Source organism: Pantoea graminicola, assembly GCF_048452665.1.
Classification (GTDB): Bacteria; Pseudomonadota; Gammaproteobacteria; order Enterobacterales; family Enterobacteriaceae; genus Pantoea.
Genome location: NZ_JBLWSJ010000003.1, coordinates 284,647 through 341,403, shown reverse-complemented (window position 1 = coordinate 341,403; position 56,757 = coordinate 284,647). Strand labels below are relative to the sequence as shown.

The following is a 56,757-nucleotide window of genomic DNA, read 5'->3' as shown; positions in this document are numbered from 1 at the left end:
ATCTGGATAACGCCGTTGTTCTGAGCAAAAGTGGTGTTGGGAAAAGCGGAGAACACCGCAGCCAGCACGCAACTCAGGCCGTCGGCGACGATGCCGCCCTGCAGCCGCTGCTGAAACGGCTTGCCAGTAATCGGCTGTTGCGAGATCAGGCAGTTGGCGGTGAGATCGCCCACGGCCTCGATCACCGCAATGACGGCGACCAGGGCGATGGGCAGGAAAATCGTCCAGTCGAAGGCAAACCCAAACCGGAACAGGGCCGGCAGCACGATCCCGTGCTCCGGCGTTATCATCTTCAGTGGCAGGTGCCCGGTTAAGGCCGCCGCCACGCACCCTGCCGCGATACCGGCCACCACCGCCACCAGCCGCGCCCAGCGGTTACGCGCACGGTTCAGCGCCACGATCACCAGCAGCGTCAGCGCCCCCAGCGCCAGGTTGCCGGGCGATCCAAAATCGGCGGCGTTATGGCCGCCCGCCCAGTCGGTGATGCTGACTTTGATCAGGCTGATGCCAATCAGGGTGATTACCGTGCCGGTCACGACCGGCGTCAGCACGTTGCGCAGCGAACCGACGCAGCGGCTGATCAGAATCGGGATCAGCGCCGCCACCAGGTTACAGCCAAACAGCATCGCCATAATCTCTTCCGGTGAACCGCCACGGCCTTTCACCATCAGTCCGCCGGACAGAATCACCCCCAGAAAGGCGAAGCTGGTGCCCTGCAGACAGATCATCCCGGCGCCGATGCCCCCGATACGCCGGGACTGTAAAAAAGTGCCCAGACCAGAGACAAACAGCGACATGCTGATCAAATAGGGTGTATAGGCCTGTAGCCCCAGCACTGAGCCGATGATCAGGGGCGGCGTAATAATCCCGACCACGCTGGCCAGCAGATGTTGCAGCGCGGCGATGAATGCCGGGACGGGGCCAATGCGGGCATCCAGCCCGTATAACAAACCTTGCTCGTGCGAGTGCGACATAATGATGCTCCACCTCTGGATGATAAGTGGAGGTAATGCATTTTCTGCGCCATGACGCTAGTAACTCGCACTATTCTGATTAGCGCATTGATTTAAAAGAGGAATTAAGCAAAGGAAGACAGCGATAAGCCTGAAACTTTAGGCTCATCGCTGACTGAGATGAAGAGATTTGTTTCATAATCAGGCGATCTTTGCACTCACAGCGTGCAGATCGCTCTGCTCCAGCAGGGAAATATCAATATAGGGGGTCAGATCACGCTGTTCGGCACGCGGCAGGTAAGGCAGCTCGCCCAGCCGCGGCGCGGCAATCTTTTCACGCAGAACCTCAATGATGTCGCTGTAGTGGGCCAGCCCCGGGTTGATGCGATTCGCGACCCAGCCCACCAAAGGCAGCCCATCCCGGGCTATCGCCTCTGCCGTTAACAGGGCATGACTGATACAGCCTGACTGAATGCCGACCACCATCACCACCGGCAGTTGCTGCTCCACGACCCAGCAGGAGAGCGGACGGCCATCATTCATCAGACTGCGCCAGCCGCCTGTGCCCTCCACCACCACCCGTTCGGCCTGCTGCGACAGGCTGAGGAGTCCCCGGGTCAGCAGTCCATAATCGATGTGCTGACCGGGATGGGTGCAGATCTCCTCCTCCTGAAAAACCAGCGGGTTAATGGCCTGATAGGGCAAATCCAGGGATGAGGCGCTCTGCAGCACCTGGGCATCTTTATTGCGCAGGCCATCAGCGGTGCTGGCCGCACTTCGCGCGACAGGCTTGTAGCCGACGGCGCTCAGCCTGTGGCGGATAAAACTCTGTAACAGGGCGCGTGACACTACCGTTTTACCCACTGCGGTGTCGGTGCCGGTAACAAACAGTCTGTTCACTCCACTTCTCCTTTTGGACCGTTGCGGTTAATCGGTGATTAACCTTGTTGCGAACCGGCATTCTAAAGAATGGAGGATGAGAACAGATTGCGTTAGCGCAAGATTAAGCCCGCTTAACCTTGCAACAGTTTCACTAACAGATGACCGCTGTAGAGCGCATCTTTGATCAGCGCCGCTGCGCCCAGCGTTCCCGGCTCGCTGAATTCCGTGGGTGCCAGCTGGATCGTCGCGCTGTAGGCAGGCAGTGACTGCTGCAGGATGGTGTTACGCACCGCCGGAAACAGCACATCGGCAGCCGCGTTAAGGGGAGAACCGATAAGAATATGTTGTGGATTAAAGATGTTGACCATCATTGCCAGGATCCGGCCAACGTGATGTCCTACGCTGGCGATGGTGTCGCGCGCCAGGCGATCGCCTGACTGGGCGGCTGCACACAGTGACTGCAGCGTCAGCGGCTGCGCATTGAGCAGGCTGTCAGGCTGCGCAGGCAGACGCTGGGCCGCCAGCGCCAGCAGGCTGCCGGTGCTGGCTACGGTTTCAAGGCAACCATGATTCCCGCAGTAGCACTGCTGACCGTAGGGATCAATCTGCGTATGTCCAATCTCGACCAGCGCCCTGCCGCTTTTATGCAGCAGCTGACCGCCGCTGATCACGCCAGCCCCCACCGTTTCATCAATCACGATCTGGATAACATCCTGCGCGCCGCGTGACGCGCCAGACAGCGACTCTGCCAGCGTCCAGGCTGAAATATCATGCTGCACAAAGACCGGCAGCCCGGTACGCGACGCCAGCGCATCGCCCAGCGGCATATCACGCACCTGATAACCCGGCAGCCGGTGCACCACGCCGGACGCGGCATTTATCAGTCCGGGCAGCGTGATGGCAATAGCCGTCAGACGCTCCAGCTTCCTCTGGTGGCGGATAAAGAAGGCATCGACCTGTTCAATCAGCGCGTTCAGCAGCGGCTGCGCAGACTCATCCGGCAGCGGCAGGCTCTCTTCTGCCAGCGCACGGCTGCTGAGATCGCGCAACGTAAAGGTCATGGCGCCGCGATGCAGGCGGATCGCCAGATAGTGCCAGGCGTCAGTGTCCAGAATCAGGCCAATCGCCGGGCGACCGCGACTGCCCGGCTCCTGAAATTCGGTCTCCTGAACCAGATGGGCATCCAGCATTTCCCGCACAATTTTGGTAATGCTGGCCGGGGCGAGCTGGGCGCGGCGGGAGAGTTCGATGCGCGAAATGGGACCGTGAAGGTCAATTAATCGATAAACGACGCCTGCATTGGTCTGCTTGATCTGGTCAATGTGGCCAGGTTGACTGTCCGGATTCACAACCCTGCTCCCGGTTATTTTCGCGCTTCTAAATAAAGATGCGCCATGGTGATGCAGATCAGGCAACAGCGTCAAATATTTGATTAAATATGTGATTTATCGCACAGAATGATGAGATGTGGCGGGGGTTTCATCACCGCTTTGTCTGCAGCAGCGCCATCATGTTCTCCATCTGTGCACTCTTCTCGCGGGCGGCTGACCAGACCAGCCAGAGTTCAGAAATCGCATCCTCTTCCGTTAAGGGCAGCCAGACCAGGTCACTCAGCCGCGCCCGGCGAAAGGAGGCGGGCAGTATGGAGACGCCCAGACCGGTCGCCACCAGCCCCAGAATCGTCATCGCCTCGCCCACCTCCTGGGTGATATAGGGCTTAATGTGATAACGGTGCAGCAGCGCCAGAATGTCGCTATAGAGCGCGGTGCCCCCCTGCGGATCAAAAAAGACAAAGGGCTCAGTGGCCAGGGCCGACACCGAGATGCGCTCTGCGCTGGCCAGCGGATGCGCCTTGTGTACCACAGCACACAGCGGCTCACTCAGCAGTAACTGATGATGCAGTCCAGCGGGCAGCGACGTGTTGCGCATCACGCCGAGATCGAGCCGTCCATCCAGCAAGGGCGCCAGCTGCTGGCGGGTGTTGATCTCCTGCATCTGGATGTGCACCTGCGGCCACTGCTGCCGGAAACGGTAGAGGGCGTCAGAGACCGCTGCGGTAAAGGGTGCGGAGGAGGTAAATCCAATGCGCAGCTCTCCCTCTTCGCCACGGTGCAGTCGGGCGGCGCGGTCGGCGGCCTGCTCAACCTGCAACAGAATCGTCCGGGCATCGCTCAGCAGCTGCGCACCCGCCGCCGTAAGCTGCACGCTGCGGTTAGTGCGATGAAAAAGCCTGGCGCCGGTTTCCGCCTCCAGCTGGATGATCTGCTGACTGAGCGGGGGCTGAGAGATATTGAGCCGCTGCGCCGCCCGCCCGAAATGGAGCTCTTCTGCCACCGCCACAAAGTAGCGCAGATGCCGCAGTTCGATATTCATATCTTAAACGTCTTATTTGAGATTATTAATATATTAGACATCATGATGCCGCTTTCCTAAGCTGACGACAGTTTTCTGACTTTAAGGAAGATGTGTGAGTCGCTCAATTCAGGCCACGGCAGATGACGACGCGGCGCCAGGTGCGCCTGCGACCACTGCGGCTTCAGGTTATATCCGCCGGGGTACGCCCCAGTTTATGCGCGTGACGCTGGCGCTGTTCTCTGCCGGACTGGCCACGTTTGCCCTGCTCTACTGTGTTCAGCCAATCCTGCCGGTTCTGTCGCAGCAGTTTGGCGTTTCGCCCGCGGCCAGCAGTGTGTCGCTCTCGATCTCCACCGGGCTGATGGCGCTGGGGCTGCTGGTCACCGGACCGCTCTCGGATGCGATTGGCCGCAAATCGGTGATGGTCACCGCCCTGATGCTGGCGGCGCTCTGCACCCTGCTCTCGGCCACGATGACCAGCTGGCACGGCATTCTGCTGATGCGGGCGCTGATGGGGCTGTCGCTCAGCGGCGTCGCGGCGGTGGGTATGACCTACCTGAGCGAAGAGATGGATGTGCGGGTCGTCGCCTTTTCGATGGGCCTCTATATCAGCGGGAACTCGATCGGCGGGATGAGCGGCCGTCTGCTGAGCGGGGTGCTGACCGACCTGTTCACCTGGCGGATTGCCGTGGCGGTTATCGGCTGCTTCTCACTGGCGTCGGCGCTGATGTTCTGGAAGATCCTCCCTGCCTCGCGCCATTTTCGCCCCATCCCGCTGCGTCCGCGTAACCTGATGATTAACTTCCGGCTGCACTGGCGCGATCCCGGCCTGCCCTGGCTGTTTGCCGAAGGATTCCTGCTGATGGGGGCCTTCGTCACGCTGTTTAACTATATCGGCTACCGTCTGCTGGAGGCCCCCTGGCATCTCAGTCAGGCGGTTGTAGGACTGTTGTCAGTGGTCTACCTGACCGGATCCTGGAGTTCACCCAAAGCGGGGGCGCTGACCAGCCGCCTGGGACGCGGGCCGGTGATGCTGGGTGCCACCGCGATGATGCTGCTGGGCCTGCTGATCACCGCCTTTAACGCTCTCTGGCTGATTCTGCCTGGCATGATGCTGTTCACCGCCGGTTTCTTTGCCGCGCATGCCGTGGCCAGCGGCTGGATTGGCCCGCGCGCGCGCCGGGCCAGGGGCCAGGCCTCCTCGCTCTATCTGTTCAGTTACTACGCCGGTTCCAGTGTGGCGGGTACGCTGGGCGGCTTCTTCTGGCATGAGTATGGCTGGCGTGGCATAACGCTGTTTATCAGTTTCCTGTTGATCCTGGCGCTGCTGGTCGCCTGGCGGCTGCACAGCAAAAAACTCTGACGAATCCCGCCGGAACCCGGCTTTGTACCGGGTCTGGCGGTATCCTGTCCCGACCCTATCCTGCCAATCCGCTCACCACAACGCGTGCATTTCCCGCTATAATCGTTCGTATTGAAATAATTCGTCTGCTTTGCCTTTTCACGGCAACAAGGAACGCCTGTGGCCCTCTACTATTACGTCAATAAACAATCGGGATATAACAATAACCATGTGGTGCATGCGGCGGGTTGCCCCTGGCTGCCGGACATGGATAACAGACTGTTTCTGGGCAGTTTTTACCATGTGAACGCCGCCATCCTGCAGGCAAAAAAATATTATGCGGGTGCCATTGGCTGTGAGAACTGTTGCCCGCTTAACCATCATGACGCACCGGACGGTCAGCAAAGCGTGGCCCTGAAGCACACGCCCTTTTCCCGCTAGTCAGAGAGGCGGAAGGTGGCGACGCGCGACGGCCGTAAGGCACCGGGCAGCTATCCCGCCTCACCGCTGAGGATGCGAAAATTTCCGTATTAAAAATGCGTTTCAGGGTTCCTCTTCCCGCTTTATTCACTACAATGTTCAGTAATTTGTGACACAAGTCACTTTCGCGGGATGGTCTGCCCCATCCTTACCCGCCGTACTGACTGATTTGACACCTTAATGCAACCAACAACTGTTTCACGTAAAACGGCCTGGCTTCGCGTCGTCCTGCTGGCCATCGCCGCGTTTGTTTTTAATACCACCGAATTTGTGCCGGTTGGCCTGCTGTCCGATATCGCGGCAGACTTCTCCATGCAGACGGCGGATGTCGGGATTATGCTGACGATCTACGCCTGGGTCGTTGCCCTGCTCTCCCTGCCGCTGATGCTGCTGACCCGCAACGTCGAGCGACGGCTGCTGCTGGGCGTGCTCTTCGCCGTCTTTGTCATCAGCCATGCGCTCTCTACCGTCGCCTGGGATTTCTGGTCGCTGATGGTCTCCAGGGTGGGTATCGCCCTGTCGCACGCCGTGTTCTGGTCGATTACCGCCTCACTGGCGATTCGTGTAGCGCCAGCCGGTAAGAAGACGCAGGCGCTCAGTATGCTGGCGACCGGTACGGCCCTGGCGATGGTGCTGGGTGTGCCGATTGGCCGCGTGGTGGGTCAGTATCTGGGCTGGCGCACCACCTTTGGCGCGATTGGTCTGTCGGCGCTGGTGCTGATGATTATGCTGGTGCGTATCCTGCCGCGCCTGCCCAGCGAACACACCGGTTCCCTTAGCAGCGTGCCGATGCTGTTTCGTCGCCCGGCGCTGGTCAGCATGTATCTGCTGGTGACGCTGGTTGTCACCGCGCATTACACCGCCTACAGCTATATCGAACCCTTTATGCAGAACGTGGCGCAATCCAGTGGCAACTTCACCACTCTGCTACTGCTGCTGTTTGGCTCTGCGGGCATTGTCGGCAGTATTCTGTTCAGCACGCTGGGCAATAAATTCCCCTCTGCGCTGCTGATCGCCGCAATCGCGCTGATTACCCTCTGCATGGGACTGCTGATTTTTGCGGCCATTCGCCCTGCCGCCATTTCAACGCTCTGCATTGTCTGGGGGATGGCGATGATGATGATCGGTCTGGCGATGCAGGTGCGGGTTCTCTCGCTGGCGCCGGATGCCACGGATGTGGCGATGTCGCTGATGTCCGGCATCTACAACATCGGTATCGGCGCGGGTGCGCTGCTGGGCAATCAGGTCAGCCTGCATCTGGGCATGGCTGAGGTCGGCAATGTCGGCGGGATGATCGGTCTGGTCGCCCTGCTCTGGTGTGTCTGGATCTTCCGCCGTTATCCGCAGCTGCGCAGCAACGGCTGAATCCCGCTGCACGCATAAAAAAGGCTTCAGATACGCGGGTTATCTGAAGCCTGTTCACTACAATCCGTGACTGACACTTATTTATAGAGAATGGCGGTGCCATGAAGGTTGTTGCTGCCAGAGGTCGAAGTGATGCGGAAAGACTTTGCTCCGGCATCGCTGGCCTTTTCTGACAACTGCTGCTCCAGCGACGTCAGGCTGGTGCTGCCTGTTGCGCTGATTACGCCTGTTTTCTGCTGATCCAGCGGGATCGTACTGACCTGCTGCGCGGCAACGCTGGCAAAAGAGAAGCCGCTCAGCAGCGCCGCCGCCATAACAATCATGATTCTTTTCATGATGCCTGCACTCTGATTTTCAACGCGCTTATCGGCGGAAAACGCTTCCTTACTGGTAGATCACCGCAGTGCCGTGCAGCTTGTTCTGGCCGCTGGTTGAGGTGATACGGAACGATTTTGCGCCAGCTTCATCTGCTTTCGCACTCAGCTGTGCTTCAACCGAGCTCAGGTTGCTGCCACCCTGAACCGCGATGGTGCCAACAGGCTGCTGACTGGCAGGTTCGCTTGTGACGAGATCGGCGGCTGAAGCGCCAAAAGTCAGGGTAGTCAGTGCCAGTGCCGCCAGAGTCGTTTTGATAGTGTTCATAATAATCTCTCTTGAGTTAGTCAGTTCATTGGGTCTGAAACAGGTTGCCGCTATTTAATTAACGACCGTTAAATAAATGATAGATCCTGCCGCTGCCGGTCGTCAATATTTATTTAATGAGCGTTATTTTATTCGCGAAGCAGCGTGATTATGGGCTTCAGGCCCTTTTCTGACTTAACCTCAGGGGCGAAAACGGGGTGCGAACGCACAAAATGGCAACCGCTGTCACGCTCACTTTCTGCGGGCCTTGCAGATTTTTATAATGATCGGTAATTTAATACTCTGTTTCAGAACAAGTGAGGATGTATGAGCCAGGTTCAGGATTGCGATGTAAAGAAATGCCGTGGCCGGCCCAAAGTGTTCGACCGCGATGCCGCTCTCGATAAAGCACTGACTCTGTTCTGGACCCACGGCTATGAAGGAACCTCTCTGGCTGACCTGGTGGCGGCAACCGGCGCAAAAGCGCCCACGCTCTACGCCGAGTTTGTGAATAAAGAGGGATTGTTTCGTGCGGCTATGGATCGCTACATAGAGAAGTTCAGCGCAGAGCGTCAGGCGGCGTTAGCCGATGACCAGCTGGCGGTGGAACGGGCTATTGAAGCCTATTTCCGCGCCACCGCAGCCTGTTTCACCGAGCGCGATTCACCTGGCGGCTGCTTCTTTATCTGCACCTCTTCCGCGCTGTCGGCGGCGTCCACCGAGATTGCCACGATGCTGCAACAGCAGCATCAGTTGCAGGAGCAGGGACTGAGTGAGTTCCTGCTGGCGCGCCAGCAACGCGGAGAACTGCGGGAATCGGTCAATATTGCTGCGCTCTCCCGCTATCTGGGCTGTCTGCTGCAGGGGATGTCGGTGCGGGCGCGTGAAGGCGCAGAGCGTGAGGATCTGGAGAGCATTATAGAAACGTTAATGGCGATGTGGCCAACCCTGACGGGTGTGTGCCGGGCCAGAGCGTGAGGAATCAGGGCGGCATGGCCGCCCTTCTTATTTTCAGCTCAGGAAGAATACCGGTTTTAACGGCTGGCTGACCGGACTGTTGTCGGCATTCGACGGCATCAGATCCTTCATTGAGGCCCACCAGCGCTGGCAGACCTCCGTCTGCGCCACCGCGTTCCAGCGCGCTTCTGACTCGATCTCCACGCTGGCAAACAGCAGGTTTCGCCCGGCGTCCAGCCAGATGGCGTAGTTATGTGCGCCATGCGCTTTCAGGGTCGCGGCCAGCTCAGGCCAGATCGGTGCGTGACGGCGCTCATACTCCGCATGACAGTCAGGCTTCACCTGCATCACAAAGGCTTTACGCAGCATTGGCTGGCCCCACATCCAGTGCCGGTTGCCACGGCGTGACGCCAAAGCGCTGGCCCAGGGCAACCAGCTGTTCGGTGGTGATGCTCTGCCGGATGCCGCCCATCGACAGCACTTTCACGATCACTTCAGACGATTTCTCCGCCGTATCGATGAGACCAAAAGCTTCATCCAGCGTCGGACCGGTGCCGAAGATACCGTGGAACGGCCACATCACCAGGGTATGTGACTGCATCTGCGCGGCGGTCGCCGTGCCAATCTCATCGGTGCCCGGCACCATCCACGGCAGTACACCAACGCCATCCGGGAAGACCACCAGACATTCGGTGCTGCCCTCCCAGAGCAGCCGCGTCAGCCGGGCAGAATCGAGCGCAACGACATAGCTCAGGGCCATGAAGTTGGTGGCGTGACAGTGCATGATCACCCGATCCGCGCCCCCGCTGACCGCTTTGCGCACCGCGTGAGACTGAAAGTGTGACGCCAGCTCCGAGGTCGGCAACCCGCCGTTCGACAATCCCCAGTGAATTTTAAACGAAAGCCCTTTGTCATCGACCTGCAGCAGCGCCAGGCAATCCGCCGGGTCAAGCTGGACGTTCCGCATGAATTTCCCCGAGCCGGTGACCAGAAACCACTCATTTGCCAGCGCCGGTGCGGGCTGGCTCAGCTCCACGCAGCGCGGCGACGGGTAAAAGTCAGCGGCAAAGGGGCGAACCTCCTCCTCGCGCAGTCGCAGGCTGACGTTGCCGCCGTTTCGTTCATCCCAGCCCTTCAGCCACATATCGCTGGTCGCTTTAACCATTCCTTTAACAAACCCGGAAGAAAGAATGCTTTGCATAGTGAAATCCTTAACGTTGGCTCAAGATCTGTTGTTCATAATGGCGGACATCGCCTAACCAGCTGGCATCCGCCGGGACGTCATGCCGCAGGCACCACGCCTCCCAGACCGCCTGCCACGGCAGGGATTTCTGCTCTTCCAGCAGCGCCAGCCGGGCGGTGTAGTCGCCGCTGTTCTCGGCCTGGCGCAGACGGCTGGTCGGCTCCAGCAGGGCGCGCAGCAGCGCTTTCTGGGTGTTGCGTGTGCCGATCACCCAGGCGGCGATGCGGTTGATTGAGGCGTCGAAGAAGTCGAGCCCGATATGCACCTTATCGAACAGCTGATGACGGACAATCTCACTGGCGATCGCCTGGGTTTCATCATCCAGCAGCACCACATGGTCGCTGTCCCAGCGTACCGGACGGCTGACATGCAGCAGCAGGCGCGGCACGTAGAGCATGGCCGCCGAGATTTTGTCGGAGATCACTTCGGTGGGATGGAAGTGACCGGCGTCCAGGCAGAGCGCCGTCTGGCGGCTGGCGGCGTACCCCAGGTAAAACTCATTGGAACCGACGGTGTAGCTCTCTGCGCCAATGCCGAACAGCTTGCTCTCGACCGCATCGATATGGTGCTGCGGGTTGAGTTTCTCCGAAATCACCTCATCCAGGGCGCTCAGCAGACGCTGACGCGGTGCCAGCCGATCCACAGTGATATCTTTCATACCGTCTGGCACCCAGATATTCATCACGGAGGGCGTACCGAGCTGCTCACCAAACGAAGCGGAGATACGACGGCTCGCCTTGCAGTGGTCGATCCAGAACTGACGCACACCCTTATCGGCGTGCGACAGCGTAAAGCCGTCGGCGCTCAGCGGGTGCGAGAAGCAGCTGGGGTTGAAATCCAGCCCCAGCTGACGCTCTCTGGCCCAGGCCACCCAGTTAGCAAAATGCGCGGGTTCGATCGCATCCCGCGCGACCGGTCTGTCGCTTTCCAGATAGAGCGCGTGCAGGTTCAGGCGCTTCATCCCCGGGATCAGAGACATCGCCTTGTCGATATCGCTGCGGAGTTCGCTGGCATTGCGTGCCCGGCCAGGGTAATTGCCGGTCGCCTGAATGCCGCCGGTTAAGGTGGCCTGCGGATTTTCAAATCCCCGGACATCATCGCCCTGCCAGCAGTGCATAGAGACCGGAATCCTGTCCAGCTGGCGAAGCGCCTGTTCAGCATCCACCCCACTGTCGGCGTAGCGTTGTTTAGCCAGTTCAAAAGCCTGTTCAATCTGCTTAGTCATAAGCGGGTTCCTTAGCGGGTTGACTCAGCGTCGCGAAGCGCGCCTGACTGGCGCGGAAAACGCTGTTCGGTTGCGGGTCGAAGGTTTCAAGCGGGAAATTACGGGTTACGGCGCTGCGAAAATCGGCCACGTCGGTCAGTTCACCCAGCGCAATCAGCTGACCGCCAACGTTGCCCAGCGTCGAGGCTTCAACCGGCCCGGCCAGAACCGGGATCTGGCAGGCATCGGCGCAGAGCTGATTCAGGAAGCGGTTCTGACTGCCGCCACCGACCACATGCAGCTGAGTGAAAGGCTTGCCACGCAGCGCGGCCAGCTCCAGCATCACCTCACGGTAGAGCAGCGCCAGGCTGTCGAAGATGCAGCGCGCCAGGGCCGCAGCCGATTGCGGCACCGGCATCCCCTGCTCTGCGCAGGCGTTCTGGATCTCTCCGACCATGCTGCCGGGATTGATGAAGCGATCCGCGTTGGGGCTGATGAGCGAAACACAGGCAGGCTGACGGGCCGTCTCGTCGATCAGCGTGCCGAGATCCTCAATCTGCAGTTCGGCACAGATACGCTGCAGCAGCCACAGCCCCATGATGTTTTTCAGCACGCGATACCCCTCCGCGCCACCCTCATTGGTGATGTTGGCGCGCAGCGCGGCTTCGCAGGCATAGGGCTGCAGGCTTTCAAAGCCCATCAGCGACCAGGTGCCGGAGCTGAGATAGGCCGCATCCTCCTGCATCAGCGGTGTCGCCAGCACGGCGCTGGCGGTATCGTGGGTGGCGACAGCGATCACCGGCACCGCCATTCCGGTACGGTTGAGCCAGTGGCCGACGGTGTTGCCGGGTGCCTGCGGTTGCCTGAACCAGTGCGGCTCTGCGCCCGCCCAGGCCAGCAGATCACGATCCCACTCGCCGGTGTGAATATTGAGCATCTGCGTGGTGGTGGCGTTGGTGTACTCCCAGTTCAGGTTGCCGGTCAGACGGTAGTGGAGATAGTCGGGGATCATCAGCGCGTGAGCCACCCGCGCCTGCCAGTCGGGCTGCTGCTGATGCAGGGCGCGCATCTGATAGAGCGTATTAAACGGCAGAAACTGAATCCCGGTCCGGGCATAGATGGCGCTGCGGCTCAGCGCCACTTCAGCCTGCTCCATCAGCCCGTGGGTACGTGCATCGCGATAGCTGACCGCTTCGCCCACCCGTTCGCCCTCTGCATCCAGCAGCACCATATCAACGCCCCAGGTGTCGATCCCGATACTGTCAGGCACGATCCCCTCGTCATCCAGTTGCGCCAGCCCGGCGCGTATCTCCTGTTCCAGCCTCGCCAGATCCCAGCAGTCATAACCGGCACAACGCTGACGCTGATTTTTAAAGCGCCGCACCTCACGCAGCCTGAGCTGACGCTCTGCGGGATCCCATCCGGCGAGCATGACGCGACCGCTGGATGCACCGAGGTCGATAGCAACAATGTTTCTTCGGGTCATGGCGGTGTTTCCCTGTGATTAAGTGGTCAAAGAGTAAAAATCTGGCCGGATGAAGACCTTCCCCGGAGTGCCAGCGGCAGAAGTGCGCTGGCAGACCTGCAAAGAACTTCGTGAGGGAGATCACAGAGGCCACATGCAGGAGGATGTGACCCCTGCCGCAAATCTGTTAACTCCCGGGGATATCTTGAAAAATCAGCACGATTCCTGCTGAGCACGGCTGAAAATTCAAGGTAAGGTAAGCGGGTCCTGATTAGACTGCGTTAAAGTTTTGTTAACCAGCGGGAGCCGATCATGACCATTTTGCACAGTGCGGATTTCTTTCCGGAGGGCGACTACGCGATAGCGATAGAACCCCGCATCCCCCAGACGGCCTTTCCGGAGCATCATCATGATTTTTATGAGATCGTGCTGGTTGAGCAGGGTTCCGGCATTCATGTGTTTAATGGTCAGCCACAGACGCTCTGCGCCGGATGCGTCTGTTTTGTCCGCGACCACGACCGGCATCTTTATGAGCAGACCGATAACCTGTGCCTGACCAATGTGCTTTATCGCAGCCCCGGTGCGTTTCGTTTTCTCTCCGGGCTGCAGGCTCTGCTGCCCTGCGATCAGGAGGAGCAATACCGGCCTCACTGGCGTCTCAACCATAAAGTGATGGCGCAGGCGCTGAACGTGGCGGCGCAGATGCAGCAGGATGATGCCTGGTCGCTGGAGAAGCAGGCACGCCAGGAGCAGCTCTTTTTGCAGCTGCTGGTGCTGCTGCGTGAGGCCTGTATTGACGGCCAGCGTCAGGACCAGGAGGCGCGGCTGCACCGCCTGCTCGACTGGCTGGGCGACCACTACAGTGATGAGATCGTCTGGGATGAGGTGGCCGATCGCTTCTCCCTGTCGCTGCGCACGCTGCACCGGCAGATGAAGCAGCAGACCGGCAGTACGCCGCAGCGCTACCTGAACCGTCTGCGGCTGTTACAGGCCCGTCACCTGCTGCGTCACAGCGATATGCGCATTACCGATATCGCCTTCCAGTGTGGTTTTGGCGACAGTAATCACTTCTCTACCCTGTTCAGGCGCGAATTTGGTTGCGCACCGCGAACGGAGCGTCAGCAGATGGTGTAAGGAACCCGGAATGGCTTTGATCCTCAGTCGTGATGACTATTTTCCCGCGCCCAGCCTGCCGGTCGCGATTGCCGAAAGGATGCCCCAGCCCTCTTTCCCGCCGCACCGGCACGAGTTCAGTGAGATCGTTATCGTCTGGCGCGGCAACGGCCTGCACGTTCTCAACGATCGCCCGTGGCTGATCACCTGCGGCGACGTCTTCTATATCCGTGACAGTGACTGCCACAGCTATGACAGCGTCAACAATCTGGTGCTGGATAATATCCTCTACTGCCAGGATCGTTTTGGCCTGGCGCTCGACTGGCATCAGCTGCTGCCGCAGCCGGGGCCGGATGCGCCCGGCAGCTGGCGTCTGACCACCCGGGGCATGGCGCTGGCGCGTGGCGTGATCGGCCAGCTGGAGCGTGAGAGCCGCAAAAGCGACTCGCTGTCGGTACAGCTCACTGAAGCGCTGTTTTTACAACTGGCGCTGATCCTGCGCCGCCACGGCTATGCCGCCGATCGCCCCTGGGCATTGCCGGAGGGTGAGCAGCTCGATCTGCTGATGTCTGCACTCCAGGGCGCGATTGCCCGCCCCTTCGATCTGGCGGCGTTCTGCCAGCAGAACCAGCTCAGCGAACGGGCGCTGAAGCAGCTTTTTCGTCAGCAGACCGGCATGACCATCGGCCATTACCTGCGTCAGCTGCAGCTCTGCCAGGCGAAATATCTGCTGCGCACTCAGGACTGTCTGATTAGTGAGGTCGCCGCCCGCTGCGGCTTTGATGACAGTAACTACTTTTCAGTGGTGTTTACCCGCGACACCGGCCTGACGCCCAGCGCCTGGCGTCAGCGTTTTATTGCGCCACGCCAGGCGCAGAAAAGTTCAGCGTCTGAGTAAAAAGGGCCTGCTAAGCAGGCCCTTTCGTTACCCGGTGCATCGCCATGCCCGATCAGGCCGCCATGCCCAGCCCCACAATATTGGCGGCGATGATAATCACCACGCAGCCGATCGAAAGCACACTCACCGGACGACGCCCGGCAGATTTCCACTCCTTCATCACCAGACCCACCAGGCCGCCACACAGCACGTAGAGGCTCATGTGCAGCATCCAGCTCACATAATCGTACTGCGCCGGAATTCTGGCGTGTCCCCAGGCGTAGAAGAAGAACTGCAGATACCACATGGTGCCACCGAGCACGGCAAAGGCGATGTTAGCGACCAGCAGCGGCTTCGCGACCGACAGATCGCTGCGCAGCGACAGTTCAGCGCGGGTAGCCAGCCGCCAGAAGCAGAAGCCCAGATTAACCAGCGCACCGCCGCCCATGATGACGACGTAGCTGGGTAAGGCAACATAGAGCGGATCGATACCCAGAGCCGCGGCAGCCTGATGCATCGGTTTCGCGGCATCCATGGCAAAGGACATACCGGCTGAAAAGATGCCGCACATTACCGCCAGCAGCAGACCTTTCCGGAGATTAAACTCTTCGGCGTTAATTCCCAGCGCCCGCTCCTTTAACAGCCCGGCGCGGGAGACAATCGCAACGCCAGCCAGCGCGACCAGCACGCCCAGCAGGGTTAAGCGGCCTCCTGACGAGGCGAAAAGCTCACCAAAGCGTCCCTGCAACAGCGGCGTCATCAGCGTGCCGACCACCAGGGTAATCCCGATGGCGATGCCGATCCCCATCGACATGCCGAGATAGCGCATGGTCAGGCCGTAGTTAATATTGCCGATGCCCCACATGGCGCCAAACAGAAAGACCGGCATCAGTTGTGACAGCGTGAAACTGCGGTAGTAGGCCATAAAATCTGGCAGTAATACGGCACTCACCGCCCACGGCAGGATCAGCCAGGACATCAGGCCACCTACCGACCACATGGTTTCCCATGACCATTTTTTTACCTGCTTAAAAGGCGCGTAGAAACATGCGGCGCTGGCGGCTCCGACGAAATGCCAGAAGATACCCGCGATGATGGCACTGTTCATTGTTATTCCCCGGTTAGGTTAAGGCCTGTCGGAAAGCTGCTGCTTCCGCTCAGCACGCAGTCTACGTTCAGCAGGAATTTCTCAGCCTTTGGATAAGTGCCGGAAGCCACTGAGGCGTGGCAATATTTACCCATTATTAACGTTAAGGATCACAGTTTCGCCGTTGTCAGTTAACCGGAGGGGCAGACAGGTAAGTCGCTTATTATTCAGTGTTTTTCACGATTATGCTGTGTTGCGCAGCACAATTTCGTGCTGACTGCCAGCTTCCCGTGCCGGATGGCAGAGACGCAAAGAAGCCTTTCTTTCTGGCAGGCAAGGTCGTATAAACGGGGGCAAACTCAGCGGGATCAGGGATTGGAATGACAACGAAGTGGTTAACCGTGATTCTTTCGCGGTCGGTGAGCCAGGTCATGCTGGATGACCTCCGGGCGATACTGCCCGCAGAGGCGATAAACGTATTCGTTAATCAGCTGGATGATACACATTACGCGACCCTGGAGTGCCTGCAGGTGGAGCAGCACTGCGCGCTGATTGCCTCGGCGATTGTGGTCTGGCGACAGCTCGGCCACATCCATCATATTCTCTACAGAAAGGGCGATGTGCTGCGCGAGGAGCATGATGCCACGCAGTTCCAGCTCTTTACCCTGCTGAAAACCCACCGCGCACTGCTGCAGATCTCATGATAAGATCGCGCCTTCCTCAATCGCGGTTTGCAGCAGGTAGAAAATGAGAATAGGGATTCTGTTTCCCATCGCCATCATCGTGGCGGGCGTGAGCTTTCTGGCGTGGTTTATCGGCAGCGGCCTGGCGATGCCAGGCTCCTGAGCCTCAGCGCAGCTGGCTGTCTTTACTGCCGCGACGATTATATAAACTGCTGGTCTGCTGCTGTTTATCGATCTTCTCCTGACAGGAGACGCAGTAGCGCACCCCTTTCAGCGCCTGACGACGCGCTTCCGGGATCGGTTCGCCGCAGCATTCACATTCGGTCGCGCTCTCACCCTGACCGATCGCCTGCCTGACGCGCTCAATGCCGTCGTTGACGGTGCTGTCGATCTGCTCCTGAACCGCCCCTTCTGATGCCCATCCGTTAGCCATGATGCCCCCTTTTCTGCCTGTTTCACTTCTTTAAATCTATAACAGATTGGCGATTTTGCCGCAGAACTCACCGGGTTTTGCGACTGGCTGCCAGACGCCCCCAGTGGCTGGCAACCAGCAAAAGGTCGTTCCGGCCAATCTGCCTCACCCTGCTATCACATTACTGCAACATATCGATAGCGAAGAGGCCAACAAATGACTACTCATCATCAACATTATATTAATGGCGAATTTGTCGCTCATCAGGGTAACCAGTGGATCGAGGTGACGAATCCGGCTACCGAGGCACTGCTGTCACGCATTCCTCAGGGCAGTCGTGAGGATGCCAGCCGCGCCATCCGCGCCGCCGCCGCTGCGCAGCCAGGCTGGGAAGCGCTGCCCGCGATCGAGCGTGGCAGCTGGCTGCATAAGATTGCCAGCGCCATACGCGAGGCCGAACCGGAACTTACCGCCACCATCATCGCGGAAGGGGGAAAAACACAGAGCCTCGCGAAGACCGAAGTGCTGTTCACCGCCGACTATCTGGACTATATGGCAGAGTGGGCGCGGCGCTATGAGGGCGAGATCATCAACAGCGATCGCCCCAACGAGAACATCTTCCTTTTTAAAAAGGCCATCGGCGTCACCACCGGGATTCTGCCGTGGAACTTCCCCTTCTTCCTGATCGCCCGCAAAGCGGCACCGGCCCTGATTACCGGCAACACCATCGTGATTAAGCCCAGCGAGCTGACACCCAATAACGCCGCGCTGTTTGCCGGGATCATCCACAGGCTTGGACTGCCCGCGGGTGTCATCAATATGGTCTATGGGCTGGGGCCGGAAGTGGGACAGGAGCTGGCGGCTAACCCTGGCGTCGGGCTGGTGAGTCTGACCGGCAGCGTCGGCGCGGGTATCGCAACCATGCAGGCTGCCGCGAAAAATGTCACTAAAGTTTCGCTGGAGCTGGGCGGCAAGGCCCCCGCCATCGTGATGGATGATGCCGATCCCGAACTGGCGGTGCGGGCGATTACCGCTTCGCGGATGATCAACAGTGGTCAGGTCTGTAACTGCGCAGAGCGCGTCTATGTGCAGGTGGGCATTTACGACCGCTTTATTCAGGCGCTGACCACGGCGTTTCAGCAGGTCTCCTTTGGCGACCCGGCTGAACGCAGCGATATCGATATGGGGCCGCTGATTACGGCTGCCGCACGGGATCGGGTGGAGCAGAAAGTGGCGGAGGCGGTCGCTGACGGCGCAAAAGTGGTCGTGGGCGGCCGACGTGCCGGAGAGAGAGGTTTCTTCTTTGAGCCTACGTTACTGACCGACGTACGCCAGGAGATGGCCATCATGCAGGAGGAGATCTTTGGCCCGGTCCTGCCGGTCATGAAATTCACCACCCTGGAGGAGGCGATTGCTCTGGCTAACGACTGCGAATATGGGCTGACCTCCTCAATCTACACGCGGGATCTCAATACCACGATGATCGCGCTGCAAAAGCTGAAATTCGGTGAAACCTATGTAAACCGCGAAAACTTCGAGGCGATGCAGGGCTTTCATGCCGGATGGCGGAAATCGGGGGTTGGCGGTGCGGATGGAAAACATGGCCTGGAGGAGTATCTGCAGACCCATGTTGCCTATCTGCAGTTCAGGTAAGCGCAGGCGTGATTTCACGCTGACCCCGTCAGCCGCATACCGGCTTAACGTGTAGCGAAACCGCCGGCATTTTCAGACGCCTGCCACCGCGCAACAGGCGATTGCGCCCCCTGAAATGCGGTGCGCAATCGCAGCAAAGTATGGTGGCTTTGCGACCAGACCGCCTGTGCAGGTATGCGCCAGGCGGTTCCGGGCGCGGTCAGGCCATTCGCTGACGGCAGCGCAGCAGCGCGAGGCCGCTCAGTACCGCCACCGCCATCAGGTAGTAGCCTGGCGCCAGGCTGCTGCCGGTCGCGGTAATCAGCATACTGCAGATCAGCGGCGCAAAGCCACCAAAGACCGTTACGGCCACGTTGTAGCTGATCGCCATGCCGCTGGCGCGGGTGGTCGCCGGAAAGAGATCGGCCATCACCGAGGGCACCGTGGAGAAGTAGACCGACTTCAGCAGCGCCATCCAGGCCACCAGCAGGATAAGCGTGGTGGGTGTGGTATGACTGACCATGCCCCGGAAGGCGGGATAGATGGTGATCATCAGTAACAGCAGCGATCCCCACATCAGTGGCAACCGACCGATCCGCTCCGCCCATAATCCCATCAGCGGCGTCACCACGGTCAGGATAATCCCCGCCACCAGCGTTGCGGTGAAGGCCACCGACCCCGGCAGGTGCAGCGTCCGGGTGGCGTAGGTCGGGATATAATTAAGCATATAGTTCACGGCGGTCGAGATGACCATCACGCCAATCGCCAGGGTTATTAACGCCTTCTGCTGGCCAAACAGCGTCTTCAGCGGCGCGGCTTCCTTTTCCTGGGTGGCAAAGCTGGCTGGCTCCTGAACATGACGACGAATGTAGATCCCCAGAGGTCCAATCAGCAGTCCGAAAGCAAACGGGATGCGCCAGCCCCACGCCTGAATCTCGCTTTCGCTCAGCCAGTGGGTCAGCCCCAGCCCGAAAGCGGATGCCATCAGGGTGCTGGCTCCCTGGGTCGCAAACTGCCAGCTGGCAATAAAGGCTTTCCGCTCCGGGAAGTGTTCCACCAGAAAGGCGGTGGAGCTGCCAAACTCGCCACCGGCTGAAAAGCCCTGAATCAGTCGCGCCAGCAGAATCAGCAGCGGAGCCGCCAGACCCAGGGTGGCGTAACCCGGCATAAAGGTAATGATTGCCCCGCCCAGCATCATCAGGTTAATGGACAGCAGCAGCGCCTTTTTGCGGCCACAGCGATCGGCATAGTTGCCCAGTACAATCGCCCCCAGCGGACGAATGAGAAAGGAGATGCCAAAGCTGCCAAAGGTCAGTAGCAGCGACACCGAGGGATCGCTGACCGGAAAGAAGACGTGCGCGATGTAGCTGGCGAAAAAACCGTACACCGCAATGTCGAACCACTCCAGCGCATTGCCGATACAGGTCGCGAACAGGGTTTTGTGCAGGTGCGGTTTTACCGGTGAAGCGGCTTGCATCTGACTGTTCATCGCGCCTCCCTCCGCCACTGCTGGTGGCGCGTTATCAGCGTTTCGCCCTCTTCACCCAGTTGCCAGAACAGCCGGGTCATGATCGCCAGTCCCTCGCGGGCGATCCCGGTAAGCAGATGTTCATTCACCCCGTGCTGACCGCAGGCCGGATAGGAGTGCGGCACCCAGAGCGTCGGCAGGCCGAGGATATCAGCGAAGACCTCGTTGGGAAGTGAGCCGCCCAGATTCGGCAACAGCGCCGGTTTCTTACCGCTGCTGCGGGCCAGAATATCCAGCGTCCAGGCCACCAGTGGATCCTGCGGATCGAGCCGGGTGGCCGGTGAGCCGCGCATAAACTCCACGCTGACGTTGTCGAACCCATGCTGCCGCAGATGCTGTTCAACGTGCTGCACCAGGTTCTGCCAGTCGGTGCCGACCACAAAACGCAGCTGACACACCGCCGTGGCGCTGCCGGGAATCGCATTCATCGGCCGGGCCGGATTACCGGTTTCGAAGGCCAGCACCTCCAGGGTGTTCCAGCCATAGAGACGCTCGGCCGCCGTCAGGCCCGGTTCGCCCCAGCCTCTGGCCAGCGCCGGATCGCCCGGCATCCCGCCGGGTTCGATATCGCGCAGAATGGCGCGCACCGCGTCGGTCAGAGAGTCCGGCTTCAGCGCGGCAACCTGCAATACGCCCTGCGCGTTCACCAGGCAGGCCAGCGCGTTTGCCAGCTGGGTGCCGGGATTACTTAGCAGTCCACCCCAGTTGCCGGAGTGATAGGCGTTGTCACGCGCCCGAATCGTCAGCCGGAAGTTGGCCGCCCCGCGTGACCCCAGAAACAGCGTTGGCCGCAGCGCGTTGAGTCGCGGGCCGTCAGAGGCGATAAAGAGATCCGCCTTCAGCAGCGCCTGCTGCTGCTGGCAGATGGCCGCCAGCCCTGGCGAACTGATCTCTTCGCCCATTTCAAACAGAATTTTGCAGTTAAAGCCCAGCGTGCCGCCGCGCGCCTGCCACACCTGCTCCAGCGCCGCAAAATTGATGCAGTGCTGACCTTTGTTGTCCGCGCTGCCACGACCGTAGAGCCGATCGCCCTCTTCGGTAAGCTGCCAGGGTGATAATCCTTCGCGCCAGTTCTCATCGTCACCGAACACGACGTCGCCGTGGCCGTAGCAGAGCAGCGTGGGCTTAGCGGGATCTTCGATGCGGGTGGCAATCAGAAACGGCGGGCTGCCGGGCTGCGGATTCTCAAACGGATGCAGCGTGAAGCCCATCGCCGCCAGCTGCGGCCCGATCTCCTGCTCCAGATAGTGCGTCAGCGCCGCCTTTCGGCTGGCGTGCTGACTTTCGGTGACGCAGGCTATCCGGCGTGCCAGCAGCTGCCGGAACGCCCCGGTGTCGAAATAGTGCATGGCCTGATCGACGGCCTGTTGCTCGGTCATGTTTGCCCTTCCTGTTTTTTTTATCGTGCTTTATCTTTGACAAACTTCCTCCTTTGCCACAATTATCAATTTATCGAGTCTGCTTTGCTTTTTAAGCAAAGCATCCCTGCCCTGTAATGAGGCGTTCAGCCGGAGGCACGATGTTAAGCAACGAGATCCGCTACTTTCTGGCGGTCACTGAATGCGGCTCTCTGAGCGCCGCCAGCGAGCAACTCTTTGTTGCGGTGTCGGCCATCAGCCGTCAGATTCAGCGCCTGGAGGCGCAGGTCGGTGCCCCGCTGTTCCGGCGTCATGCTCGCGGCATGGTGCTGACCGAGGCGGGAGAGCTTTTTGCGCATCACGTTCGCAAAAGTCAGCGTGATATGGCGTATGCGCTGGCGGAAATCAAAGGGCTGAAAGCGGTACGGCGTAGTCTGATCCGCATTGCCTGCACCGATGGCATGGCGTTCAGCCTGCTGCCCGGCCTGCTGGCCGAATTCCGGCAGCGTTATCCGGGCGCGTTGTTTGCGCTGAACGTGACGCACGCTCAGGGCGTGGCGGCGTGCGTCCGGGCGGGCGAGTGCGATGTGGCGCTGCAGTTCAGCCTGCAGCCGGAGCGCAGCGTTGAGGTGCTCGGCTCATGGCCTGCGCCGGTGTTACTGGCGATGCATCAGTCACATCCGCTGGCGTCCCGTCAGGTGACGCTGGCCGACCTCCACCGCTGGCCGCTGGCGCTGCCGGGCCAGCACACTACGGTGCGGCAGCTGTTTGACCTCTCCTGCCAGATGAACGACTGCGTGGTCGAGCCGGTGCTGACCTGCGACTATTTCGCCGCCCTTTACCACTTTCTGCTGCACACGCCGCAGGCCGTCACCATCTGCAGCGCATTCACCCTGCTGTTTGAGCGGGAAACGCAGAATCTGGTGCTGCAGTCGATGGGCGTAGATCAGCTAAGTCAGCGCACGCTGCAGCTGCAGACGGTATCGGGTCGCCAGCGCAATGCGGCGCTGACGCTGTTCCTGCAGTTTCTGCAGCAGCGGCTGACGGAGATGGATGAACAGGTCAGGATGGGATAAGGCGCCGCAGATAACCGGGCTGATGGTGGAAAGCGGGAGGATGGAGCTGGCTCAGGGGCATGGAACGTTGTCCTGAGCCTGTCCCCTGTGGCATTCCGCCAGGTCACCCCTGACCTGCGTGAACAGGCAGAGACCCACCCGAAAGTGGGTTTCCGTTGCTTATTGTTTGATATCAATCTGATAGAAGATGTGCTTGCCGAACGGGTCGACCTGATAGCCGCTGACCGATTTTCGAACCGGTTCGAAGATGGTGGAGTGCGCGATCATCACCGCGGGCATCTGGTCATGCATGATCTGCTGCGCCTGCAGGTAGAGTGCGGTGCGTCTGGCCTGATCCGGTTCGGCGCGCGCCTCGGTGATTAACGTCTCAAACGGCTGATAGCACCATTTTGAGGAGTTCGATCCGCCCTGCGCGGAGGTGCAACTGTAAAGCGGGCCAAAGAAGTTATCGGGATCACCGGTGGCCGTTGTCCAGCCCATCAGCGCCGCCTGATGCTCGCCGCTGCGCACCCGCTTCAGGTATTCGCCCCACTCATAGCTGACGATAGTGGCTTTGATGCCAACGTTGGCCCAGTCCGCCTGAATCATCTCCGCCATCCGGCGGGCATTCGGGTTATAGGGCCGCTGCACCGGCATCGCCCAGAGCGCAATTTCGGTGCCGGGTTTCACGCCAGCCTGCTGCAACAGGGCTTTCGCCTGCTCCGGATCGTAGTCGTAATCTTTCAGATCTTTGGCGGCGCTCCAGACCCCCGGTGGCAGGATGTTTTTCGCCACCGTGCCGGTGCCTTTAAAAATCGCCTCGATGATCGCCGGCTTGTTGATCGCCATCGCCAGCGCCTGGCGGACTTTAACGTTGTCGGTTGGCGCTTTGGTGGTGTTAAACGCCAGGAAGCCGGTGTTCAGCCCCGCTTCCTGCTCCAGGCGAATGTCAGGGTTGGCGCGCATTTTCTCCAGATCGGCCGGATTGGGGAATGGCATCACCTGACACTCGTTCTTCTCCAGTTTGGCATAGCGCACTGAGGCGTCCGGCGTGATGCTGAACACCAGCCGGTCGAGCTTCGCCTTGCCCTGCCAGTAGTCCGGGAAGGCTTTGTAGAGGATGCGGGAATCTTTCTGGTACTGCACCAGTTCAAACGGGCCGGTGCCGATCGGGTTCATATCGACCTTTTCCGGCGTCCCCGCTTTCAGCATGGCATCGGCATATTCGGCTGAGTGAATCGAGGCGAAATACCAGGCCAGATCGGCCAGGAACGGCGCTTCAGGATGGGAAAGCGTAAAGCGCACCGTATGATCATCCACCCGGTCGATGCTTTTGATCAGGGTGGTTAGTTCCAGACTTTCGAAGTTAGAGTAGGTGCCACCAGAGACAGCGTGATAGGGATTTTTCGGGTCCATCTGGCGCATAAACGAGAAGATCACATCGTCGGCGTTGAAGTCGCGGCTGGGGCGGAACTGTTTGTTGCTCTGAAACTTCACGTTTTTACGCAGATGGAAGGTGTAGACGGTGCCATCCGGGCTGATCTCCCAGCTTTCCGCCAGGCTCGGTACCAGATCGGTGGTGCCTGGCGTGAAGTCGACCAGACGGTTAAAAACCGGCACTGCGCTGGCGTCGACGCTGGTTCCCGAGGTATAGAGCTGAGGGTTAAAGTTCTCCGGCGATCCCTCCGAACAGTAGACCAGCGTTTTAGCGTTGACGCTGCCTGCCAGCGCGATTCCAGCCGTAACAAGCGCTAAGGTGGCTATCCTGATTTTCATTATCATCCTCGCTTTGTATTGACTTCCGGTGATCACAATATCTAAATGAATCATTCAGATGCTTCATTGATAGCACGATTCGGCACCATAGCGAACCCTGCGCGTGGCTGACTAATAAGGAATAGTGATGACAGACAAACTTGAGTCGCAACTCACCCGACGTTTTTTCCGTTACCTCGCCGTCAGCAGTCAGAGCGATGCGAAAGCCACCTCGCTGCCGAGTACGCCGGGCCAGCACACGATGGCGGCCCTGCTGGCCGACGAGCTGCGTGCGCTGGGGCTGGATGCGGTGGAGATCGATGAGCACGCTACGGTGACGGCGGTGAAACGCGGCAACCGGCCCGACGCCCCGCGTATCGGGTTTATCACCCATATCGACACGGTCGATGTCGGTCTGTCGCCCGATATTCATCCGCAGATCCTGACCTGGCAGGGCGACGACCTCTGCCTGAATGCAGAGCAGCAGATCTGGCTGCGCCATGATGAACATCCGGAGATCGCGCCCTACGTCGGCCAGCAGGTGATTTTCAGCGACGGAACCAGCGTGCTGGGTGCAGACAACAAAGCCGCCGTTACGGTAGTGATGACGCTGATGGAGAACCTGCAGGGTGACCACGGCGACATCGTAGTCGCCTTTGTGCCGGACGAGGAGATTGGCCTGCGCGGCGCGAAAGCGCTGGACCTGGAGACGCGCTTTAACGTCGATTTTGCGTGGACCATCGACTGCTGCGAACTGGGCGAGGTGGTGTATGAAAACTTCAATGGTGCCGCCGCAGAAATTGTCTTTACCGGCGTGCCCGCGCATCCGATGTCGGGCAAAGGGGTGCTGTTGAATCCGCTGCTGATGGCTCACGACTACATCAGCCTGTTCGACCGGCTGGAGACGCCGGAGCACACCGAGGGCCGCGAGGGCTATATCTGGTTCAACGAGATGCAGGCCAACGCCAGCCAGGCCACGCTTAAAGCCTCGATTCGCGACTTCGACCTGAGTCGTTTTGACGCTCGCAAGCAGCAGCTCCGTCAGGCCGCAGAGACCATTGCAGCGCGCTATCCTGCCGGCGACGTCAGCATCACGCTCAGCGACATTTACAGCAACATCAGCAATGCGCTGGGCGAGGATCGCCGGGCCATTGATCTCATCTTCAGCGCCTTTGCCGCCCTGGAGATTGAACCCAAAGTGATCCCGATGCGCGGTGGCACGGACGGTGCAGCCCTCTCTGCGAAGGGCCTGCTGACGCCGAACTTCTTTACCGGCGCGCACAACTTCCATTCACGCTTCGAATTTCTGCCGCTGACGTCGTTTGTGAAGTCCTACCAGGTTGCAGAGAAGCTCTGCCATCTGGCGGCGGGCTGAGGAAAAAACCGGGCGCAGAACGCGCCCGGTGAGCATCAGGGTTTCGCGCTCACGTCGATACCAGGGAAATATTTTTCCGCCAGTTTTTTGATCGTGCCGTCGCTCTGAACTTTGGCGATGGCTGCATCCAGCGACTGCTTCAGCTGCGCATCATCCTTACGCAGGCCGTAACCGATGCCTGAACCCAGAATCGCGTCATCCTCAACCGGTTTGCCCGCAAAGCCAAAGTCTTTACCCTGCGGTTTATCCAGGAAGCCGGACTGACCGGCTGCGGACATCACCAGCGTCCCATCGAGGCGGCCCGCGACCATGTCGTTGTAGACCTGATTCTGATCCTGATAGGAGGTGACCGTCACGCCCTGGCTCTCCCAGTGCTTCTTCGCGTAGGTTTCCTGAATCGATCCCTGCAATACGCCGATGTTCTTGCCGCGCAGGCTCTCTGCCGTCGGCGCCAGATTTTCACCCTTTTTCGCCACCAGCATGGTCGGAATGCGGTAGATCGGCTGCGTGAAGGCGATACTTTTTGCGCGCGCTTCGGTGATGTTCATCGCCGAGTTGATCGCGTCAAACTTCTTCGCCTGCAGCGCCGGGATCAGCGCATCAAAACTGCTTTCCACCCAGTGGCAGGAGAAGTTGCCCGCCTTACAGATGGCATTGCCCAGCTCGATATCAAAGCCCTCCAGCTCGCCTTTGGCGTTGCGGCTTTCAAACGGCGGATATTGCGACTCCACACCGTACCGTAAATCCTGTCCCAGTGCCTGCACGGAGCTCATCATCCCCAGCGCGAGAAAAAGCGCGTTCAGTTTCTTCATTCTCTGTTTACCCCGAAAAGTCCTGGTTATCTGTTTCCCGGTCTGCCCTGCGCGGAAGCGCCGTTCAGTGGGAAAAAGCACTGAGCGCAGCCGCGCCCGCCTCAAGTGTCGCCTCGTCTTTGGCAAAAGAGAGACGAATCAGTTTATTGTCTGTGCCATCCATATAAAACGCCGACAGCGGAATGGTCGCCACGCCGTGATCGACGATAAGACGTTTTACCATTTCACTGTCGGGTTCGTCACTGAAATGTCCATAGCTGGCGAGCATAAAGAACGAACCGGCGCTCGGCAGCAGCCGGAATGGCGAATGCTGCATCAGTGCCGTCAGCCGATCGCGCTTCTGCTGATAGAAGGCGTTGAGCGACAGATAGTTCTGCGGGTTTTGCAGATAGTGAGCAAATCCCACCTGCATCGGCGTATCGGCGGCGTACATCATAAACTGATGCACCTTGACCAGTTCGGTCATCAGCTCCGCCGGGGCCAGACAGTAGCCGACCCGCCAGCCGGTGACGTGAAAGGTTTTGCCGAATGAGGAGACGATGACGCTGCGCGCGGCCAGCTCCGGATGTGTCGCCATCCCGCAATGCGGACGACCATCGAACAGAATATGCTCATACACCTCATCCGAGAGCACTACGATGTCGGTATTGCGGATCAGCGCGGCCAGCTGATTGAGGTCTTCCGGGGTCAGTACCTGCGCGCTGGGGTTGTGCGGCGTGTTGATGATGATCATCCGGGTACGCGGGGTGATCGCCGCCCGCAGCTGATCCCAGTCAATGGCAAAGGAGGGCACCTGCAGCTTCAGGCCAATCGGCCTGCCGCCCTGCAGGCGCACCACCGGCGCATAGCTGTCAAACGCGGGTTCAAAGAAGATCACCTCATCGCCCTGATGCACCAGGGCGGTAATGGCCATATAGAGTCCCTGGCTGGCGCTGCCGGTAATCAGCACTTCACTGCCCGCATCATAGGTCTGCCCGTAGAGCGTCTGCACTTTGCTGGCGAGCGCTTCGCGTAAGGCCGGCAGCCCCATCATGGCCGCATACTGATTGTGTCCCGTCTGCATCGCCTGGCTGACGGCCCCGACCAGCGCCGGGTCGCAGGGAAAATTGGGTGCGCCCTGCGACAGGTTAATCGCCTGATGCCGGGCCGACAGCTGACCAATCACGCTGAAAATAGTGGTGCCGACATCCGGCAGTTTGGGGTGGATCGCAACAGGCGTTTTCAGGGACATACACTCTCCGTCAGGGAAGAACCGATCAGATGGGCTGAACCGTTATTCAACGAGGTGTGGCTTGAGTCGGCAAGCGAAATGTCGTCATAATAGCCATGACAAATATGCATAGCTGAGGTTCACTGTGTCCCGTACATCGCTGCCGCTGAATGCCATCCACGCGTTTCTGGTGACCGCCCGGCATCTTAATCTGACGCATGCCGCACGGGAACTCTGCCTGACCCAGGGCGCGGTGAGCCGCAAAATTGCCTCGCTGGAGCAGTGGCTCGGGGTCACGCTGTTTGACCGCCACGCGCGCGGACTGCGGCTGACCCCGCAGGGTGCCGCTCTGCTGCCTGATCTGCGCGCCGGGTTTGAACAGATGGTGCAGGCCAGCGAAAAGATCCGCCGCACCCAGAGCAGCATCCGCCTGAAAGCACCGACCTGCGCGATGCGCTGGCTGGTGCCCCGGCTGATGGCGCTGGAGCATCAGCGCCCGGAGTTGCATGTGGCGCTGACCACCACCCTGGATCATGCCTCGCAGCTGGAGAACTTTGATGCCGCGATCGTCTATGGCAGGCCGCACCCTGAAGGCATTACCCTGTTCCGGGAGTCACTGACGCCGGTGATGGCGGCGAATCTCCCCTTACCCGCCTCGCCCGCCGCCCTGGAGGCGATGACCTTTCTGCATCCGACCGCTGACACGCGCGACTGGCTGTGCTGGCTGCAGGCGCAGGCGGTAACGCCGGTGATGAGGCGGAACCAGCATTTTTCCACGATGGACCTGGCGATAAGCGCGGCGATTCAGGGATTTGGGGTGGCCATTGCGGACAGCAATCTGGTGGAGAGTGATATTGCCAGCGGCAGGCTGATTACACCCTTCGCTGGCGAGGTAAAGACGGGGGCCGTCTACAGCCTGCTGCAGCGGCCCGAACGGGATGCGCCACCGTTCCTGACGGAACTGGTGGCGTGGCTATGCCGGGATCAGAAGGTAACCCAGTCGCCGTTATCAACCGGTTTAGCCTGAGCCGCACTCAGCACGGGCGCCTTCGGTGCGGCCGGTTTACCGCTCGCCCCTGGTGCACGGTGACTGTCGGCAGAGAGGCGGAACTTCGCGACCGAGGCCTGCAGCGCTTCCGTCTGCAGGGCCAGCGCGCTGGCAGCCGCTGAAACCTCTTCGACCAGCGAGGCGTTCTGCTGGGTCACGCTGTCCATTTCGGTCACCGCCGTACCGACCTGAGAGATCCCCTTGCTCTGCTCTTCTGACGCGGACGCGATCTGCTTCATGATCGCATCCACATCCTGCACCGACTTCAGAATGTTGTTCATGGTGCCACCGGTGGTGCTGACCAGCTCGGCGCCTTTGTCCACGCGCTGAACGGACTCTTCGATCAGGGTCGCGATCTCTTTAGCCGCATTGGCGCTGCGCTGGGCCAGATTACGCACTTCCGACGCGACCACCGCAAACCCACGCCCCTGTTCTCCGGCCCGGGCCGCTTCGACGGCGGCGTTCAGCGCCAGGATATTGGTCTGGAACGCGATACCGTTGATGACGTTGGTGATCTCCGCGATCTTTTTCGAGCTGCCGGAGATGCCATCCATCGTGCTGACGACTTCGCTGACCAGCTGGCCGCCGCGCTGGGCGGTGGTGGTGGCGGTTTCCGCCAGCAGGCTGGCCTGACGGGCGTTATCCGCGTTAAATTTCACCGTGGCGGTTAACTGCTCCATGCTGGCCGCCGTCTGCTCCAGTGCGGCGGCCTGCTCTTCGGTACGCGATGAGAGATCATTGTTACCGGCCGAGATCTCCGCCGCACCGCGAGAGATATTCTCGGTGCCGCTGCGGATGGCGCTGACCGCTTCCCGCAGGCTGTCCTGCATCGCACTCAGCAGCGGAACCAGTTTACCCACGCAGTTACGGCCGAACTCGTTGACCGGCTGGCTGAGATCGCCTGTGGCGATGACGGCGAAGTGGTTACGGATGGTCTCCAGCGGACGCACCAGCATGGCAACCAGATAGCGGTCGGTAAACAGCAGAATCAGCAGGCCGATAACCACCGTGATGGTGATGATAGTTTTGGTCATCGCAGTGAGGCGGTCGACCTCCACCCGGGTAGTGTCCAGCTTTTCGGCGGCGGCCTGATTAAATTTCTCGGCGCTGACGCCAAAAGCGCGACTCAGCGGCGGGGTGCCGTTATTCGCCTGCTCGCGATAAGCCTCCGCTGTACCCTGACGCGCCAGCTGCAGTTGCGGCGTTACGCCATCATCCAGCAGCTTCTGCCAGCTCTGAATCACGCCATCCACGACGTCCGGGTTCATCGGGCCGGGGGCCAGCTGTTTGAAGCGCGCCAGCTGCTGCGTCATGCTGTCCAGCGCCTGCTGCACCGGTGCATACGCCTCATCCGTCAGCGCCTTACCTGCAGCTTTGCTTTCCATCACGCGGGAAAGACGGGTTATCACGCGAAAATATTGATCGTTGCCTTTGCTCAGCACCGTCATTTGTTCAACCAGATGGCGGTCAACATCGTTGCCTTCGCTGAGCGCGCCTAGCGAGTGGATGCTATAAAGGCCGACGCCGCTCCAGAGCAGACAAAACAGTCCCAGAATGGAGAGCATCACCGCGCGAATGGTAAAATTTTTGAGCATTCCCATACCAAAATCCTATGCATGTTGACCCGTAATCGTCGGGCATAACGATTTATCGGCACAGGAATGTCAAAATGTAACTGTTTTGTTACCTGAAATTTTTCAGCGTCGGTATCGGGCTCGCGGATAAAAAACGCATCAATTCATCATATTAAGCTTTTTAAAGTAGAAAAATTTCATTCATGCGATTTCATGGTTAGCAGGCTAATCATCTGCCTGTACTCAAAGCTTCACCATACGACTCATGAATAACCGGAACAACCGCATACGGGCGCGCATAAAGTTCCTTTTCAGCGCGATGCTGTTCTCGCCTCCCTCCCCCAGTGACATTGTCACGTCTTCACCGGGATGCCATGCCGGCCAGATGATCTCCCCTGCCAGCTGATGCTTGTATTCTGTCGCGTCGCGGGCAAAGTTAAACCAGTATTCACTGACCCGTCCGGCAAAGGCTTGATCGCCCTCGCTGAAGGGTCGCCCGTCGCCGGTTCGGGTCATCTGGCTCAGCGTATTCAACGCATAGGGCACTTCATTGCCGTGCCAGGTGCCGTGCAGATAGAGGTCGCGGGCATGTTCTGAGACGTAATCAAACCAGTAGCGCCAGCCCGGCATTCCCACCTGATGCTGCGCCCGCATGACCAGCCACGGCATAAGGCTGAACGCCATGTCGCGTGCCACGGCGCGACCCAGTAACCGATCGTCATGGATGTCGTACATCCATTTCAGCGTCCGGTAGAGAAGACGGTTTTTATCGCGTAACTGCTGCAGCACGGCGGTGGCATCCACGCCGAAATAGTCCAGCACGCTGGCTTCATCGCTGTTGCTGCCCGCCATCAGCGGCAGACGATGCTGTTTTGCCGTCAGAAAGGTGCGCAGCATCGGTTCGGGCAGCACGGCATCCCCGGCGATAGGCACGGGCGGGATCGACAGCGCCCCCTCCAGCGGCCAGAAAGCATCGGCTGGCAGCGCACGCAGATCAGCCGCGCTGGAATCCGGCGGCAGGCCGAGATGACGGGCTACCGCCACACCCTGCTGACGCGCTTTTTTCAGCGGCGTGTCCGGCAGGCTGTAGGCGCTCTGCACAATACCTTTATGGAACAGTCCTTCCGCCAGCGGAGAACAGCAGAGTGACAGCACACTGCGGGCACCGGACGATTCGCCAAAAAGCGTGACGTTGCGACGGTCGCCGCCAAAAGACGGAATGTTGCGTTGCACCCACTGCAGCGCGGCTATCTGGTCCAGCAGACCAAAATTGTTCACCGTGCCGCCCGCCGGATATTCCGCATCCAGCGCGGGATGTGAGAAGAACCCCAGGTGGCCCAGCCGATAGTTGAGCGTCACCACCACCGCACCGCGTGACGCCAGCGGCTTGCCGCTGTAGGGGGCCAGTCCGCCCGCGCCGATAGTAAACCCGCCGCCGTGCAGCCACACCATTACCGGCAGCGGTCTGGATGGCTCGACATCGGGCGTCCAGACATTCAGGTAGAGCGCATCTTCGCTGAATTCACCGGGATCGCCTCCGCCGACGGCCTCACAGTAAGTCCGGTTCTGCCAGCAGGAGGCGCTGAATGCGGTGGCATCACGCACACCCTGCCAGGGCGTGACCGGCTGTGGCGGACGCCAGCGCAGTGCGCCCTCCGGGGGGGCTGCATAAGGTATGCCTTTGAATACGAAAAGGTCATCGTCCCTGCATCCACGTAACTCACCCTCAGCCGTCATGATCCTCAGACCTGTTTCGTTTTTCATTCCTGTTTCCCTGTTCAGACGTTCCTCCATTATTTGCAGGCCCGCCAGCATTGTCCATGCGCGGAGGGGATTTGCAGAATATACCGAAGCGTAAGGGGCAGGCATGAACACAATCGTCAACCGATCACGCGCATCTGTTGAGGCGATGAGTTAAGCACGGGTTATCATTTTCTGGCCGGGTCGATGGCGGAGGTGCTACACGAACCGCCTGAGCAGTGTGATTACCCGCCGCTAAGCCGTTATCTTTTTAACGATTCAGGATGGTCACGCAGAGGAATCTGCGCGATCGGTTAACACGTTTTAATGTTCCCGGCGGGCAGGCGATTTGTCCCCTTTTTTTCCGGTTTCAGGGCCAGCCAGGGAAACGGAGGCTGCGGGAAGCTGCCGGGCAACGGAATTGTTGCCCGGTAAACATCTCAGGCAGGGCGTAATCCACACTGGGCCAGCGACCGCTGCTGACGCGCTTCATACAACGCCATCTCATCCAGCACGGCACACCCCAGCGCCGTCTCGAACGTCTGGCGGCTCGCCTGACCCGCGGAACGGATCTGCGCCCGATCGCCCAGATTGGACTGGAAAATGCCCGCGGCGCTGACGGGCAGAAAATCTTCGTAGGTCTGCGGTTCGGCCACTATGCGCCCGGCTGCGATCAGCGTTTCCAGCGACTCACCCTGGGCGGGCGGCATCGCCATGCCCTTTTCACTCAGGCGATAGCGGAACCAGGCCAGCCCCTGCTGACGCAGCGTCGTTTCGTCGTCAGGAAAGTCACGGAAAATCTCCGCCAGATGCTGCTGATGCTGCTGATTATCCTGGCCGCTGCCCGCCTCGCTGAGGAGTCGATCGTAGAGCGCGCGTCCCTGTGGCGTCAGCGCCACGCCGCGCTGCTCTATCTCCCCGAAGCGGGCCGTGTGGGTGCCCTGATGACCATCGCGGAAGATGATCGGCTCCTCCAGGGCTTTAAAGCTGGTCTGCCGCAGCAGGATCGGCACCTGACGACGCGGCGGGCCTTCAATGAGGGTTTTGGGATCGATGCCGCGCGACGGCATCAGCTGCTGTACGCGGTCGATGTCCAGCGTGCGTGGCGTGAGATGGTTGATGTGGCAGCCGGGAAAACAGACGACATCGGCGATCAGCCGATGCTGCTGGTTCAGCGCCTGATAGGTCTGGCTGTCAACGCTGCTGTGCGCATGCCAGCGGAAGGTTTCCAGCGCTTCGGTGACAAACTCACCGGCCTGCTCTTCGGTCAGCCCGCCCTGCTGCGCATGGAGGTCCAGTAGCGTCCGGCAACGGGGGGTGAAGATGTCGCGCGCCGCGAGGATCTCTGCGGCCTTTTCACGCAGCGGCTCATCGTCGATCAGTTCCGGGCGCAGCAGCGAGGTAAAAACCCGGAAAGGATTGCGCCGCAGCGCCGCATCATCCACCGGCCGGAACGCGGTCGAGTGCACCGGCACGCCCGCCTGCGAGAGATCGTAATAACCGACCGGATACATGCCCATCACCGCAAACAGCTGCCGCAGCGTGGCGAGTTCAGCCGCCGTGCCCACGCGGATGGCACCGTGGCGTTCAATGCTGAGCCGGTCAATCTCATCCGCCGCCGCAAGACGATCCCTGAGCGCGCTGTCGGCTTCCAGCGCGCGATCGTTAACGGTCGCGACCAGCTGCATCAGCGTGCCGTACTGCGGCACCTCCTGCTGATACATCGCAGACATCGCCTGAGAAAAACGGGTGCGGATCGCATCCGCACTGAGAAACTTGTCCATCTTATCCACCTGACACCGTGAGCGTTGCTGCTACTGTAATGCAACGCGCTGGCGACAGCGGAAAAAATCACGAATCTGTGATCGGCTTAAAGCCGAAGCGATTTTTTAACAGCAGCATCAGGCTGGTGATCACAGCCGGTATCGCCAGCAGCAGGAAGATAACGCTGAACGACCAGCCCAGAGAGAGCATTTCGGCTCCCACAAAGGCGCTGAGGATCGCGCCGACGCGCCCCACGCCATGCATCCAGCTTGAGCCGGTGGCGCGGGCATGCGTCGGATAGTAGCTGGCGGATAAGGCGTTCATGCCGGTATTGGCCCCGTTGAAGCAGAAGCCGCTGCAAAAGGCGATGGCGCTCATTATGCCAGCTTCCGCCGGGGAGAAGCCAAGCGCCACGATAAACAGCCCGCCGCAGCCATAGATGGCAGCCAGCGCCAGATTAGCGTTGAACCGGTCCATCAGCCAGCCTGCAAACAGCGAGCCCAGGGTTCCGCCAGCCTGATACATCGCGGTGACAATGGCGGCCTCAGTGACCGACATACCCAGTGTGTTGACCAGCGAGGGCAACCAGCTGCCAATCAGATAGACCAGGAACAGGCCCATAAAGTAGCCGCCCCACAGCATAGTGCTGCCGAACAGGTAGCGGCGCGAGAGCACGGTGCCGACCGCGCCGCTGTCCGGCGAGGTGGCTTCCGGGGCATGAAACGCGCAGTCAGGCGGGGTTTTGCCCGGCATCATCCGGTCGAGGATGGCGTGAATGCGGGCTGCGGGTGCGCCACGGCTGATCAGAAAGCGCACCGATTCCGGCAGGCCACGGATCAGCAGCGGCAGCACCAGCAGCGGCAGAATACCGCCGAGCAGCAGCACCGAGTGCCAGTCATAGCGCGGCAGCAGCCAGGAGGCAGCAAAACCGCCGCTGGCGGCCCCGAAGGTAAAGCCGCAGAACACCACCGTGATGATAAAGGCGCGGCGGCGCTCAGGTGCATACTCCGCCACCAGCGTGCCGACGTTGGGCATCGCGGCACCCAGCCCCAGCCCGGTCAGAAAACGGAACAGCATCATCTGCTCGATGTTCTGCGACAGCGCGGTAGCCAGCGTCCAGAGTCCAAAAAAGAGGACGCTGAAGAGGATCATCACGCGACGGCCATAGCGGTCAGCCAGCGGCCCCGCCACCATCGCTCCCAGCGCCAGCCCGATCAGCGCCGCGCTGATCACCAGCCCGAGCTGATGGTTGGAGACGCCCCACGCGGCTTTCAGCGCAGGCGCAATGAATCCCATAATCGCAATGTCCATGCCATCGAGCGCCACCACGATAAAACAGAGTGCGATAAGTCGCTTTTGCCAGCGGCTGAGCCCCTGCTGATTGATAAGCTGGCGGACATCTACCGCCTCGACGCTGGTCAATGAACACTCCCCGGGAGTAACGAATCCGACATCAGTTTAAGTAAAAAAAACGGCGCTAATGATAGCCGATCGTTAACCTTAAGCGGTCAGTTTTTTTGCAGAAAGGAGAGAATGGTGCTGGTTGAGCGCGCTAAGTCCTTGATATCGGCCCGGCAGAGAGTGCTTTCGTTCAGGCATTTTTAAGATGAACGGTTTTCTTTCAGCAGGTTAACGTCGAATCCGCCTGTCGCTGCCCTGTTTGTTAAAATTATTTTGCAGCAAAGTTAACAGAATTCATTTTAAATTGTTGCCTGAAGACAGCAATTCTCATTAAGTTGAGCCTATGGAAAAAAATATCCTTTTCAATCAGCGCATTCGCTTGCGCCATCTGCATACCTTTGTTGCCGTTGCGCAACAGGGTACCCTGGGCCGGGCGGCAGAGACGCTGAGCCTGAGCCAGCCTGCGCTCTCTAAAACCCTGAACGAGCTGGAAGAGCTGACCGGCGTGCGTCTGTTTGAGCGTGGCCGGCTGGGTGCACAGCTGACGACCATGGGCGAACAGTTTCTGACTCACGCCGTCCGGGTTCTCGACGCCCTGAATCATGCCGGACAGAGTTTCAATGAACAGCCCGGTGACGCCCCGGTGATCATCCGGCTGGGCGCCCTGACCACGGCGGCGATGGGTATGCTGCCGCGTATCCTGGACCGTTTTCATCAGCTGCAGCCCAACACCACCATCCAGGTGGCAACGTTGCATAATAACGTCCTGCTGGCTGGCCTGCGCGCGGGCGAGTTTGATATCGGCATTGGCCGGATGGCCGACAGCGACATGATGACCGGGCTCACCTATGAACTGCTGTTTCTGGAGTCCCTGAAACTGGTGGTCAGGCCGGAACACCCGCTATTAAGTGACAACGTCACTCTATCCCGCGCCATGCAGTGGCCGGTAGTGATTTCACCCGAAGGCACCGCGCCGCGCCGTATCGCGCAGCAGATGCTGGATGAACAGGGCTGCTCCCTGCCGCCTCACTGCATCGAAACCTCATCGACCTCGCTGGCGCGCCAGCTCGCGCTCCGCTACGACTATATCTGGTTTGTTCCTTCCGGCGCGATTAAAGAGGACCTCAGCCACAATGCCGTCTGCGCCCTGCCGATCAACTCTTCCGGTCCGGGTGAACCGGTCGGGATTATTACCCGCACCGGCGCAGAACTGAGCCTGAGCGCCGAGGTTTTAATGTCGACTATCCGCAAATTTCACAGCTAGCGGCTGCGTTTCGCATGCCGCTCGCGGTTTTCCAGCCGCGCTTTATCGGTTTTTCGTAAGCCCACGTAGAGCGCGCCACCACCACCGTGCTGGGTCTGTGCCACGCAGAACGTCTGTACGTCATCAAACTGCGGTAACCAGCGCGCCAGATAGCTGCGCACGATATTAGCGTGCGACTCATCATCACGGCCTTTGCCATGAATGATCAGCAGATTCCTCAATCCCTGCTTGTGCGCCTGCATCATGAAATTAAACAGCGCCTGGCGGCAGGCCTCCACCGGCTGACGCAGCAGGTTCAGGCTCGCATCCAGCGCATATTCCCCTCTGCGCAGCTTATCCAGAATGCCCTGCTGAATGCCATCGGCCTTGTACTCCAGCGGCGTATTGAGCGGCACGATCTCCAGATAGCCCCGGGTCAGGAAGTTTTCCTGTTCCGACTCACCGGGCGGATGACGCGGCGCTTTCGTGGAGGGCGATTTGAGCCATAAGGTGGACGTGGTGTCCTTTAACGGCGTGACATCACCCATGGCATCCCGAAAGAGATCGTTATCATCAAGGTTCATGGTTTTCTCACACCTGGTTAAAATTGATGGAGCGGGTAAATCAGGCTTATGACGTTAGCGTAGCAAAATCTGCAATCACCGGGCCACCCCGCTGTTTTGCCCAAATTTCGCGCGGCAGAACCGTGGAGCAGATCACAAAAGCGGAAAGTTTTCGTGACAGCGACGCCGAGCGCGTGCCAGGAAAGCCCGCTGCAGCGGGCTTCCGCGCCAGCCAATACGACCCTGATCTTTGTGGGTGTAAAGCTGCTCGGATGAGTTCCCTTGAGCGCAAAAAATGGTAAAATTGACCCCAGTCAATAATCGTCGAGCAAACTATTATGATCCCTGAAAAACGCAGCATTCGTCGTATTCAGTCAGGCGGTTGTGCCATTCACTGCCAGGATTGCAGCATCAGTCAGCTCTGCATCCCCTTCACCTTAAATGAACATGAGCTGGATCAGCTCGACAATATCATTGAGCGTAAGAAACCGATTCAGAAAGGGCAAACGCTCTTTAAAGCCGGGGATGAACTGAAGTCTCTCTATGCGATTCGCTCAGGCACCATTAAAAGCTACACCATTACCGAACAGGGTGATGAGCAGATCACCGGTTTTCACCTGGCGGGCGACCTGGTGGGCTTTGACGCCATCATGGGTTCCAGCCACCCCAGCTTTGCGCAGGCGCTGGAAACAGCCATGGTCTGTGAAATACCGTTTGAAACGCTGGATGACCTGTCGGGCAAGATGCCGGCTCTGCGTCAGCAGATGATGCGGCTGATGAGCGGCGAAATCAAAGGCGATCAGGATATGATTCTGCTGCTGTCGAAGAAAAATGCCGAAGAGCGTCTGGCGGCGTTTATCTGGAATCTTTCGCGCCGTTTTGGCCAGCGTGGCTTCTCACAGCGCGAGTTCCGCCTCACCATGACCCGTGGCGACATCGGTAATTATCTGGGCCTGACGGTCGAAACCATCAGCCGTCTGCTGGGGCGTTTCCAGAAGTCCGGCATGCTGGCAGTAAAAGGCAAATATATCACTATCGAAAACCACGCCCTGCTGGAAGAGTTAGCCGGTCAGAGCCATCAGGCCGCCTGATCCGCCGCCGGATCAATAATTCTTATTTTGTTGATCCGGCAGTAACTTTTTCACTTCTTCCGCTGTGAAACATAGGCTATCTTTATTCCAACGCCCGGGTTTAAGGAGAATGCCTCATGTCTCAATACCAAAATATTCTGGTCGCCATCGATCCCCAGCAAGACGATCAGCCTGCGCTGCGGCGTGCGGTTTATCTCAATCAGCGGATTGGCGGAAGAATTAAAGCATTCCTGCCTATTTATGACTTCTCGTATGAGATGACCACCCTGCTTTCACCGGATGAACGCGCCTCGATGCGCCAGGGCGTAATCAGCCAGCGTACCGAATGGATACGCGAACAGGCTCACGCCTACCTGGATGCTGGCGTCGATATCGACATCAAAGTGATCTGGCACAACCGTCCTTTTGAAGCCATTATCCAGGAAGTGCTCGCCCATAAGCATGATCTGGTACTGAAAATGGCGCATCAGCACGACCGCCTGGAGTCAGTGATTTTTACTCCGACCGACTGGCATCTGCTGCGTAAATGCCCCTGCCCGGTCTGGATGGTGAAAGACCAGCCGTGGCCGGAAGGCGGCAAGGCGATTGTCGCGGTTAACCTGGCCAGCGAAGAGCCCCATCATGACAGCCTGAATCAGAAGCTGATTCGGGAAACGGTGAAGCTGGCGGAAAAGGTGAATCAGACCGAAGTACATCTGGTCGGCGCCTATCCGATTACCCCTATCAATATCGCGATTGAATTGCCCGATTTCGATCCCAGCGTCTACAACGACGCTATCCGTGGCCAGCATCTGGTGGCCATGAAGGCGCTGCGGCAGAAGTTTTCTATCGGGGAAGAGTTTACCCACGTTGCGAAGGGCCTGCCGGAAGAGGTGATCCCCGACCTGGCGGCGCATCTGGGGGCGGGCGTGGTCGTGCTCGGCACCATCGGACGCACCGGTCTTTCAGCGGCGTTTCTGGGTAATACGGCGGAGCAGGTCATCGACCATCTGCGCTGCGATCTGCTGGCGCTGAAGCCCGACGATTTCAAATCACCTGTTGATCTGGATGATGAAGAGGATGAGGAGGATTAACGCCTCCTTATAAGAAAACGGGCGGCCGGTGAGCCGCCCTTTTTTATTACAGTGCTTTGAGAATCGCTTCCACGCTGGCTTTGGCATCGCCAAACAGCATCTGACTGTTCTCTTTGAAGAAGAGCGGGTTCTGCACCCCGGCATAGCCGGTATTCATTGAGCGTTTAAACACCACCACATTCTGCGCTTTCCACACTTCCAGCACCGGCATACCGGCAATCGGGCTGCGCGGGTCGTCCTGCGCGGCCGGGTTGACGGTGTCGTTCGCGCCGATCACCAGCACGGTGTCGGTGTTGCTGAAGTCATCGTTGATCTCATCCATCTCCAGCACCACGTCATACGGCACCTTCGCTTCGGCCAGCAGTACGTTCATGTGCCCCGGCAGACGCCCTGCCACCGGATGGATCCCAAAACGCACGTTGATGCCCAGCGCCCGCAGCCGGGCGGTGATTTCCGCCACCGGATACTGCGCCTGCGCCACCGCCATGCCGTAACCCGGCGTGATAATCACCGAACCAGACGCCTTGAGCATCCCGGCGGTCTCTTCAGCGGTAATCTCGCGATACTCCCCCGCTTCCTGCGTATCATCGCCGCTGCTCACGTCGGTGCCAAAGCCACCGGCGATCACGCTGATAAACGAGCGGTTCATCGCTTTACACATGATATAGGAGAGGATGGCACCGGATGAGCCGACCAGCGCACCTGTCACAATCAGCAGATCGTTGCTGAGCATGAAACCGGCCGCCGCGGCCGCCCAGCCCGAGTAGGAGTTGAGCATTGAGACCACGACCGGCATATCCGCGCCACCGATCGAGGCGACCAGATGCCAGCCAAACGCCAGCGCAATCACCGTCATCAGCAGCAGCGCAAAGACCTGCGCTGCGCTGCTGCCGGTATTCACAAACCACAGCAGCAGCAGGAATGAGACGACCAGCGCCAGCAGATTCAGCTTATGACGATGAGGCAGTGCCAGCGGCCGTGAGGAGACCCTGCCACACAGTTTGCCGAAGGCCACCAGCGAGCCGGTGAAGGTGACGGCACCGATAAAGATCCCGATAAAGACCTCGCTGAGGTGGATATTTTCCATCACGGCAGGCAGGCCGGGCGCGTGCTCAATGTAGCTGTTGATGCCCACCAGTACCGCAGCCAGACCCACAAAACTGTGCAGAATCGCCACCAGCTCCGGCATTTCGGTCATTTCAACTTTTTTTGCCAGACGAATACCAATCGCGCCACCGATCACCATCGCCAGCAGGATCCAGACGACATGGCTGCTGTCCGGGCCAAAGATGGTGGCGACCAGCGCAATCGCCATACCACTGATACCGAAAATATTGCCGCGCTTAGAGGTCTCATGACGCGAGAGGCCCGCGAGACTACAGATGAACAGAATTGCAGCCACAATATAGGCTGCAGTGACTAATCCGCCAGACATGGTTTACCCCTTACGAAACATTTTCAGCATGCGCTGGGTGACGGTAAAGCCACCAAAGATATTGATGCTGGCAATCAGCACGGCAATAAAGGCGATAAAGGTGACCCAGCCACCGTGGCCCATCTGTAAAACCGCCCCGATAACGATGATGCCGGAGATGGCATTGGTCACCGACATCAGCGGCGTATGGAGTGCATGACTGACGTTCCAGACCACGTAGTAGCCCACCACACAGGCGAGTGCGAACACGGTGAAGTGCGAGAGGAATTCCGCAGGCGCGACGCTCGCCATCCAGCCAAACAGTACAATGGCCAGCGCCATCAGCAGAGAGTTGCGCCACGGCGACGCAGGCCGGGTTTCAACCGGCGCTGAGGGCTTCACGGCTGCCGCTTTGGTCTGAGGGGCGGCCGAGACCTGAATGGGCGGAGCCGGCCAGGTGATTTCGCCTTCACGAACCACCGTGACACCGCGCACGACCACATCATCGAAATCGATATGAACCTCGCCCGGCTTCTCTTTACACAGCAGCTTAAGCAGGTTGACCAGGTTGGTGCCGTAGAGCTGGGAAGACTGGGTCGGCAGACGGCTGGGCAGATCGGTGTAACCGATGATCTTGACGCCGTTCGGGGTCACGGTCACCTGATCGGCGACGGTCAGCGCGCAGTTGCCGCCGGTCTGCGCGGCCAGATCCACAATGACACTGCCCGGCTTCATGCTGGCGACCATCTCTGCGGTGATCAGTTCCGGGGCTGGTTTACCGGGGATCAGCGCCGTGGTGACGATAATATCCACCTCTTTCGCCTGGCTGGCAAACAGCGCCATCTCAGCCCGGATAAAGGCCTCCGACATGACTCTGGCATAACCGTCACCGCTGCCCGCCTCCTCTTCAAAATCGAGTTCGAGGAATTCGGCGCCCATACTCTGCACCTGCTCTTTGACCTCCGGACGGGTGTCGAATGCGCGGACAATCGCCCCCAGGCTGCCCGCCGCGCCAATCGCAGCCAGACCGGCCACACCGGCCCCGATGACCATCACTTTTGCCGGCGGCACTTTACCGGCCGCCGTGATCTGGCCGGTAAAGAAGCGGCCAAACTCATGGGCCGCCTCGACGATGGCGCGATAACCGGCGATATTCGCCATGGAACTCAGGGCATCCAGCGACTGCGCCCGCGAGATACGCGGCACTGAATCCATCGCCATCACCGTGACCTGACGCGCAGCCAGCTTCTCCAGCAGGGCCGGATTCTGCGCGGGCCAGATAAAGCTGACCAGCGTGCTGCCCGCGCGGGTCAGTGCGATCTCTTCATCATCCGGCGCATTGACCTTCAGCACGATATCGGACTGCCAGACCTGCTCTCTGTCGCTGAGTGTGGCACCGGCGGCGAGATAGCTTTCATCATCGAAGCTGGCGCGTTTACCGGCGTCATGCTCAAGCGTGACGCTGAAACCCAGCCTGATCAGTTGTTCGACGGTCTTTGGCGTGGCGGCCACGCGCGACTCGTTTGGCAACCTTTCCTTGGGTATTCCAATTAACATAGTGTTTCCTTTCATCGGTTAAAGGATGATGGCCCGAATCGGCACCGCGCCCGCGCAGCGGGATCGCTGACCCGGCTGACGAACGCAACGCCTCTGTTTCAAAGTGTTTATAACCTACTGAAAATGTGACAGGCGATCTACCGTCGCCAGGCCGCGTCGTAACATTCGCCTGATTATTCAGTATTGCGCTCAAAAACCGGCGTTATCCCACTACAAAATCGTATCGCAGGCAGATTTTCTGCCAGAGATAATGGCCTGCGGGCGGACAAGGCGTTATTAAAAACCTTTATTTAACAATGCATTAACTGAAAAACTGCTAATCGTTACCGCTTTTACCGGTTAATTCCGGCAGAAATGGCCTTAGCGCACTCAGATGACAATCAAATGAAAAAACGGTAAGTGAATAACGCGATGTGAGACAAAAAATCGCTGCGACAGTCTGTTTATAACATGCAATAATCAGCGGCTAATCTGTTATACATCAAGAGTCCAGCACGTTTTCGTACTCATTTTTGCGTAAGGCGAAGGATTATTTTTATGAAGCTGAAGAACACTATTCTGGCGTCCACTCTGTTGTCCCTGCTGGCAGCCAATGCATTCGCTGCGCAGGAGTTAACGCCAGAAAAAGCGGCCGCGTTGAAGCCATTCGAACGTATTAATATCACCGGCCGTTTCAACGCAATTGGCGACGCTGCCGATGCGGTGTCGAAGCGTGCAGATCAGCTGGGCGCCGCCTCTTTCTACATTCAGGGGATTAACGACAGCAACGGCAACAGCGGCAACTGGCGCGTCACCGCCGACCTCTATAAAGCCGATGCCCCGGCAGCCTCAGACACTAAAACCTACCGTCGCTTTAACGGCGTCAACGAACTGCCAAAAGCGGAGGCCTACCGGCTGGAGCCTTTTGATACTGTTTCGGTCAGCGGCTTCTTTGCCAGCCAGCCGGACGTTAACGACGCGATCTCCAAAGCCGCGAAACAGAAAGGCGCCGCCTCCTTCTTTATCGTTCGCCAGATCGACGCTAACAGCGGCGGCAACCAGTACGTGACGGCTTATGTCTATAAAGCCGATGCAAAAGCGCGCGTGGTGCAGAACCCGAACGCCATCCCGGCCGATTCCGAAGCGGGTAAAGCCGCGCTGGCAGCCGGTGGCGCAGCGGCGGCTAACGTCGAGATCCCTGGCGTAGCCTCGTCTGAAACGCCAAGCAGTAAAGTGGGTCGTTTCTTCGAAACGCAAAGCTCTACCGGCAAGCGCTACACGGTGAATCTGCCAAACGGCAAATCCGTGCAGGAAGTGAACGCGATTACGGCCGCGCAGATGCAGCCGTTCGATACCGTAACTTTCACCGGACACTTCGGCACCCCGACAGAGGTCTCAGAAGAAGTGGCGAAGCGTGCGGCCGACAGAGGGGCGAAGTTCTACCACGTCACCCGTCAGTGGCAGAACCAGAGTGGCGGCAACCTGACCGTTACCGCGGACCTGTTTAAGTAATCCTTTCAGGGCGGCGTCAGCCGCCCTGCTGTTTGCATAATTCCTGCGCTGATTTGCATAGTCACGCATTGCCATCCCCTGCCACACTCCGTAAAATCTGCCGCCTGTTTCACCGGACATTGTCTCTGTCAATTGCGGCTGCGCTGCGATATCTCAGTGATGAAAACCGGATTACCCAGCCATATATGCTAGCGGGAAGGTTGTTTTGGAGAAAAAATTAGGTCTCGGTGCGCTGACGGCGCTGGTGCTCAGCTCGATGCTGGGCGCCGGCGTGTTCAGCCTGCCGCAAAATATGGCTGCGGTGGCAGGTCCGGCGGCACTGCTGCTGGGCTGGTTAATCACCGGCGTCGGCATTATTTTTCTGTCGCTGGCGATGCTGCTGCTGACCCGCCTGAAGCCCGATCTGGACGGCGGGATCTTTACCTATGCCCGTGCCGGATTTGGCGAACTGATGGGCTTCTGCTCCGCCTGGGGCTACTGGCTCTGCGCCGTGATCGCCAACGTCTCCTATCTGGTGATCGTTTTCTCCGCCCTGAGCTTCTTCACCGACACGCCGGACCAGGTGATCTTCGGCGACGGCAATACCTGGCAGGCCATGCTGGGCGCTTCCGTGCTGCTCTGGCTGGTTCACTGGCTGGTGCTGCGCGGCGTACAGACGGCAGCCAGCATCAACCTGATGGCGACACTGGGCAAGCTGGTGCCGCTGCTGCTGTTTATTGTGCTGGCAGTGATGGCGTTTAACTATGATCGCTTCCGCTTCGATTTTTCCGGCGTTACGCTGGGGCAGCCGCTGTGGGAGCAGATCAAGCAGACCATGCTGATCACCCTGTGGGTCTTTATCGGGGTCGAAGGCGCGGTGGTGGTTTCTGCCCGCGCGCGTCAGAAAAAGGATGTGGGCCGGGCCACGCTGCTGGCCGTGCTGGCCGCCCTGCTGGTCTATCTGCTGGTCACACTGCTGTCGCTGGGCGTGGTGCCACGCGCGGAGCTGGCCGGGATGCGCAACCCCTCAATGGCCGGGTTAATGACCCGACTGATGGGCAACTGGGGCGATGCGGTGATTGCGGTGGGCCTGATTATTTCGGTGTGCGGCGCCTATCTGAGCTGGACGATTATGGCCGCTGAAGTACCGCTGATCGCAGCGCAGCAGGGTGCCTTTCCGCGCAGCATCGCCCGTCAGAACCGCCATAACGCACCGGCCGCCTCGCTGTGGCTGACCAACGGCAGCATCCAGTTCTGCCTGATCCTGATTGCGCTGACCGGGGCCGACTACAACAACCTGCTCACCATCGCGTCGGAGATGATCCTGGTGCCCTATCTGCTGGTGGGGTTATATCTGATCAGGGTCGTCTATGGGCAGCGCAAGCCGCTGGCGCTGGCGACCGGCATCGGCGCGAGTCTGTATGGCATCTGGCTGCTCTACGCGTCGGGGCCGCTGCACCTGATGATGTCCGTGGTGCTCTATACTCCCGGCCTGCTGCTGTTTCTGTTTGCCCGTCGCGGCGGCCGCGCAGAGATTGCGCTGACCACGCTGGAGCGGATTGCAATGGGATTACTGATTGCGGCTACGCTGCCCGCCGTATGGCAGCTGACGGCTTAGTGTGACTGCAGAGGAATCGAGACGCACAGCAGGTCATCCTGCTGTGTAAGATTCAGCGGCTTCGCATATTCATGATGAATCGCGTCCAGCTGCTCCGCCGACAGCGGATACGGTAGCTGAATATCGAAGCGGCTGATACGCTGCTGTTCCGCCAGCGTAATCAGCCGCGCGATATTGATTTCGTCGCTGACCTGGGTAGAAATGATTTGTAATGCTAATTCTTTTAACGGGTCGTCACTGCCCTGTAAGCGGTGTGCCGATTTACGTGTCACCATGCCAAATATCGGCATCACACCATAAATAGCATCGACGAAGCTCCAGCGTTTTTTGCAGGAAGCGGAGAGAAAGTCACTGTAATTGAAGCAGATGCGGTCGGGGTATATGGCTGATGCCAGCTCTTTATCAGACACACTAACGCTCCTCATGGTAATCATCAATATCCCAAACCTGGCGCAGAAAGGCCGCGCTAATGATTACACATTTTGCCGGTTATATACCAGCAAGCCACGGATATTTCGTGCGATAACGTAGAGCTCAGGACCAGGAAAAGATATGCTTTCGCCCACCCCTGTCTCTGCTTTGTGAACTATGAACAAAATTGTTTATGTTGAAGATGAACCCGAAGTGGGTTCACTGATTGCGGCCTACCTCGGTCGTCACGACATTGAGGTGATTGTTGAGACCCGCGGGGATCGCGCTGAGGCGGTGATCGCCGAGCAGCAGCCCGATCTGGTGATGCTGGATATCATGCTGCCGGGCAAAGATGGCATGACCATCTGTCGGGATCTGCGGGCCAACTGGCAGGGCCCCATCGTGTTGCTCACCTCGCTGGACAGCGACATGAACCATATTCTGGCCCTGGAGATGGGTGCCCAGGATTACATTCTGAAGACCACGCCTCCGGCGGTGCTGCTGGCCCGCCTGCGCCTGCATCTGCGTCAGTCAACCCAGGGCCAGCCGGAGGATATCCCCAGTGCACCGGCGGCCAACCGGATGCTGCGCTTTGGCTCGCTGACTATCGATGCCCTGAATCGTCAGGTCACGCTGTTTGATGAGCAGATCGCGCTGTCGACCGCAGATTTTGATCTGCTGTGGGTGCTCGCCAGCCATGCGGGGCAGACGCTTAACCGCGATGCGCTGCTGAAAACCCTGCGCGGTGTCAGCTACGACGGGCTCGACCGCAGCATCGACGTTGCGATCTCGCGCCTGCGCAAGAAGCTGCATGACAGCGCCACCGAGCCGTTCCGCATCAAGACTATCCGTAACAAAGGCTATCTGTTTGCCCCCCAGGCCTGGGATACCCGCGTACTATGAGAAAGCTCTTTATTCAGTTCTATCTGCTGCTGTTCGTCTGCTTCCTGGTGATGGCGCTGCTGGTAGGGCTGGTCTACAAGTTCACCGCAGAACGTGCGGGCCGCCAGTCGATGAACGATCTGATGGCCAGCTCGCTCTATCTGATCCGCAGCGAACTGCGTGAGATCCCGCCGCGCGACTGGAACAAGACCATCAAGAGTCTCGACCTCGGTTTATCGTTCGATCTGCATATCGAGCCGATGAACAAATTCCAGCTCGATGAGGGGAATATGCGCCGGTTGCGGGCTGGCGAGATTGTGGCGCTCGACGACCAGTACACCTTCCTGCAGCATATTCCCCGCAGCCACTATGTGTTGTCGGTCGGGCCGATCCCCTACCTCTTCTATCTGCATCAGATGCGCCTGCTGGACATAGCCCTGCTGGTCTTTATCGGCATGTCGCTGGCGCTGCCGGTGTTTATCTGGCTGCGGCCTCACTGGCAGGAGATGCAGCGTCTGGAGAAAGCAGCGCAGCGGTTTGGCCGCGGCGAGCTGGATGTGCGTACCCATTTCGACAGCACCTCCAGCCTGTTCCGGCTCGGCATCGCGTTTAACCAGATGGCCGAGAACATCAATACCCTGGTCGCCAGCAAGAAGCAGCTGATCGATGGGATCGCGCATGAGCTGCGCACCCCGCTGGTGCGCCTGCGTTACCGGCTGGAGATGAGCGATAACCTGACAGATAACGAACGGGTGGCGCTGAATCGCGATATCGGCCAGCTGGAGAGCCTGATCGAAGAGCTGCTGACCTATGCGCGCCTTGACCGCCCGCGCGTCGATCTCAACCTGAAGAGACAGGATTTGGCTAGCTGGCTGCGTGAGCGGCTGGATGATTTTCGCACCATCAATCCCGGGATGCGGCTCGATCTGGACCTGCCGCAGCGCGAAAACATCGGCGTCTCCGATAGCCGCCTGATGGAGCGGGTGCTGGATAATCTGGTCAACAACGCCCTGCGCTATGCCCGGCAGCGGCTGCGCGTCAGTTTATGGTTCGACGGCCCGACCGGCTGTCTGCAGGTGGAAGACGATGGGCCGGGCATCCCGCCTGAAGAGCGCGAACGGGTGTTTGAACCTTTTGTCCGGCTCGATCCCAGCCGTGACCGCGCCACCGGCGGCTGCGGCCTTGGCCTGGCGATCGTCCACTCGATCGCCCAGGCACTGGGCGGCAGCGTCATGATTGAAGCCAGCCCGCTGGGCGGTGCCAGCGTTCGCTTTTGCTGGCCGGTTGATTTAACCTTGCGGGAAATTCCGCTGCGATAAAACACAAGGAGTCCTGCGTGACCTCAGCGTATCAGCACCTTACCGCGACCTTTCAGCGTCTCTCCCGTTTCAGCCACGTCACCGCTATCGCCGGTTGTGACATGCAGACCACCATGCCGCCGGGCGGCAGTCAGGCACGGGGGGAAGCCCTGGCCGAAATGAGTGTTCTGCAGCATCAGATCCTGACCGCCCCGCAGGTCGGGGAATGGCTCCGGGCCGCCGGGCAGGAGTCGCTCAACGACGTCGAGCGCGCCAATCTGAATGAGATGCAGCGGGCTTACCAGCAGGCGACCCTGCTGCCCGATACGTTCGTTGAAGCGAAGTCGATCGCCGGTTCAGTCTGTGAACACGCCTGGCGCACGCAGCGACCGGCCAACGACTGGCAGGGTTTCGCCGCCAACCTCAAAGAGGTGGTGCGCCTGAGCCGCGAAGAGGCACAGCGCCGTGCCGACGCCAGCGGCGCTTCGCGCTACGACGCGCTGCTGGATCTTTACGAGCCGGGGATGACACGCGCCCGGCTGGATGCGACCTTTGGCGAACTGAAAACCTGGCTGCCCGACCTGCTGCAGAAGGTGGTGGAAAAACAGGCGCAGCAGCAGGTGATCGTGCCGCAGGGGCCGTTCGCGGTGCCTGCCCAGCGCCAGCTCGGCCTGAGCATCATGGAGACGCTGGGCTTCGACTTTAATCATGGCCGGCTGGACATCAGTGCGCACCCTTTCTGCGGCGGCGTGCCGGAAGATGTGCGCATCACCACCCGCTACAACGAGGCGGAGTTTCTCAGCGCCATGATGGGCGTGATTCATGAAACCGGCCACGCCCGCTATGAGCAGAATCTGCCGCAGCAGTGGCGCGGTCAGCCGGTGGCGCTGGCGCGTTCCACCGCGATCCATGAGTCCCAGAGCCTGTTTATGGAGATGCAGCTGGGCCGCAGCCGTGAATTCCTGCAGCGTATTCTGCCGCAGATAACGGCCACCTTCGGCGATCAGCCCGCCCTGCAGGCGGATAATTTCGTGCGCCTCGCCCAGCGTGTAGAACCGGGCCTGATCCGGGTTGACGCCGATGAGCTGAGCTACCCGGCCCATGTCATTCTGCGCTATGAGATCGAGCAGGCGCTGATTGAGGGCGACATTGAGGTTGAGGATATCCCGGCGCTCTGGGATGAGAAGATGATGCAGTCGCTGGGGCTGGACACCCGCGGGAACTACCGTGACGGCTGTATGCAGGACATTCACTGGACCGACGGCGCCTTTGGCTACTTCCCGACCTACACGCTGGGCGCGATGTACGCCGCACAGCTGTTCCGGGCGGTGAAACAGGCCATTCCGCAGCTCAGCGAGCTGATTCAGCACGGTGAACTGCAGCCGGTCTTCGACTGGCTGCAACAGAATATCTGGCAGCACGGCAGCCGTTTCTCCACCGATCAACTGCTGATCAACGCCACCGGTGAAGCGCTGAACCCGGCGTTTTTCCGCCAGCATCTTGAGCAGCGTTACCTGAATAACTGAGTGTCAGGGCGGCCTGCCGGCCGCCCCTTCCCCCCCTTTGTACAATCGGTTACACGCCGATACCAAACACCCACGGACACCGCGCATTGCTTTCCCTATAGTCTCTTCACCGGCCCCGCAGTGGGCTACACATGAAAAAATAGTCTTCGAGGGATTTGCAATGAAAAAATTATTTGCACTGGTTGTCGCCGCTGCTATGGGTATGTCTTCTGTTGCTTTCGCTGCTGACACCACAGCTGCTCCAGCTGCTGCTGCGCCAGCCGCAACAACCACCACCACTACCGCTGCTGCACCGGCTAAAACCGTTCACAAAACTGCGCACAAGAAACACCATAAAGCTGCGCAGAAAGCCCAGGCTGCTAAGAAACACCACAAAAAAGCAGTGAAGAAAGATGCAGCGCAGAAAGCGCAGGCTGCTAAGAAAGTTCACCACAAGAAAGCGGCTGCACAGAAAGCGCAGGCTGCTAAAAAAGTGCACCACAAGAAAGCCACTCAGCCAGCCGCTCAGAAAGCCCAGGCTGCTAAAAAAGTTCACCACAAAAAAGTAGCTGCACAGAAAGCGCAGGCTGCTAAAAAAATGCACCACAAAAAAGCGGTAAAACCGGCTCAGAAAGCGCAGGCCGCTAAAAAGATGCACCACAAAAAAGTTGTGAAATCAGCTGCTAAAAACTAAGGTCGCCTGTCACGCACGGCCACGCGATAATGATTAAAAACACCCGGTTCTGCCGGGTGTTTCTTTACTGAGGTGGAAAAAATGGTGCGTCGCTATCGCTTCGAAATTATTCTGCTGGTTATGATCCTGTGTGGCATTGTTGCAGCAAGCTTTTTTATTTGATCGCTGTAGCGTACTGATTAACCAATAAAACTCCCTTTTTCAACGCTCACCGACTATAGTTACCGTACCTGCGGAATAACAATAACGTTACTTTTCTCGCCATTGAGATTTCTATGCGCCTGGCTACCCTGTTAATGGTTGGACTTTTCAGCTTTGCCACTACTGTTCATGCCGATGATGATGATGACTCACCGACGCCTGCCGAGATTAAAATGCTGTTCTTCGGCAAGGACCATCGTCAGGCTATCACCGATATTACCGCAGCACCCTGGGATGCGATTGGCCAGCTGGAGACCGAAAGCGGCAACCTCTGCACCGCGACGCTCATCTCTCCGCATCTGGCGCTGACCGCCGGACACTGTCTGCTCGCCCCGCCGGGTAAATTTGATAAGCCGGTGGCGCTGCGTTTTATGGCCAGCGACAAAGGCTGGCGCTACGAGCTGCATGATATCGACGCGCGGGTTGAACCCTCGCTGGCGTCAAAATTAAAGGCGGATGGTGAAGGCTGGATCGTACCGAGCAGTGCGGCACCCTATGATTACGGCATTGTGATACTGCGCAATCCGCCGTCAGCGATTACGCCAATCCCCCTGTTCGACGGTTCACGCAGCGATCTCACGGCCGCGCTGAAACTGACCGGCCGCAAGGTGACCCAGGCGGGCTATCCGGCCGATCATCTTGATACGCTCTACTCCCACAGTAACTGTCTGATCACCGGCTGGGCGCAGCGCGCCGTGCTTTCCCATCAGTGCGACACGCTGCCGGGCGACAGCGGTTCTCCGCTGCTGCTGAACAGCGAGAATGGCTGGCAGTTAATTGCGGTTCAGAGTTCAGCGCCGGCTGCAAAAGATCGCTATCTGGCGGACAACCGCGCGATTGCCGTCACCTCGTTCAAAGACAAGCTGGAATCGCTCGCGCAGTAAGCCAGCCAGACCGCACTGTCCGGGGCGCGCCGTTAACCGCGCGCCCCGGCGCTCTTAGTTCGCGATCTGCTCCATCGTCTGCAGGATCCGTTTATCCGAGATGGGATAAGGCGTTCCCAGCTGCTGAGCAAAGTAGCTGATGCGCAGCTCCTCGATCATCCAGCGGATGTTCTGCACCTCTTCATCATCCTGGCGCTGCGGCGGCAGTTTATTCCGCCACGCCTGATAAGCCTGCTCCACCGCCTGCACTTTTAACATGCGGGCGCGATCGCTGTGCGGATCGGCTGGCAGTTTCTCCAGGCGGCGCTCGATGCCGTGCAGATAACGCAGCGTATCGGCCAGCCGCTGCCAGCCGTTTCCGGTGACAAAGCCGCGATAGACCAGACCGCTCATCTGCGCCTTGATATCAGAGAGCGCCAGCGCCATCGTCATATCGACCCGCCCCTTGAGACGCTTGTTGATGTTGAAGACGGCTGTCAGGATCTGCTCGACCTGACTGGCGATGGTGACCACGGTCTCATTGAGTTCGCCGCGCACTTTGTCACGCAGCTGCTCGAAAGTGGCCTGATCCCAGGCCGGACCGCCCGCCTCCGCCATCAGCTTGTCGATGCCACAGGCGATGCAGTCGTCGATCAGCTCCAGCACTTTGCCATAGGGATTGAAGTAGAGGCCGAGCTTGGCTTTGTTGGGCAGCTTTTCGTGCAGATATTTCACCGGCGACGGCACATTCAGCAGCAGCAGCCGACGCTGGCCGCGCCACATCATCTTCTGCTGCTCCTGCTCGCTGTCAAACAGGCGGATCGCCACGCTCTCTTTCTCATCCACCAGCGCCGGCCAGGCTTTGACCTGATAACTGCCGCGCTTCTGCTCGTAGCTGCGGGGCAGTTCGCCAAAGCTCCAGATATGCAGCCCGCTCTGCTCCAGGCCATCGTCGGCCACTTTCGACAGCGTTTCCTGCACTTTGCCTTTCAGCTGAGCCTTGAGCGCGGTGAGATCTTTGCCTTCCAGCAGTTTGCGATTGTGCTCATCCACCACCCGGAAGGTCATTTTCAGATGATCGGGCACCTGTTCCCACTGCCACTCTTCGCGGTCCAGCGTGACGCCGGTCATGCGGCGAAACTCGCGCGCCAGCGCATCAACCAGCGGCATCTCCATCGCCGTGACCCTGCCCAGGAACGCCTCGGCATAGTCAGGTGCCGGCACCATATGACGGCGCAGCGGTTTGGGCAGCGACTTGATCAGCGCGATAATCAGCTCACGACGGATGCCGGGGATCTGCCACTCAAATCCGGCATCCTCCACCTGATTCAGCAGCGGCAGCGGAATATGCACCGTCACGCCATCCGCATCCGCGCCCGGCTCGAACTGATAGCTCAGCTTCAGTTTCAGGTTGCCCTGATGCCAGAAGTTGGGATAGTCGAGCTGGCTGACGCTGTTCGCGCCCTCTTTCATCAGCATCTCTCTGTCGAAGTTCAGCAGCTGCGCATTTTCACGGCTGGCCTGTTTCCACCAGCTGTCAAAATGTTTCGCCGACACCACCTCTTTGCCGATGCGCTGGTCGTAAAAGGCAAACAGCGTTTCATCGTCGACCAGAATGTCGCGACGACGGGATTTGTGCTCCAGATCCTCCACTTCGCTGCGCAGTTTCTGGTTGGCCCGGAAGAAGGCGTGACGGGTCTGCCAGTCGCCCTCCACCAGCGCGTGACGGATAAAGAGTTCACGGCTCAGCACCGGATCGATACGGCCATAGTTCACCTTACGGGCGGCAACAATCGGCAGCCCGTAAAGCGTGACCTTTTCGGAGGCCATCACCGCGCCCTGCGATTTCTCCCAGTGCGGCTCGCTGTAGCTGCGTTTGATCAGATGCTGCGCCAGCGGCTCGATCCACTCCGGCTCGATCCGGCCCGCAGTCCGGCCCCACAGGCGGCTGGTCTCCACCAGCTCTGCCACCATCGTCCACTTTGGCGGCTTCTTAAACAGCCCGGAACCGGGGAAGATGGCGAAACGGGTATTGCGCGCGCCGGTATACTCCTGCCTGTCGCTGTCTTTCTGGCCGATATGCGACAGCAGCCCGCTCAGCAGCGCGCAGTGCACCTGCTGCAGTTCGGCCGGTTCGCTGTTTACCGGGATCCCCAGCTCACGCACCACCTGACGCAGCTGCGTGTAGATATCCTGCCACTCCCTGACGCGCAGGTAGTTCAGGAAGTCACTTTTGCACTGCCTACGGAAGAGATTGCCGGACAGCGCTTTCTGCTGCTCCGCCAGATAGTTCCAGAGGTTCACATAGGCCATAAAGTCGGAATCTTTATCGGCAAAGCGGCGATGCTTCTCATCGGATGCCTGCTTCTTCTCGGCCGGACGCTCGCGCGGATCCTGAATCGACAGGCCTGCGGTGATGATCATCACTTCGCGCACACAGCCATATTTCTGCGCTTCCAGCACCATCCGCGCCAGCCGGGGATCGACCGGCAACTGCGACAGCTGACGCCCGGAGCCGGTGAGCTTATAGTGACCGGTCTCTTCGTTGAGCGTCAGCGCGCCCAGCTCTTCCAGCAGACGGACACCATCCTGAATGTTGCGCTTGTCGGGTGCTTCCACAAACGGGAAGGCCGCGATATCGCCCAGCCCCAGCGCGGTCATCTGCAGGATCACCGACGCCAGGTTGGTGCGCAGAATTTCCGGATCGGTAAACGCCGGACGACTCAGGAAATCATCTTCCGCGTAGAGACGGATGCAGATCCCGTCTGAAACACGACCACAGCGCCCTTTTCGCTGGTTGGCGGAGGCCTGGGAGATCGGTTCAATCGGCAGGCGCTGCACCTTGGTGCGGAAGCTGTAGCGGCTGATACGGGCCGTGCCGGGGTCGATCACATATTTGATGCCGGGCACTGTCAGCGAGGTCTCGGCGACGTTGGTCGCCAGCACGATACGGCGGCCGCTGTGCGACTGAAAGACCCGGTTCTGTTCGGCGTTCGACAGGCGGGCATAGAGCGGCAGCACCTCGGTGTGCGGCAGATCGCGCTTGTTAAGCGCGTCGGCGGTGTCGCGGATTTCGCGCTCGCCGCTCATAAAGATCAGGATGTCGCCATGGCTCTCGCGCCCCAGCTCATCCACCGCATCGAAAATCGCCTGTAACTGGTCACGATCGCCCTCATCCGCCTCGTCGACCACCGGCCGGTAGCGCACCTCGACCGGATAGGTCCGGCCGGAGACTTCGATCACCGGCGCATGGTTAAAGTGACGCGAGAATCGCTGTGGATCGATGGTGGCGGAGGTGATGATGACTTTCAGATCGGGACGGCGTGGTAACAGCTCACGCAGATAGCCGAGCAGGAAGTCGATATTCAGGCTGCGCTCGTGCGCCTCATCGATGATGATGGTGTCATACTGCATCAGCAGGCGATCCTGCTGGATCTCGGCCAGCAGGATACCGTCGGTCATCAGCTTAACCTGCGTCAGATCGCTGACCTGGTCGTTGAAGCGCACTTTATAGCCGACACAGCCACCCAGCGAGGTGCCCAGTTCATCGGCAATGCGGTTCGCCACGGTCCGCGCTGCCAGACGACGCGGCTGCGTATGACCGATCAGTCCGGTGACGCCACGCCCCAGTGCCAGACAGATTTTGGGCAGCTGAGTGGTTTTACCCGAGCCGGTTTCACCGGCCACAATCACCACCTGGTGATTGCGAATCGCCTCAGCAATATCCTGCTGCTTCTGGCTTACCGGCAGGTTGTCAGGAAACGTAATGGCTGGCGTGGCGGCACGCCGCTGGGCCACCCGCTGCCCGGCGGCAATAATTTCCTGCTCCAGCTCCCGGGCAATGCCCTGCTGTGCCTGCGGATTTTTAACTTTTCTGGCACCCTGCAGACGGCGCTGCAGACGCTGACGATCGCTCAGCATCAGGCCGTCGAGCTGCGCCCGGAGTGCGTCCAGTGGGGAGATTTCGGGAGATGACATAATAGTGACGTACCTTACTCAGACAGTGCTGCGGCGTGAAACCGGGCACTGCAAGCCGGGATAACCAGCTGAATTAATAAAATAATTGCGCGAATCATAGCACATTCTGAACCGTTCCGGCGTCTGACCACGGGTACGCTTATTCAATAAATTCGAACATAGGTCTCGAAATATTGCGCTTTCACCGCACCATTGATAACCGTAGAGTGTAACCCATTGAGCGGGAACCCTTCCGCGTAACAGACAGGAAATTACCATGAGCAAAGTTTTAGTTCTGAAATCAAGCATCCTTGCAGGTTACTCACAGTCAAGCCAGCTTGCTGACTTCTATGTTGAACAGGCTAAGGCGCAGGGTAAAGAAGTGACCGTACGCGACCTGGCCGCTAACCCGATTCCGGTTCTGGATGGCGAGTTAGTGGGTGCGATGCGTCCTTCCGATACGCCACTCTCCCCCCGCCAGCAGGACGCGCTGAACCTCTCTGATGAACTGATTGCGGAACTGCAGGCGCATGATGAAGTGGTGATTGCCGCGCCAATGTACAACTTCAATATCCCGACGCAGCTGAAAAACTACTTTGACCTGATCGCCCGTGCTGGCGTGACCTTCCGCTACACCGAAGCTGGCCCGGAAGGCCTGGTTAAAGGCAAAAAGGCGGTTGTGATCTCCAGCCGTGGCGGCATCCACAAAGATACCCCGTCAGACCTGCTGACCCCTTACGTGAAGCTGTTCCTGGGCTTTATCGGCATCACCGACGTCGAGTTCGTGTTTGCTGAAGGCATCGCATACGGTCCGGAAGTGGCCAGCAAAGCGACCGCAGAAGCCAAAGACGCTATCGCGCAGATCGTGACGGCATAACGGCGTCTCATCTCAGGATGACACCGAAAAGAACCGGGCCACGCGCCCGGTTTTTTTATGGCGAGATGTCGCTGTCCGTCTCTTTTCTCAGCCACTGGCCGTTGATGCCGCGGACATATTCGCCCGCGCCCGCGCGGCTCACCAGCTTTTGCCCGGCGATACTCGCCACATCCGCCACAGAGAGACGATTCTGATCCGCCAGACGCTGGTACTGCTGCTGACGTCCGGCATTGATGCGCTGCACCAGCGCCAGGGTTTCAGGATCCTGCGCCCGCGCGGCCAGATAGCCGGAGAGCGTTTCCCCCACCCGGCCCGATTTCCGCGCCTGATCCAGCGTCAGCGCCCAGGCGGGCTGCGCCATCGTCAAAGCGAGTAAAAGCGCCACGCTTATGCGTTTCATCGTTCCTCTCCTCAAAACAGACCGCTCTGGTTTTTCAGTAACGCTTCGACATCCTTATCGACTTTGATATGGATCTCGTGCTCAATTCTGACGTTCATGTTGATGGTGATGGGCTCTTTGGGTGCCGAGACTTCAATGCGCGGCACACAGCCGATGCTCAGCAGTCCGGCTGCCATTACCAGTAGTGCCTTCAGGCTCATGGTGAAGTGTCCTTGTTCGACGGCAACGTCGCATGTTGCTCAAGCCAGGATTGCAAATTATCGCCGAAGCGCAGGCTGCGCCAGAGCTGAAAGAGATTTTCCTGGTGATGATAGTTAAGATTGACCGTCTGACGACGGTTGCTGAAGCG

At 59.2% G+C, this 56,757-nt stretch carries 53 protein-coding genes (2 of these 53 cut by a window edge); 24 read left to right on the top strand and 29 right to left on the bottom strand.

Annotated features, from left to right (window positions below; translation table 11 throughout):
• From ACNY69_RS09280 to ACNY69_RS09265, 4 genes are all read right to left on the bottom strand, one after another.
• On the bottom strand, window positions 1-974 hold the 5' portion of the coding sequence (locus ACNY69_RS09280; protein WP_111140529.1) for a nucleobase:cation symporter-2 family protein. 403 nt of this gene lie to the left of the window's left edge; 974 of the gene's 1,377 nt are visible here — the first part of the coding sequence; it begins with the start codon at window positions 972-974; the stop codon falls past the left edge of the window.
• Between the two features lie 180 nt (window positions 975-1,154).
• Window positions 1,155-1,853: a dethiobiotin synthase gene (bioD, locus tag ACNY69_RS09275; protein WP_111140530.1), complete on the bottom strand. Its 699-nt coding sequence runs from the start codon at window positions 1,851-1,853 to the stop codon at window positions 1,155-1,157.
• Window positions 1,854-1,966: 113 nt separating this feature from the next.
• Window positions 1,967-3,184, bottom strand: coding sequence for a sugar metabolism global transcriptional regulator Mlc (gene mlc, locus ACNY69_RS09270; RefSeq protein WP_111140531.1), 1,218 nt, complete (start codon window positions 3,182-3,184; stop codon window positions 1,967-1,969).
• A gap of 133 nt (window positions 3,185-3,317) precedes the next feature.
• Complete coding sequence (locus ACNY69_RS09265) at window positions 3,318-4,208, bottom strand: LysR family transcriptional regulator (protein ID WP_111140532.1); 891 nt, start codon at window positions 4,206-4,208, stop codon at window positions 3,318-3,320.
• A gap of 94 nt (window positions 4,209-4,302) precedes the next feature.
• Here ACNY69_RS09265 and ACNY69_RS09260 point away from each other — a divergent pair, with 94 nt between their 5' ends.
• The 3 genes from ACNY69_RS09260 to ACNY69_RS09250 all read left to right on the top strand — a co-directional run bounded on the left by ACNY69_RS09260 (window position 4,303) and on the right by ACNY69_RS09250 (window position 7,377).
• Window positions 4,303-5,553, top strand: a complete 1,251-nt coding sequence (locus ACNY69_RS09260; RefSeq protein ID WP_418798042.1) for an MFS transporter — start codon at window positions 4,303-4,305, stop codon at window positions 5,551-5,553.
• A gap of 159 nt (window positions 5,554-5,712) precedes the next feature.
• Window positions 5,713-5,973, top strand: coding sequence for a hypothetical protein (locus ACNY69_RS09255; RefSeq protein ID WP_111140534.1), 261 nt, complete (start codon window positions 5,713-5,715; stop codon window positions 5,971-5,973).
• Window positions 5,974-6,192: 219 nt separating this feature from the next.
• Window positions 6,193-7,377, top strand: a complete 1,185-nt coding sequence (locus ACNY69_RS09250; RefSeq protein WP_111140535.1) for a sugar transporter — start codon at window positions 6,193-6,195, stop codon at window positions 7,375-7,377.
• Between the two features lie 77 nt (window positions 7,378-7,454).
• On the opposite strand, the gene bhsA (ACNY69_RS09245) is transcribed toward ACNY69_RS09250, so the two are convergent.
• Both bhsA (ACNY69_RS09245) and bhsA (ACNY69_RS09240) read right to left on the bottom strand, forming a co-directional pair.
• Window positions 7,455-7,712: a multiple stress resistance protein BhsA gene (gene bhsA / locus ACNY69_RS09245; protein ID WP_293770092.1), complete on the bottom strand. Its 258-nt coding sequence runs from the start codon at window positions 7,710-7,712 to the stop codon at window positions 7,455-7,457.
• Between the two features lie 49 nt (window positions 7,713-7,761).
• Window positions 7,762-8,019, bottom strand: coding sequence for a multiple stress resistance protein BhsA (bhsA, locus tag ACNY69_RS09240; RefSeq protein ID WP_111140537.1), 258 nt, complete (start codon window positions 8,017-8,019; stop codon window positions 7,762-7,764).
• A 306-nt stretch (window positions 8,020-8,325) separates the two neighbouring features.
• On the opposite strand from bhsA (ACNY69_RS09240), the gene ACNY69_RS09235 reads away from it, so the two are divergent.
• Entirely contained in the window at window positions 8,326-8,976 is a 651-nt protein-coding gene (locus tag ACNY69_RS09235; protein WP_367395501.1) for a TetR/AcrR family transcriptional regulator, read from the top strand.
• A gap of 33 nt (window positions 8,977-9,009) precedes the next feature.
• Here the strand turns inward: ACNY69_RS09235 and rhaM are convergent, their stop codons facing one another.
• From rhaM to rhaB, 4 genes are read right to left on the bottom strand one after another with little or no spacing between them, the layout of a single operon-like run.
• Window positions 9,010-9,324, bottom strand: a complete 315-nt coding sequence (rhaM, locus tag ACNY69_RS09230; RefSeq protein ID WP_111140539.1) for an L-rhamnose mutarotase — start codon at window positions 9,322-9,324, stop codon at window positions 9,010-9,012.
• Window positions 9,314-10,156, bottom strand: coding sequence for a rhamnulose-1-phosphate aldolase (gene rhaD, locus ACNY69_RS09225; RefSeq protein WP_418798036.1), 843 nt, complete (start codon window positions 10,154-10,156; stop codon window positions 9,314-9,316). Before rhaD ends, rhaM begins: the two co-directional genes overlap by 11 nt.
• 10 nt (window positions 10,157-10,166) lie before the next feature.
• Window positions 10,167-11,423, bottom strand: a complete 1,257-nt coding sequence (locus ACNY69_RS09220; RefSeq protein ID WP_111140541.1) for an L-rhamnose isomerase — start codon at window positions 11,421-11,423, stop codon at window positions 10,167-10,169.
• Entirely contained in the window at window positions 11,416-12,888 is a 1,473-nt protein-coding gene (gene rhaB / locus ACNY69_RS09215) for a rhamnulokinase (RefSeq protein ID WP_367395502.1), read from the bottom strand. The genes ACNY69_RS09220 and rhaB overlap by 8 nt, the downstream gene beginning before the upstream one ends.
• Before the next feature lie 291 nt (window positions 12,889-13,179).
• On the opposite strand from rhaB, the gene rhaS reads away from it, so the two are divergent.
• Window positions 13,180-14,001, top strand: a complete 822-nt coding sequence (gene rhaS, locus ACNY69_RS09210) for an HTH-type transcriptional activator RhaS (protein ID WP_111140543.1) — start codon at window positions 13,180-13,182, stop codon at window positions 13,999-14,001.
• Window positions 14,002-14,011: 10 nt separating this feature from the next.
• Window positions 14,012-14,878 (top strand): HTH-type transcriptional activator RhaR, encoded by an 867-nt coding sequence (gene rhaR, locus ACNY69_RS09205; protein ID WP_111140544.1) that lies wholly within the window; start codon window positions 14,012-14,014, stop codon window positions 14,876-14,878.
• Window positions 14,879-14,930: 52 nt separating this feature from the next.
• On the opposite strand, the gene rhaT is transcribed toward rhaR, so the two are convergent.
• Window positions 14,931-15,965, bottom strand: coding sequence for an L-rhamnose/proton symporter RhaT (gene rhaT / locus ACNY69_RS09200; RefSeq protein WP_111140545.1), 1,035 nt, complete (start codon window positions 15,963-15,965; stop codon window positions 14,931-14,933).
• 359 nt (window positions 15,966-16,324) lie between these two features.
• Here rhaT and ACNY69_RS09195 point away from each other — a divergent pair, with 359 nt between their 5' ends.
• Together ACNY69_RS09195 and ACNY69_RS09190 are read left to right on the top strand one after the other, a co-directional pair.
• The gene (locus ACNY69_RS09195) at window positions 16,325-16,648 is read left to right on the top strand and encodes a hypothetical protein (RefSeq protein WP_293770109.1); all 324 of its coding nucleotides are present in this window, start codon (window positions 16,325-16,327) and stop codon (window positions 16,646-16,648) included.
• Between the two features lie 43 nt (window positions 16,649-16,691).
• Entirely contained in the window at window positions 16,692-16,790 is a 99-nt protein-coding gene (locus ACNY69_RS09190; RefSeq protein ID WP_139805882.1) for a YoaK family small membrane protein, read from the top strand.
• Window positions 16,791-16,793: 3 nt separating this feature from the next.
• Here ACNY69_RS09190 and ACNY69_RS09185 read toward each other — a convergent pair whose 3' ends face one another.
• Window positions 16,794-17,060 carry a DksA/TraR family C4-type zinc finger protein gene (locus ACNY69_RS09185; RefSeq protein ID WP_111141284.1) on the bottom strand — a complete coding sequence of 89 codons (267 nt, stop codon included), beginning with the start codon at window positions 17,058-17,060 and terminating at the stop codon, window positions 16,794-16,796.
• Window positions 17,061-17,255: 195 nt separating this feature from the next.
• On the opposite strand from ACNY69_RS09185, the gene aldA reads away from it, so the two are divergent.
• Window positions 17,256-18,692, top strand: a complete 1,437-nt coding sequence (gene aldA, locus ACNY69_RS09180) for an aldehyde dehydrogenase (RefSeq protein WP_418798030.1) — start codon at window positions 17,256-17,258, stop codon at window positions 18,690-18,692.
• A 199-nt stretch (window positions 18,693-18,891) separates the two neighbouring features.
• Here aldA and ACNY69_RS09175 read toward each other — a convergent pair whose 3' ends face one another.
• Complete coding sequence (locus tag ACNY69_RS09175; RefSeq protein ID WP_418798027.1) at window positions 18,892-20,160, bottom strand: MFS transporter; 1,269 nt, start codon at window positions 20,158-20,160, stop codon at window positions 18,892-18,894.
• Window positions 20,157-21,578 carry a M20 family metallopeptidase gene (locus ACNY69_RS09170; protein WP_418798025.1) on the bottom strand — a complete coding sequence of 474 codons (1,422 nt, stop codon included), beginning with the start codon at window positions 21,576-21,578 and terminating at the stop codon, window positions 20,157-20,159. Before ACNY69_RS09170 ends, ACNY69_RS09175 begins: the two co-directional genes overlap by 4 nt.
• 140 nt (window positions 21,579-21,718) lie before the next feature.
• Between ACNY69_RS09170 and ACNY69_RS09165 the strand changes: the two genes are divergently transcribed.
• Complete coding sequence (locus tag ACNY69_RS09165) at window positions 21,719-22,633, top strand: LysR family transcriptional regulator (RefSeq protein WP_111141288.1); 915 nt, start codon at window positions 21,719-21,721, stop codon at window positions 22,631-22,633.
• Window positions 22,634-22,792: 159 nt separating this feature from the next.
• Here the strand turns inward: ACNY69_RS09165 and ACNY69_RS09160 are convergent, their stop codons facing one another.
• Window positions 22,793-24,388, bottom strand: a complete 1,596-nt coding sequence (locus ACNY69_RS09160) for an ABC transporter substrate-binding protein (protein WP_418798023.1) — start codon at window positions 24,386-24,388, stop codon at window positions 22,793-22,795.
• Between the two features lie 127 nt (window positions 24,389-24,515).
• On the opposite strand from ACNY69_RS09160, the gene pepT reads away from it, so the two are divergent.
• The gene (gene pepT / locus ACNY69_RS09155) at window positions 24,516-25,742 is read left to right on the top strand and encodes a peptidase T (protein ID WP_418798020.1); all 1,227 of its coding nucleotides are present in this window, start codon (window positions 24,516-24,518) and stop codon (window positions 25,740-25,742) included.
• 35 nt (window positions 25,743-25,777) lie between these two features.
• On the opposite strand, the gene ACNY69_RS09150 is transcribed toward pepT, so the two are convergent.
• A complete protein-coding gene (locus ACNY69_RS09150) occupies window positions 25,778-26,554 on the bottom strand; it encodes a transporter substrate-binding domain-containing protein (protein ID WP_111141291.1) in 777 nt (258 codons plus the stop codon).
• Between the two features lie 64 nt (window positions 26,555-26,618).
• Window positions 26,619-27,785 carry a methionine aminotransferase gene (locus ACNY69_RS09145; protein WP_418798018.1) on the bottom strand — a complete coding sequence of 389 codons (1,167 nt, stop codon included), beginning with the start codon at window positions 27,783-27,785 and terminating at the stop codon, window positions 26,619-26,621.
• A 124-nt stretch (window positions 27,786-27,909) separates the two neighbouring features.
• Between ACNY69_RS09145 and ACNY69_RS09140 the strand changes: the two genes are divergently transcribed.
• Window positions 27,910-28,791 (top strand): LysR substrate-binding domain-containing protein, encoded by an 882-nt coding sequence (locus tag ACNY69_RS09140; protein WP_111141293.1) that lies wholly within the window; start codon window positions 27,910-27,912, stop codon window positions 28,789-28,791.
• On the opposite strand, the gene ACNY69_RS09135 is transcribed toward ACNY69_RS09140, so the two are convergent.
• The 4 genes from ACNY69_RS09135 to ACNY69_RS09120 all read right to left on the bottom strand — a co-directional run bounded on the left by ACNY69_RS09135 (window position 28,749) and on the right by ACNY69_RS09120 (window position 35,312).
• Entirely contained in the window at window positions 28,749-30,413 is a 1,665-nt protein-coding gene (locus ACNY69_RS09135) for a methyl-accepting chemotaxis protein (RefSeq protein ID WP_111141294.1), read from the bottom strand. The genes ACNY69_RS09140 and ACNY69_RS09135 overlap by 43 nt on opposite strands.
• A 216-nt stretch (window positions 30,414-30,629) precedes the next feature.
• The gene (locus tag ACNY69_RS09130; RefSeq protein ID WP_418798015.1) at window positions 30,630-32,150 is read right to left on the bottom strand and encodes a carboxylesterase/lipase family protein; all 1,521 of its coding nucleotides are present in this window, start codon (window positions 32,148-32,150) and stop codon (window positions 30,630-30,632) included.
• A 416-nt stretch (window positions 32,151-32,566) separates the two neighbouring features.
• Window positions 32,567-33,910 (bottom strand): 2-oxoadipate dioxygenase/decarboxylase HglS, encoded by a 1,344-nt coding sequence (gene hglS, locus ACNY69_RS09125; RefSeq protein ID WP_418798013.1) that lies wholly within the window; start codon window positions 33,908-33,910, stop codon window positions 32,567-32,569.
• A 67-nt stretch (window positions 33,911-33,977) separates the two neighbouring features.
• A complete protein-coding gene (locus ACNY69_RS09120) occupies window positions 33,978-35,312 on the bottom strand; it encodes an MFS transporter (protein ID WP_418798010.1) in 1,335 nt (444 codons plus the stop codon).
• Window positions 35,313-35,634: 322 nt separating this feature from the next.
• On the opposite strand from ACNY69_RS09120, the gene ACNY69_RS09115 reads away from it, so the two are divergent.
• Window positions 35,635-36,555 (top strand): LysR substrate-binding domain-containing protein, encoded by a 921-nt coding sequence (locus ACNY69_RS09115; RefSeq protein ID WP_111141298.1) that lies wholly within the window; start codon window positions 35,635-35,637, stop codon window positions 36,553-36,555.
• Here the strand turns inward: ACNY69_RS09115 and smrA are convergent.
• Window positions 36,552-37,118 carry a DNA endonuclease SmrA gene (smrA, locus tag ACNY69_RS09110; protein WP_111141299.1) on the bottom strand — a complete coding sequence of 189 codons (567 nt, stop codon included), beginning with the start codon at window positions 37,116-37,118 and terminating at the stop codon, window positions 36,552-36,554. The genes ACNY69_RS09115 and smrA overlap by 4 nt on opposite strands.
• A 317-nt stretch (window positions 37,119-37,435) precedes the next feature.
• On the opposite strand from smrA, the gene ACNY69_RS09105 reads away from it, so the two are divergent.
• Complete coding sequence (locus ACNY69_RS09105; protein WP_010244686.1) at window positions 37,436-38,188, top strand: FNR family transcription factor; 753 nt, start codon at window positions 37,436-37,438, stop codon at window positions 38,186-38,188.
• A gap of 116 nt (window positions 38,189-38,304) precedes the next feature.
• On the top strand, window positions 38,305-39,261 hold the full coding sequence (gene uspE / locus ACNY69_RS09100; RefSeq protein ID WP_418798006.1) for a universal stress protein UspE: 957 nt from the start codon (window positions 38,305-38,307) through the stop codon (window positions 39,259-39,261).
• Between the two features lie 46 nt (window positions 39,262-39,307).
• Here the strand turns inward: uspE and pntB are convergent, their stop codons facing one another.
• Both pntB and pntA read right to left on the bottom strand, forming a co-directional pair.
• A complete protein-coding gene (pntB, locus tag ACNY69_RS09095) occupies window positions 39,308-40,696 on the bottom strand; it encodes a Re/Si-specific NAD(P)(+) transhydrogenase subunit beta (RefSeq protein WP_111139509.1) in 1,389 nt (462 codons plus the stop codon).
• Window positions 40,697-40,699: 3 nt separating this feature from the next.
• On the bottom strand, window positions 40,700-42,232 hold the full coding sequence (gene pntA / locus ACNY69_RS09090; protein WP_367395509.1) for a Re/Si-specific NAD(P)(+) transhydrogenase subunit alpha: 1,533 nt from the start codon (window positions 42,230-42,232) through the stop codon (window positions 40,700-40,702).
• Between the two features lie 537 nt (window positions 42,233-42,769).
• Between pntA and ydgH the strand changes: the two genes are divergently transcribed.
• Window positions 42,770-43,723, top strand: a complete 954-nt coding sequence (gene ydgH, locus ACNY69_RS09085) for a DUF1471 family protein YdgH (RefSeq protein WP_293770166.1) — start codon at window positions 42,770-42,772, stop codon at window positions 43,721-43,723.
• Window positions 43,724-43,928: 205 nt separating this feature from the next.
• Window positions 43,929-45,320 carry a basic amino acid/polyamine antiporter gene (locus ACNY69_RS09080; RefSeq protein ID WP_418798002.1) on the top strand — a complete coding sequence of 464 codons (1,392 nt, stop codon included), beginning with the start codon at window positions 43,929-43,931 and terminating at the stop codon, window positions 45,318-45,320.
• Here the strand turns inward: ACNY69_RS09080 and ACNY69_RS09075 are convergent.
• Window positions 45,317-45,730: a hypothetical protein gene (locus tag ACNY69_RS09075; RefSeq protein WP_111139505.1), complete on the bottom strand. Its 414-nt coding sequence runs from the start codon at window positions 45,728-45,730 to the stop codon at window positions 45,317-45,319. The two genes, ACNY69_RS09080 and ACNY69_RS09075, sit on opposite strands and share 4 nt — an antisense overlap.
• Window positions 45,731-45,908: 178 nt before the next feature.
• On the opposite strand from ACNY69_RS09075, the gene rstA reads away from it, so the two are divergent.
• From rstA to ACNY69_RS09050, 6 genes are all read left to right on the top strand, one after another.
• Window positions 45,909-46,634, top strand: a complete 726-nt coding sequence (gene rstA / locus ACNY69_RS09070) for a two-component system response regulator RstA (protein ID WP_418798000.1) — start codon at window positions 45,909-45,911, stop codon at window positions 46,632-46,634.
• Window positions 46,631-47,932 (top strand): two-component system sensor histidine kinase RstB, encoded by a 1,302-nt coding sequence (gene rstB / locus ACNY69_RS09065; RefSeq protein ID WP_367395511.1) that lies wholly within the window; start codon window positions 46,631-46,633, stop codon window positions 47,930-47,932. Before rstA ends, rstB begins: the two co-directional genes overlap by 4 nt.
• A gap of 17 nt (window positions 47,933-47,949) precedes the next feature.
• Window positions 47,950-49,437: a carboxypeptidase M32 gene (locus ACNY69_RS09060; protein ID WP_111139502.1), complete on the top strand. Its 1,488-nt coding sequence runs from the start codon at window positions 47,950-47,952 to the stop codon at window positions 49,435-49,437.
• Window positions 49,438-49,597: 160 nt separating this feature from the next.
• Entirely contained in the window at window positions 49,598-50,110 is a 513-nt protein-coding gene (asr, locus tag ACNY69_RS09055) for an acid resistance repetitive basic protein Asr (protein ID WP_111139501.1), read from the top strand.
• A gap of 81 nt (window positions 50,111-50,191) precedes the next feature.
• On the top strand, window positions 50,192-50,272 hold the full coding sequence (gene ydgU, locus ACNY69_RS21680; protein ID WP_009090068.1) for a small membrane protein YdgU: 81 nt from the start codon (window positions 50,192-50,194) through the stop codon (window positions 50,270-50,272).
• A 113-nt stretch (window positions 50,273-50,385) separates the two neighbouring features.
• A complete protein-coding gene (locus ACNY69_RS09050) occupies window positions 50,386-51,195 on the top strand; it encodes a trypsin-like serine peptidase (protein WP_111139500.1) in 810 nt (269 codons plus the stop codon).
• Between the two features lie 54 nt (window positions 51,196-51,249).
• Here the strand turns inward: ACNY69_RS09050 and hrpA are convergent, their stop codons facing one another.
• Window positions 51,250-55,152: an ATP-dependent RNA helicase HrpA gene (hrpA, locus tag ACNY69_RS09045; RefSeq protein WP_111139499.1), complete on the bottom strand. Its 3,903-nt coding sequence runs from the start codon at window positions 55,150-55,152 to the stop codon at window positions 51,250-51,252.
• A gap of 256 nt (window positions 55,153-55,408) precedes the next feature.
• Here hrpA and azoR point away from each other — a divergent pair, with 256 nt between their 5' ends.
• Window positions 55,409-56,008 carry an FMN-dependent NADH-azoreductase gene (gene azoR / locus ACNY69_RS09040; RefSeq protein ID WP_293770184.1) on the top strand — a complete coding sequence of 200 codons (600 nt, stop codon included), beginning with the start codon at window positions 55,409-55,411 and terminating at the stop codon, window positions 56,006-56,008.
• A 55-nt stretch (window positions 56,009-56,063) separates the two neighbouring features.
• Here azoR and ACNY69_RS09035 read toward each other — a convergent pair whose 3' ends face one another.
• The 3 genes in view from ACNY69_RS09035 to ACNY69_RS09025 are tightly spaced (at most 11 nt apart) and all read right to left on the bottom strand, a layout consistent with a single transcriptional unit that may run on beyond the window.
• Complete coding sequence (locus tag ACNY69_RS09035; protein WP_111139497.1) at window positions 56,064-56,408, bottom strand: YdbL family probable chaperone protein; 345 nt, start codon at window positions 56,406-56,408, stop codon at window positions 56,064-56,066.
• A gap of 11 nt (window positions 56,409-56,419) precedes the next feature.
• Window positions 56,420-56,608, bottom strand: coding sequence for a YnbE family lipoprotein (locus ACNY69_RS09030; protein WP_111139496.1), 189 nt, complete (start codon window positions 56,606-56,608; stop codon window positions 56,420-56,422).
• On the bottom strand, window positions 56,605-56,757 hold the 3' end of the coding sequence (locus ACNY69_RS09025; RefSeq protein ID WP_418797996.1) for a YdbH family protein. Its footprint extends 2,478 nt past the window's final position; the window shows 153 of its 2,631 coding nt (coding positions 2,479-2,631); the start codon falls outside the window, past its right edge — the gene reads right to left on this strand; it ends in the stop codon at window positions 56,605-56,607. Before ACNY69_RS09025 ends, ACNY69_RS09030 begins: the two co-directional genes overlap by 4 nt.

Bases quoted from the DNA above. Each gene is read 5' to 3' on its own strand.
- ACNY69_RS09265 (WP_111140532.1), bottom strand. From the start codon at position 4,208: ATGAATATCGAACTGCGGCATCTGCGCTACTTTGTGGCGGTGGCAGAA.
- ACNY69_RS09250 (WP_111140535.1), top strand. From the start codon at position 6,193: ATGCAACCAACAACTGTTTCACGTAAAACGGCCTGGCTTCGCGTCGTC.
- bhsA (WP_293770092.1), bottom strand. From the start codon at position 7,712: ATGAAAAGAATCATGATTGTTATGGCGGCGGCGCTGCTGAGCGGCTTC.
- bhsA (WP_111140537.1), bottom strand. From the start codon at position 8,019: ATGAACACTATCAAAACGACTCTGGCGGCACTGGCACTGACTACCCTG.
- ACNY69_RS09235 (WP_367395501.1), top strand. From the start codon at position 8,326: ATGAGCCAGGTTCAGGATTGCGATGTAAAGAAATGCCGTGGCCGGCCC.
- rhaM (WP_111140539.1), bottom strand. From the start codon at position 9,324: ATGCTGCGTAAAGCCTTTGTGATGCAGGTGAAGCCTGACTGTCATGCG.
- rhaD (WP_418798036.1), bottom strand. From the start codon at position 10,156: ATGCAAAGCATTCTTTCTTCCGGGTTTGTTAAAGGAATGGTTAAAGCG.
- ACNY69_RS09220 (WP_111140541.1), bottom strand. From the start codon at position 11,423: ATGACTAAGCAGATTGAACAGGCTTTTGAACTGGCTAAACAACGCTAC.
- rhaB (WP_367395502.1), bottom strand. From the start codon at position 12,888: ATGACCCGAAGAAACATTGTTGCTATCGACCTCGGTGCATCCAGCGGT.
- rhaS (WP_111140543.1), top strand. From the start codon at position 13,180: ATGACCATTTTGCACAGTGCGGATTTCTTTCCGGAGGGCGACTACGCG.
- rhaR (WP_111140544.1), top strand. From the start codon at position 14,012: ATGGCTTTGATCCTCAGTCGTGATGACTATTTTCCCGCGCCCAGCCTG.
- rhaT (WP_111140545.1), bottom strand. From the start codon at position 15,965: ATGAACAGTGCCATCATCGCGGGTATCTTCTGGCATTTCGTCGGAGCC.
- ACNY69_RS09195 (WP_293770109.1), top strand. From the start codon at position 16,325: ATGACAACGAAGTGGTTAACCGTGATTCTTTCGCGGTCGGTGAGCCAG.
- ACNY69_RS09190 (WP_139805882.1), top strand. From the start codon at position 16,692: ATGAGAATAGGGATTCTGTTTCCCATCGCCATCATCGTGGCGGGCGTG.
- ACNY69_RS09185 (WP_111141284.1), bottom strand. From the start codon at position 17,060: ATGGCTAACGGATGGGCATCAGAAGGGGCGGTTCAGGAGCAGATCGAC.
- aldA (WP_418798030.1), top strand. From the start codon at position 17,256: ATGACTACTCATCATCAACATTATATTAATGGCGAATTTGTCGCTCAT.
- ACNY69_RS09175 (WP_418798027.1), bottom strand. From the start codon at position 20,160: ATGAACAGTCAGATGCAAGCCGCTTCACCGGTAAAACCGCACCTGCAC.
- ACNY69_RS09170 (WP_418798025.1), bottom strand. From the start codon at position 21,578: ATGACCGAGCAACAGGCCGTCGATCAGGCCATGCACTATTTCGACACC.
- ACNY69_RS09165 (WP_111141288.1), top strand. From the start codon at position 21,719: ATGTTAAGCAACGAGATCCGCTACTTTCTGGCGGTCACTGAATGCGGC.
- ACNY69_RS09160 (WP_418798023.1), bottom strand. From the start codon at position 24,388: ATGAAAATCAGGATAGCCACCTTAGCGCTTGTTACGGCTGGAATCGCG.
- pepT (WP_418798020.1), top strand. From the start codon at position 24,516: ATGACAGACAAACTTGAGTCGCAACTCACCCGACGTTTTTTCCGTTAC.
- ACNY69_RS09150 (WP_111141291.1), bottom strand. From the start codon at position 26,554: ATGAAGAAACTGAACGCGCTTTTTCTCGCGCTGGGGATGATGAGCTCC.
- ACNY69_RS09145 (WP_418798018.1), bottom strand. From the start codon at position 27,785: ATGTCCCTGAAAACGCCTGTTGCGATCCACCCCAAACTGCCGGATGTC.
- ACNY69_RS09135 (WP_111141294.1), bottom strand. From the start codon at position 30,413: ATGGGAATGCTCAAAAATTTTACCATTCGCGCGGTGATGCTCTCCATT.
- ACNY69_RS09130 (WP_418798015.1), bottom strand. From the start codon at position 32,150: ATGAAAAACGAAACAGGTCTGAGGATCATGACGGCTGAGGGTGAGTTA.
- hglS (WP_418798013.1), bottom strand. From the start codon at position 33,910: ATGGACAAGTTTCTCAGTGCGGATGCGATCCGCACCCGTTTTTCTCAG.
- ACNY69_RS09115 (WP_111141298.1), top strand. From the start codon at position 35,635: ATGGAAAAAAATATCCTTTTCAATCAGCGCATTCGCTTGCGCCATCTG.
- smrA (WP_111141299.1), bottom strand. From the start codon at position 37,118: ATGAACCTTGATGATAACGATCTCTTTCGGGATGCCATGGGTGATGTC.
- ACNY69_RS09105 (WP_010244686.1), top strand. From the start codon at position 37,436: ATGATCCCTGAAAAACGCAGCATTCGTCGTATTCAGTCAGGCGGTTGT.
- uspE (WP_418798006.1), top strand. From the start codon at position 38,305: ATGTCTCAATACCAAAATATTCTGGTCGCCATCGATCCCCAGCAAGAC.
- pntB (WP_111139509.1), bottom strand. From the start codon at position 40,696: ATGTCTGGCGGATTAGTCACTGCAGCCTATATTGTGGCTGCAATTCTG.
- pntA (WP_367395509.1), bottom strand. From the start codon at position 42,232: ATGTTAATTGGAATACCCAAGGAAAGGTTGCCAAACGAGTCGCGCGTG.
- ydgH (WP_293770166.1), top strand. From the start codon at position 42,770: ATGAAGCTGAAGAACACTATTCTGGCGTCCACTCTGTTGTCCCTGCTG.
- rstA (WP_418798000.1), top strand. From the start codon at position 45,909: ATGAACAAAATTGTTTATGTTGAAGATGAACCCGAAGTGGGTTCACTG.
- rstB (WP_367395511.1), top strand. From the start codon at position 46,631: ATGAGAAAGCTCTTTATTCAGTTCTATCTGCTGCTGTTCGTCTGCTTC.
- asr (WP_111139501.1), top strand. From the start codon at position 49,598: ATGAAAAAATTATTTGCACTGGTTGTCGCCGCTGCTATGGGTATGTCT.
- ydgU (WP_009090068.1), top strand. From the start codon at position 50,192: ATGGTGCGTCGCTATCGCTTCGAAATTATTCTGCTGGTTATGATCCTG.
- ACNY69_RS09050 (WP_111139500.1), top strand. From the start codon at position 50,386: ATGCGCCTGGCTACCCTGTTAATGGTTGGACTTTTCAGCTTTGCCACT.
- hrpA (WP_111139499.1), bottom strand. From the start codon at position 55,152: ATGTCATCTCCCGAAATCTCCCCACTGGACGCACTCCGGGCGCAGCTC.
- azoR (WP_293770184.1), top strand. From the start codon at position 55,409: ATGAGCAAAGTTTTAGTTCTGAAATCAAGCATCCTTGCAGGTTACTCA.
- ACNY69_RS09035 (WP_111139497.1), bottom strand. From the start codon at position 56,408: ATGAAACGCATAAGCGTGGCGCTTTTACTCGCTTTGACGATGGCGCAG.
- ACNY69_RS09030 (WP_111139496.1), bottom strand. From the start codon at position 56,608: ATGAGCCTGAAGGCACTACTGGTAATGGCAGCCGGACTGCTGAGCATC.